A 57,671-nucleotide genomic window follows, 5' to 3' on the forward strand; every position below is an offset into this window, starting at 1 on the left:
GAAGTGGGCGGCTGGACGTGGGACGACTGGCTCGAAGCGGCGAAGAAGCTGACGAAGGACGAGAACGGCGACGGCAAGATCGACGTCTACGGCGGTGCGAACTTATCGGTGGAAGGCGCGGTATGGGCCGCGGGAGGCGACTTCATCGACTACAAGACGGGCACGATTACGATCGATACGCCGGAGTTCGCGAGCGCGATGCAGTGGGTGGCGGATTTGCGGCTGAAGCATAACGTGGCGCCGTCGCCGGAGGACGAGAAGGCGATGAACGCGTACTCGCGGTTCGTGGCGGGCAAGGTAGGCATGTTCCCGATGGGTCCGTGGGATCAGCCGGCGTTCTGGGATTTGCCGTTCGAGTGGGACGTGGCGGCGTGGCCGGTCCATCCGGAGACGGGCAAGGCGGGCACATGGCTCGGGTCGATGGGCTACGCGGTGTCGAGCAAGACGAAGCATGCGCAGGAGGCGTTCAATCTGGCGGCGTACTTGGCGCTGGACAAGGAAGGGCAGAAGCAGAACTACGAGCTCGGGCAGGCGGTGCCGAACCTGATCGACATGGCGAAGGGCGAGTTCGCGTCGTACGACAAGGCGCCGGCGAACCGCAAGGTGTTCCTGGACATCATCGAGGATTATGGGCATCCGACGATCGAGTTCGGCTCGAAGGATACGAAGTGGATCGACACGATGTGGCAGGAGGCCGGCAAAGTGTACGACGGCAAAATGACGGCCGCCGATTGGGCGAAGGAAATGCAGCCGAAGCTGCAGGAGCTGTACGACAAAGGCAACAAGTAAGCCGTCCCGAATCTCTATTTTATCGAATCGTTAGCGCGAGGATGTGTACGCATGAAAAAACGTAAACCAAGTTATATCCGGAAGGAATACGCGTGGGCCTATCTGTTCGTGGCGGCTCCCGTGCTCGGATTCGTCATCTTTGGCGTCGCGCCGCTGCTCTATTCCGTCTGGCTGAGCTTCACGTCGTGGGACCTCGTGTCGCCGCCCGAATTCGTCGGGCTTGACAACTACGTCGAGGCGTTCAAGGACGAGAAGGTGTACAAGTCGCTGTACAATACGGTGTTTATGATGATCGGCATCCCGATCGGCATGATTATTGCGCTTCTGCTTGCGATCATGATGAACCGGCCGATCAAAGGCATCTCGTTCCTGAGAACGATCTACTATTTGCCGGTCATCTCGCCGATCATCGCCGTATCGCTGCTCTGGCAATGGATCCTGAACCAGGACTTCGGCCTGCTTAACCAGACGCTGTGGAACTGGTTCGGCATTCAAGGTCCGAACTGGCTCGGCAGCGCGGAATGGATTAAGCCGTCGATGATTCTGATGGGGGTATGGGGCGGCGTCGGCGGCACGATGGTGCTGTATTTGGCCGGCCTGCAGTCGATCTCGTCGACTTATTACGAGGCGGCCGAGGTCGACGGGGCGAACGCGTTCCAGAAGCTGTGGCTGATCACGATTCCGCTCCTCACGAACATTCATTTTTTCGTCATCGTCATGGGCGTCATCGGCGCGTTCCAATCGTTCAGCCAAATTTACGTGCTGGCAGGGGACGGCGGACCGGAGTACAGTGCGGCGACGGTCGTGTTCTATATTTTCGAAAATGCGTTCAAATACTTCAACATGGGCTACGCCAGCGCCATCGCGTGGGTGCTCGGGCTGATCATCTTCATCGTGACGCTGATTCAGTTCCGCTTGTCGAAGCGCTGGGTGTACAACGATTAAGGCTTTGCCGTTACCGTTAGCGAGGGGAGTTTGATTCTAACATGCAACAGAAACGATTGGCTAACCTGTGGGTGACGATTATTTTGGGCATCGGCTCGATCGTCATGCTGGCGCCGTTCGCGTGGACGATTTCCACGTCGCTCAAAAATCAGCGGACCGTGTTCGAAATCCCGCCGAAATGGATTCCGGATCCGGCGACGTTCAATAACTACGTGACGGCCTGGAACGATTCGCCGCTGCTCAGCGGATTCATGAACAGTACGATCATCGTTATTTTCGTGCTGGCGATCGGCTTGCTCACATCGACGATGGCGGCCTACGCGTTCGCCAAAATCGATTTTCCATTCAAGGAAACGATCTTCCTCTGCCTGCTCGGCACGATGATGATTCCGTATTCGGTCGTCATGATCCCGCAGTTCATCGGGTTCTCGGCCATCGATTGGGTCGATTCCTTGCTGCCGCTCATCGTGCCGGGGCTGTTCGGCAATATCGTCGTCGTCTTCTTCCTGCGCCAGTACTTGGCCGGCGGTCTGCCGACGGAGCTGGTCGAGGCGGCCAAGCTCGACGGCAGCGGCTTCTTCCGCACCTTCTGGACGATCGCTCTTCCGGTCGCGAAGCCGGCGATCGCCGCGCAGGCGGCGCTCAGCTTCATGGGCATCTGGAATGATTTTATGGGGCCGCTGATCTACCTGCATTCGCCGGAGAAGCAGACGATTCAAGTGCTGATCGCGTCCATGCAGGCGCAATATATGGGCTCCTCCAACTATCCGGTTATTATGGCGGCGTCGATCATTTCGATGATTCCGGTCATTCTCGTCTTTTTCTTCTGTCAGCGCTACTTCATCGAATCGCTTGCGATCAGCGGATTGAAGGGATAGGCGATGAAGAAAGCGGCGAGAGGCAATTTCGGATTAAAAAAGGCGGCGGTCGCCTTGGCGGCGGCATCGGTCATGCTGACGGCCGGCGCCTGCCGGCCGGAGCCGGACGAAATCGAAGTCATCTTATTGGAGGAGGATGCGAAGGTGTACACGAACTCGTTCAAGCTGGAGCAGGAATGGGAGGATTACGGCATCGGCGATCCGTTCATCATGCGGCATAACGGAAGATATTATCTGTATTGCAGCACGAAGGATTGGCGGCCCGGCATTAAAGCCTGGAGCTCGGACAATCTGGTCGATTGGCAATACGAAGGGCTGGTGACGGAGGATCCCATTTCGACGGGGGCTTACGCGCCGGAAGTGTTCTACTGGAACGGAAGCTTCTATCTGTATACGTCGCCGGCGGGCCAAGGCCATTATGTTCTGCAGAGCGACAGCCCGACCGGGCCGTTCGAGGTGAAGACCGGCAATCTCGGCAACTCGATCGACGGTTCGGTCTTCATCGACGATGACGGCAAATGGTATTTCACGAACGCGGGCACGCAAGGCATCGTCGCCCACGAAATGCCGGATCCGCTCACGATCGACATCGGCGTCACGACGAATGCGTTCCTAAGCCATTGGACGGAAGGCTCGATGATCTGGAAGCGGAACGGCCTCTATTACATGACCTATACGGGGAACCATGTGTTCAGCAACGGCTACCGCGTCAATTACGCGGTATCGAAGGACGGACCGTTCGGCGATTACGCCATCCCCGCCAACAACCCGGTCATCCTTAACGTCGACGAGGAATTCAAGGGGCTGGGTCACAGCTCGACCGTGCTTGGCCCGGACATGGATTCCTACTATATGACGTATCACAATCTGGTCGGACGCTCCGTGGAAGGGCCGCCCGTGCGCGAGCTCAATATCGACCGGCTGGCGTATAACGGGGATAAGCTCGTCGTGCTCGGCCCGACCCATGATCATAACCAGCCGGCGCCCGCAATGCCGGCATTATACGGGCGGCTCTCCGATGGTGTCGATCCGAAGGAGTGGGAGCAGTCGGACCATGCGCTTCTGAGCATCGCGCCGACGGCGGCCGCATTCATCGCGGAGTATAACCTTCGCTATCCGGAAGGAGAGAAGCCGGATGCGGCAACTGCGGTCAGCGCGGTGTTCGGCTACCGGGACGACGGCAATTATTCGGCGGTGCGGCTGCGCCCGGCTTCGCACAAGCTCGAGCTGATCGAGAGGAAGGACGGGGCGGAGACTGCGATTGCCGATGCGACGCTGCCGGAGCAATTCGATTATGCCAAGCTGCATGCGATCCGGGTGGAGCGCCGCGACTCGTCCGTACTCGTCTTCTTCGACGGCATGAAGAAGCTCGAGGCGGAGACGAGCGGCGCGGCGGGCGGCCGGATCGGATACATCGCGGGTGGGGCGAGCCCGGTATACGAATATACGGCGTTCGCGAACGACGCGGACGGCAGCAGCGATTTCGAAGCTTACAAGCCGCTGCCCGGCACGATTGAAGCCGTTCATTATTTGAAGGAGGCGGAGCGGGGCTTCCATATGGAGCAGCCGTCCGCGGACGGAGCCGCTTACCGGGTGAATGACGGCGTGCCGATCGCCCGGACGGTGGCCGGAAGCTACTCCGTCTCGCTTCAGAATGAAGGGGATTGGCTGAAGTATAAAGTGAACGCGAAGACGGAAGGCGATTACGGCATCGGAGTCGCGCTGCGGAAGCCGGACGACGACGTCGTGCTGGAATGGTCGGTCGACGGAGGCAAGGCGGAGAAGACGACGATTCGCGCGGACGATCCGGCCTTCGCGGAAGCCGGCTGGGCGAAGGTTCGGGCAGGAACGCTCAAGATGCCGGCGGGCTTCCATGAGCTGAAGGTGAAGCTAGCGAAGGGCGCCTCCGAGCTGGAATCGTTCGAGCTGTTCGAGCTGGCGGAGAAGAGCGCGAAGGCGATATCGCTAGACGAAGCATCGATCCGGAACAAATTCGGCTTGTTCAGCGAATCCGACGAAGGCGGAGGTTATTCCGGCAGCGGCATCGACGACGATAGGCTCTTCCTTGGCGACGATCGCTGGGACGACTACGAGTTCGCCGTGCAGGTGAAGCTTGAATCGGACACCGACGCCGGCGGCTTGTTCGTTCGGGAAACGAACGAATCGTATCACCCCGACCAGGTGATGGACGCGGCGATGGGCTATTATATCGGCGTTACTTCCTCGCAGGTGACGCTGAGCCGGTTGAATTACGATTCGATCCTGCTGGCGAGCGAGACGGCTCAGTTCGAGCCGGGCGAGGAGCACCCGATCAAGGTCGTCGCGCAAGGCGGCCGCATACGCGTATACGTGAACGGAGAGAAGGACGCTTTAATCGATTATACGGATCCGAATCCGTTCCTGTACGGCAAGGTCGGCATTCGCTCCGAGCGATCGTCCGTCAGCTTCCATCAAATGACGGTCAAGCCGTTACCGGGAGACCGATAGAAGAAAGTAACAGGACTGGAGTGGGAACATGACTTATCCATTACGAAACGAGTATCCTAGACCGCAATTCGAACGCCAGGCATGGCTAAGTCTAAACGGTGAATGGCAGTTTGCTTACGATGACGACGATGAAGGCGAGGACGGCAGGTGGTACGAAGGCAGAGCGTTAGAACGCTCTATCCAAGTGCCGTTCTGCTACCAAAGCGAGCTGAGCGGCATTGGCGAGACGGCGTTTCACGATATCGTCTGGTACCGCAAGGATGTCGCGATCCCGCATGGGTTTGCGGGCAAACGAATCATTCTGCACTTCGGCGCCGTCGATTACGAGGCGAAGGTATGGGTGAACGGACGGCTGGTCGCCAGCCATGAGGGCGGCCATACCCCGTTCCATGCGGACGTTACGTCGGTCTTGAACGGGGCGGGCGAATCGAACAGCATCGTCGTAAGGGCCAAGGATTACAGCAAGGACGTTACGCTGCCAAGGGGCAAGCAGTACTGGAAAGAGCAATCCGAGCAGGTGTTCTATACGAGGACGACGGGCATTTGGCAGCCGGTATGGCTCGAACCGGTTAGTCCGGCACACCTTGACCGCGTCCGCATGACGCCGGATATCGATGCGAACAAAATCCATATCCGGGGCTTTTTCAACGGAATCGAAGGCCTGGCGAATTTGCGGTTCGGTATCCGGATTACGTTCGGCGGCGAGCTGATCGCCGAGGACGTGATCCGCGTGACGGCGGCCGAGGAGGAAGTGTCGATCAAGCTGCACGACTTCAACGACCACGGCCTCGGCCGCTGGTGGTCGCCCGAGAAGCCGAACCTGTACGATGCGGAATTCACGCTGCTGGGCGGCGGGGAGGAGCTGGACCGGGTCGTCAGCTACTTCGGCATGCGGAAAATATCGATCGAAGACGGCGTCGTCTGCTTGAATAACCGGCCTTATTATATGAAGCTCGTGCTCGATCAAGGCTATTTTCCCGGCGGCGTCCTGACCGCGCCAAGCGACGAGATGCTAAGGCGGGATGTCGAGCTGACGAAGCAGATGGGCTTCAACGGCGCGAGAAAGCATCAGAAAATCGAGGATCCCCGCTATTTGTACTGGTGCGATAAGCTGGGACTGCTCGTATGGGGCGAAATGGCCAACGCCTACCAGTTTTCCGAGCGATACGTAGGCCGCGTGACGAAGGAATGGCAGGAGGCGATTCACCGCGATTACAACCACCCGAGCATCGTCGTATGGGTTCCGCTCAACGAAAGCTGGGGCGCGCCGAACATTTTGATCGACAAAAGGCAGCAGCATCATGCCTCCACGCTCTATTATTTGACGAAGTCGCTGGACGATACGAGGATCGTCATCTCCAACGACGGCTGGGAGCATGTCAAATCCGATATGTACACGGTGCATGATTACGAGTATCGCGAGAACGTCTTGGCCGGTCGCTATACGTCGCCCGAGCTCGCGGTCAAGAGCGATCCGCAGGGCCGGAAAATTATTTTGCCGGGCTATAAGTACGAGGGCGAGCCGGTGCAGATGTCGGAGTTCGGGGGCATCTCCTACCTTCGGAACAGCGGAGACGGCTGGGGCTATTCGGCGGCCAAGGACGACCGGGATTTCCTTGACCGGCTGCTTGCCGTCATGCGTCCGATCCGATCGGCCGGCGGCCTGCAGGGCTATTGCTACACCCAGCTTACCGACGTCGAACAGGAGAAGAACGGACTGCTCGACTTCGACCGCAATCCGAAGCTTCCGCTCGAGATCTACCGGCAGCTGAATGCCGGCGAGACGCCGGAGCTCTCCTGAAAAATTGGACAGGGCTGTCCGCGAGGCGCGCGAATGCGCCGAGCGAACAGCCCTTAATTGCGTATATTTAACCGAGCCGTACCTGCATTTGCCTGCAGACGGGCTGAACGGAATCCCCTCGTTAACATCGTCTAACATGCGTACAAAGTTGCCTGAAAACTTGCATCCTAAAACAACGAAAGCCCTGCCTCTCTTCCGTCCTTGCGGCTCCGATGACCGCGCCAGTGTGAATCAGAAATACAGATCGAAACATGATTGGGAATTAACAACTAAGAAATCATAATCCGAGGAAATCATTGAATCTAGCTGGGGATTGATAGAGGTTAAATATATCAAATTCATTCCATTATACCGGATAATCGGCAGTAATGCAAGTGCAAATCGGCGAGCGCATGACTTTAATCATTATGGACATTCTAGGAAAGGAAAGGGGGAAGCCGCAATGCCGGATTGGATTGAAATCGTTATTCGCACCGTAACGTCGGTACTCATTTTATTCGCGATGACCAAAATATTGGGGAAACGGCAAATATCGCAGCTGTCGCTATTCGAATACATCACAGGCATTTCGATCGGGAATATTGCCGCTTATGTGTCGCTCGATCTCGACAATTTGTGGTACTTGGGCATCGTTTCGCTCATTGTGTGGGTCAGCATGTCGATCGGCATGGAGTACGTTACATTAAAAAGCAGAAAGATTCGCGATTTCGTGGACGGAAAGGCGACGGTTCTCATCAAGGACGGTCGGCTGTTCAAGAATCAGCTTCACAAGGAGAGGCTCACGCTCGACGAACTGCTCGAGCAGCTCCGCAAAAAAGACGTGTACCGCGTCGCGGACGTGGAATTCGCCGTCATGGAGCCGAGCGGGGAAATTAACGTGATGCTGAAGAAGCAGCATCAGCCGATTACGCCGGACATGCTCGGCTGGCGAGTCGCCGAAGAGCGCGAAGCGATGACCGTCATCATGGACGGCGAGATCAGGGATGAAGCCTTGTTCGAGGCGGGCTTGGACCATAAACGGCTCGAGCGCGAGCTTAAGCGAAGAAAGCTGGACAAAAAGGACGTGCTGCTCGCCCAGGTGGACGGCAACGGCAAGCTGTTCGCGCAGACGACCGACGAGCAGGGCCGGTCGGATCGCGTCGAGATCAAGCCGCGCGAACGCGTCGCCATTCTTGCGGAGCATTTCGAGGCGGAGCTGAACCGTTTGGAGCGATTGGCGAGCAACGAGAGCGACCGCCACGTCTACCGGTCGGCGCTGGACCGCTTCCATAACGGGATCAAGCCGCTGAACGACAAATCGTCCAAGTAACGGTTACGTCCATTTGGCGGACCAAAGCTTCATTTCCTTTAAAATATGATGCAAATCCTCGCCTTTGGGCGTGAGCGAATACTCGACGGTGACGGGAACCGTCGGGTATACCGTTCTCTCGAGCACGCCTTTCTCTTCCAGATGGCGGAGCGTGCTCGTGAGCGCCCGCGGGCTGACCGCGGGAATAAGCCGCTGCAGCTCGCCGAACCTTTTGGTGCCGCAGAACAGCTCCCGCAGCACGAGAAAGGCCCATTTGCCGCCGATGACGTCTAGCGTTTTTTCGATATTGCATTCGATATGGACGGGCTTCCTCGGGATATAATTGCGCGCGTTCATGAAGGGCCTCCTCTATTTAAGTACTTACCGCTAGTATAGTATATATAGGAAGGATAATAAAATGAAATAATATACACTGTTCTTTATTGCAGGCGGATAGCGCAAAAAAATGGCGAGGCAGTCTGGCGGCTGCTTCACCATTTTCGTTGAGGGATATGCCGATTTCGCTATATATAATAGGAAGCGATTTTTTTATTGATCCATTTGCTCCTCGGACGGGCTGTATACGCCCGGCTGGGTAATCGGCTTCGGCATGACTTTGCCGCCGGCGAAATGGTATTTCACGACGGTATTGAACGTATCGAGCCATGGCATCAAGGAACGCCCGCCCCACGCTTCCTTCGCGAATTCGTTAAAGTAATTCATAAGCTCCATATTGGCGGAAACATGCACCTCCTGCACGCTCGGCGCCATCTCCCTTACTTTGAGGGCGACGGTCTGCTTCAGCTCGCCGGACAGATTGTTGATATCGTTGACGGAAAAGTACGAATTGTAAGGCGAGACGAGCGAGCGGCTGTTGCTCATATACGGGTTGCCGGTGTCGTGGTTGTAGACGCCTTCGTTCGTGCCCGTATTGTCCTGCTCGGTTCTGCCGCCCGCGCCGCGGGTGCCGACGGCCGACCAGTCGAGCATAAGTCCGACGTAGGCGTTCTTGTCAGTCAGCATGACGATCGCGGCGGAAACGCCGCTAAGGTCGGACACTTTGCGTGAAATGGCGGAGCTGTATTCAAAGAAGGCATTATCATGCTGGTTCGGATTGTTCGACATCGGCCCGTACGATCTGCCGCCAAGCATCTTCGGATCGTTCGCCTGACGGCTGCCGTAATCGGTGTCGCTCTTCTGCGCGAGTTCCTCGTAGTTGCAGCCGGCTGCGGCCGTAATCATCAAAGCTGACAGCAGCAGCGCGGCCCCTCGTTTCATCATGATGCGCGGACCCCCATTCTTACGATGATGACGTTAGTTTTTGCCGAGCGGATTGAAATATACGTTTGACCGGGGATACATAATTGACCATGGTTTTGGTGCACAATGTAAGGGAGAGAGAAGCATGTCCGAGGGCCTTGTCCCAGCGTCGCCGACAAGCGGAGAAACGTTGTAACGGTGCGATTTTGACAGCTTTGAGAACAATTTGTGAACTCTCTGTGGAACATTGACAAATAGGGGCTCCAACTTTATATTTAATAAAGTGATTTAAGTTACAGGAGTTGTAATAACATCTGTGAAACACGCAGCACGCCGCTTGCCACGTGAAATCAGGCAGCTGCGAAAACGTCAAAAGTGGGGTTGATTAATCAATGAAACGGTGGCAATTTGTAAAACGGCTTGCACCGCTAATGGCCTTCATGGTATTAGTGCTAGCGGCATGCGGACGGGAAGACTTGTCGACGCTGAATCCCCAGGGACCTGTAGCGGAAGAGCAATTCGGACTGATGAAGCTGGCGATTTCAATTATGCTGATCGTAATTGTGGTCGTGTTTGCAATTTCTATTTATGTAATCATTCGTTTCCGCAGACGGCCGGGAGACAAGACGATTCCGAAGCAAGTGGAAGGAAGCCACAAGCTGGAGATCATTTGGACGGTTATTCCGATCATCCTGCTCATTATCCTCGGCGTTCCTACCGTGCAATCCGTCTTCAACCTGTCGAAAGATTACACGAAAGATCCGGAAGCGGTTCAGGTTATCGTTACTTCGCATCAGTACTGGTGGGAGTTTGAATATCCGGATTACGGCATCAAGACCGCGCAGGAGCTTATTATTCCGACGGGCAAGACCATTTCCATTCAAGCCAAATCGGCGGACGTGCTGCACTCGTTCTGGATCCCGTCGCTTGCGGGCAAGATTGACACGAACCCCGGCGCGAACGTGAACACGATGTATTTCTCGGCTCCGAAAGAAGGCGTTTACCTCGGCAAGTGCGCCGAGCTTTGCGGACCTTCGCACGGATTGATGGATTTCAAAGTAAAATCAGTGGACGAGTCGTCATTCGACCGTTGGGTAGCCGCGATTCAAGAACCGGTCGCTCTTCCTAGCGATCCTGCGGTTGCGGCCGCATTCGAAAGCAAATGCCTTTCCTGCCACGCCGTGGGCGACAAAGGCGGACCGGCCTATCCGAACCTGACGGGTATCGGCAGCCGCGAGTCCGTCGGAGGTATTCTTGTCAACACCGATGATCCGAAATACGACAACGAGGGTTCGGTTTACGATAACTTGTATCGTTGGATCGAGAATCCGGACGAAGTGAAGCCGGGTAACCAAATGGGTAAAATCGATCTGACCGAGCAAGAGCTCGAAGGCATCGCGAAATATTTATCTGAACTGAAACTCAACTACGAACAATAATTTATCGGTGATTGAAGGAGGTACCTACTTTGGCTCATGCGCATACGCATCAGGTCAAACGATACAGCGGCATCATGGACTGGCTGACGACGGTTGACCATAAAAAAATCGGGATATTGTATTTGATCGCGGGCGGGTTTTTCTTCCTCGTCGGCGGTTTGGAAGCACTTTTGATTCGGATTCAGCTGTGGAAGCCGATGAACGACTTCGTCAGCGCCGACACATTCAACGAATTGCTGACGATGCACGGCACGACGATGATCTTCCTTGCGGCGATGCCGATGCTGTTCGCGCTTATGAACGCGGTCGTACCGCTTCAGATCGGCGCGCGCGACGTCGCATTCCCTTTCGTTAACTCGCTTGGCTTCTGGACGTTCCTGTTCGGGGGCGTGCTGCTTAACGTCAGCTGGTTCACGGGCGGAGCGCCGGACGCAGGCTGGACGGCATACGCACCGCTCGCAGGTACTACATACAGCGGCGACCATGGCGTGGACTATTACGTGCTCGGCTTGCAGATTGCCGGTATCGGTACGCTGATCGGGGGCATCAACTTCCTCGTTACGATTATCAACATGCGCGCTCCGGGCATGACGTTCATGCGCATGCCGCTGTTTACTTGGACGGCTTTCATTACTTCAGCGCTTATCCTGTTCGCGTTCCCGGCTCTGACGGTCGGCCTCGCGGCGCTGATGTTCGACCGGTTGTTCGACGCGAACTTCTTCGACCCGTCGGGCGGCGGCAACGCGGTTCTATGGGAGCATATTTTCTGGATATTCGGGCATCCTGAGGTTTATATCCTCATCCTGCCGGCTTTCGGCGTCATTTCCGAAGTTATCAGTACGTTCTCGCGGAAGCGCCTGTTCGGATACAGCTCGATGGTATTCGCTACGATCCTGATCGGCTTCCTGGGCTTCATGGTCTGGGCGCATCACATGTTCACGACGGGTCTTGGACCGGTTGCGAACGCGTTGTTCTCGATCGCAACGATGCTGATCGCAGTACCGACGGGTATTAAAATTTTTAACTGGCTGTTCACGATGTGGGGCGGCTCGATCAAGTTCACTACGGCGAACCTGTTCGCGGTCGGCTTCGTTCCGACGTTCGTCATGGGCGGCGTAACGGGCGTCATGCTGGCGGCGGCACCCGCCGACTTCCAGTATCACGATTCCTACTTCGTCGTTGCCCATTTCCACTACGTTATCGTCGGCGGTTTGATCTTGGGTATATTCGCCGGTCTGCATTACTGGTGGCCGAAGATGTTCGGCCGCATGCTCAACGAAGGGCTCGGCAAGCTGACGTTCTGGACATTTTTTACCGGTTTCCATTTGACGTTCTTTATTCAGCATTTCCTCGGCTTGCTCGGTATGCCGCGCCGAATTTGGACGTACCTTGACGGTCTTGGCTTTAACGAAATGAATATGATCAGTACGGTCGGCGCCGTTCTAATGGGCCTCGGCACGATCTTCTTCCTGCTGAACGTCGTCGTGTCGTCGTTCAAGCCAAAGAACGCGCCGGCGGATCCATGGGAAGACGGCCGCACGCTGGAGTGGACGATTCCGTCGCCTCCTCCGGAGTACAACTTCGCCCAAACGCCGCTCGTTCGCGGTTACGACGCTTACTGGAAAGAGAAGATGGACGGCCACAGCGGCATGACGCCGGCCGAGCCGATCGGTCCGATCCATATGCCTTCGCCATCGATCCTGCCGTTCTTCATGGGTCTCGGCTTGTTCATCGCCGGCTTCGGCTTCATGTACGCGCCGGATTGGGGCGACCTGTTCGCCGGATTCAAATCGGGTTACGCCGTAGGCATCGTAGGCTTGCTGATCGTGTTCCTGTGCATGTTCCTGCGGTCTGTGTATGATGATCACGGGTTCCATATTGAAGAAGAGGAAATCCTCAGAGATAAGGGGGGGAAAGCATGAGTGCGCATTCGCATGCAGAAGGGCATCTGCCTCATGAGCCCGAAAAGGCGACCCTCGAGGGACGCAATAAAGTATTAGGCTTCTGGTTATTCCTTGGCGGCGAGACCGTATTGTTCGGAACGTTGTTCTCCGCGTTCCTGGCGCTCCGCCACCAAGTACTTGACGGGCCGCCGGCGCACGAGCTGTTCTCGCTTCCGCTCGTTGCCATCGCAACGGCGCTGCTTCTGACTTCCAGCTTGACGAGCGTATTCGCCGTACACGCGATGCATACGCACCGAGTGAAGGCATTGATCAATTGGCTCATCATTACCGTCGTGCTCGGCCTTGGCTTCCTTGGCCTTGAGATTTACGAGTTCTATCACTATGTGCATGAAGGCCACGGCTTCACGACGAGCGCATTCAGCTCCTCGTTCTACACGCTCGTCGGCTTCCACGGCGCGCACGTTGCCTTCGGTATTTTGTGGATCTCACTGCTCATCGTACAATTGATGAAAAAAGGGTTGACCGTCGTAACGGCGCCGAAAGCTTATGTAGCAAGCATGTATTGGCACTTTATCGACGTCGTATGGGTATTCATCTTCACCGTTGTGTACTTGATGGGAAAGGTGGTTTAATCGATGGCAAGCAATCATTCGGCCACAGAGCAAAACACCAAGCGTCATAAGGTCGAAGGACCGAAGAAGCATATCATCGCGTTTCTGTTTTCCGTTCTGCTGACGTTCATCGCATTCGCGACCGTCATCAGCGGCGAAATCAACAAAGACTTTATTTACATTATCTTGATCGGCCTTGCGATATTGCAGGTTTTCGTGCAGATGGCTTTCTGGATGCATATGAAGGATCGCGGCCATACTTTCGCGATTATCGGCATTCTAAGCGGCGTGTTCGTCGTATTCACCTGCGTGATCATGGCCGAATATTGGGCTTGGTGGTAATACCGTTGTCGTACTGGAGGAGGGTCCCGAAAGGCTTGGGTCCCTCCTCTTTTGCAAAATAAAGGGTAGCGTTATCGAAAGGAGCTTCCACATGCTTGGCTTGCAATATTTTACGTTCGAAGAATTGTGGACCCCGTGGTTCTTGTTCGGAATGGCCGCGATCGTCATTCTCTATTTTTACTTGATCGGTCCGTGGCGGGAGAAGCATAACCCGCAGGCGCCGGCCGCGACGGGGATGCAGAAGGCGTTGTTCGTGTCGGCGATCGTTCTTTTATATTTGGCGCACGGGGGGCCATTGAACCTGCTAGGCCATCTCATGTTCACGTTCCATATGGTGAATATGTCGATCTCCTACTTGATCGTTCCGCCGATGGTGCTGCTAGGGGTTCCAAGCTTTGTTTGGCGTAAAATGTTTTCCGCCGGCTTCTGGAAGAAGTTCAGCTTGCTGATGCATCCTATTATTACGATCGTGCTGTTCAATATGCTGTTCTCCATCTATCACGTGCCGGTCGTGCATGATTATGTCATGACGCATTTCACGGTGCACCGACTCTATTATTTGGTATTGCTTGTCACCTCCTTCATGATGTGGTGGCAAATCGCTTCGCCGGTGCCGGAATGGAGCAAGCTGACGGATTTGAAGAAGATGGCCTACGTCTTCGCGAACGGCGTACTTCTGACGCCGGCTTGCGCGCTGATCATCTTCGCGAACGAATCCATGTATGCGATCTACAGCGACCCGAACGTCTGGGTGACCGCAATGGGCTACTGCGTCTCCGGCGATCCGAGCCGGCTGCTCGAAAGCTTCAGCGGTCCTCAGTTTTTCAATCTGATGGACGTGAAGGAGGATCAGCAGACTGGCGGTATTATAATGAAGCTGGTCCAGGAGCTGATGTACGGCATCATCCTGGCGTATATTTTCAAGCAGTGGTTCAAGAAGGAGCACACGGAGGACGAATTGCCGAATTCGAACCCGAATACGGGGACGGCTTAACGGGCCGGCTTGGCATTCATCATTTTTTGATTAGGTGGGGTAGGATTGGATATTTATACGGTTATGCCGACGATTAGTACGGCTTTGATCGTCATCAGCGCGGTGCTGGTGGCCATTGGCTGGAGGCTGGCGGTAAAACGGAGGCTCGAAGCGCATCAGCGGACGATGTTCTGGGCGGCGGTTACCGCGATCCTGTTCTTTATCATTTATTCCTCGAGGACGTTAATTTCCGGCAATACGGAATGGGGCGGTCCGGACAGCCTGAAGCCGTTCTATATTACGTTTCTGTTGTTTCACATTACGCTGGCGACCGTCGGCGCCGTATTCGGCATTACGACGCTGACCCTCGGCTACCGCAAAAAATTCGCCAAGCACCGCAAATGGGGAAGAGTGACGTCCGTCGTATGGTTCATTACCGCCGTTACGGGCGTGACGGTGTACGTATTGCTTTATTGGATGTATCCGGGCGGCCATACGAAGCCGATGCTGGATGCGATATTCGGTTGATTCGAGTTGGATGTGCGCGCCAAGCCGCGCTTTCGAGAGAGCGATCTTTCGGGAGCGCGGTTTTTGCTTTTTGTAAAAGGATTGACAAAGCTGTGCACAGTGAATATACTGTGTATAAAGATATATACAGTAATCACAATCATGAAGGAAGGTGCATCCGCTGTGGACTTATGGAAAGGCGCATGGTACTTGGCGAAGCATGAGCTGGCGAAGGATCGCTGGAGGAGCCTGTTCACGTTCGCGTTCGTCCTCTACATGTTATTGTTCTCCGTGCCATTGTTCATCGATAACTGGGAAGGGGAAGCGTCGAGACGCTTCGCGTGGGCAACGGATTTTATTTATTTATCGCTTCTGCCGTGCCTCGGCTTTATTTTCAATAAAACGATGGCGAGCTATTGGAAGAACGACGCTTATACGAAGAAGATGGCGCAGTGGCGAACGATGCCGATCTCGTCCAGGCAGATCGCGCTCGGCCGGCTGATCCAGATGGCAGCCGTCTTGCTGGCCTCCCAGCTGTTGTTCTTCCTGCTTCAATACGTGATCCTGCGTCTCAGCGGGGTCGAGTTGTCGCCCGTAAGCTTCATCTTGTACGCCCTGTTCTGGTTCTTCTACTCCATTACGATGGCTACGGCGTACGTCTATTGGGAGATCGGCCATACCGGCAAAATTTATCTAATCGTCAATTTTATTTACATCTTCTTGTTTCTGCTTGTTACGACGGCTTTAACGATGTTTAAATCCGGAAATATTATCGTAAACTCGCTTCTCGCGATCGAAGACGGCAATTGGTGGATCGTGCTTGCGGCGCTTGCGGCAGCCGTCGCGGCCGTATTCATCGGCGTGAACCGGATGGAGAATCGGCTTGAGAAGCGCAGCTACAGGGGCTAATCATATGCGCAGGAAAGTAGGTGATCGCGATGCGGCTGCCGATTCAGCTTAATGAACAAAGCGCGGAACCGCTCTACCATCAAATCGAAGTGCAGCTGCGGGCCTTGATCGTAAGCGGTCAGCTCACCGAAGGGACGCTGCTGCCGTCGATCCGGGAGCTGGCCCAGCAGGTGAAATGCAGCGTCATAACGGTCAAGCGAGTTTATAGCGATCTGGAAACGGAAGGGCTGCTGCGGACACGGCAGGGCACGGGCACGTATGTCGCCCAGGTCGGCGAGAAGGAGAGGGACCGGCATCGGCTGGCCGCCGTGATCGAGGCGATGGAGCAGGCGGTTATCGCGGGCAAGCGGGTACAGTGCACGGAGGAAGAGATGGAGTCGATGTTCAAGGAAGCGTTAAGCAAACATTACGAATAAAGGCGGTGCAAGGATGGAGGAATACGCGATAGAGCTAAGCGGCGTCATGCAGAACCGGCCGAATTTCAAGCTTGGACCGCTCGATTTGCAAATCCCGAAGGGGTTCATTACGGCGATCGTCGGACCGAACGGCTGCGGCAAGAGCTCGACGTTCGGTCTTATGCTGGACCTGGACAAACCGGACGCAGGCAGCATCGAGGTGCTCGGCGAACCGCTTGCGCAAGGCATCCCGACGGAGCTGAAGAAACGAATCGGCTATTTGCCGGAGCAGCCCTCCTCGCACGAGGACGGCATGAAAGGGACGGAGAAGGCGGCGTTCCACCGGTTCTGGTATGACGGCTGGGACGTGAACCGGTACCGCGAGCTGCTTCGTATTTTGGAGGTCGACGATAACCAGGCGCTTGGCAAAATGTCGAAGGGGATGCGCCGCAAATTCGAATTCGCGGTGTCGCTTGCCCACGCTCCCGAGCTGCTCTTGCTCGACGAGCCGTCTTCGGGGCTTGATCCGCTCGCCTGGAAGACGATGATCGAAATTCTTCACCGGTATATGGACCGCGGCGACCGTACCATTCTGATGACGTCCCATATTATCGAAGAAGTGAAACGGCTTGCCGATTATATCGTATTTATGGCGCAGGGCCGCGTGCTCGGCGTGTACGAGAAGGATGAGCTGTTCGGCAGCTGGTTCACGCTGTTCGTCAGCGGAGAAGAGCTGAACGCGAAGAAGGCGGCGGGCATGCCGGGGCAATGCGGGGTGGAGCATGCGGGGGGAACGACGTACCGCATTACGACGAGCCGGGCCGCGGAAGCCGAGGAATGGGTCGCCGAAGAAGGATTGACGCTGGTCAGCCGGCAGGCGCTCGAGCTCGACGAAATCATGAGCGCGCTGCTGCTGCAGGACCGCTTAAGCAACCGATTAATTTAATGAAGGGAGCAGACAGATGAATCCGTTAAAGGTAGAGAACGTAGTCAAGCAGTACGCGGACAAAACGGCGGTAAACGGTATTAGCTTGGAGGTAAGCGAAGGAGAGATCTACGGCCTGCTCGGCGCGAACGGAGCGGGCAAGACGACGACGATGCGAATGGTGCTCGGCCTCATCTATCCGGACGAAGGGCGGATTCTGTATAACGGGAAGCCCTACAGCAACGAGCAGCTCAGCCTGCTCGGGTATTTGCCGGAGGAGAGAGGGCTCTATCCGAAGGTGAAGGTAAGCGACCAGATCATTTACTTGTCGCAGCTTAGGGGGATGTCGAGGGCGGATGCCGACCGCAACCTGAAGCATTGGCTCGAGAGGTTCGAGGTGCCGGAATATTACAACAAGAAGGTCGAAGAGCTGTCGAAGGGCAATCAGCAGAAGATCCAGTTCATCGCCGCGGTCAACCATAAGCCGCGCATCGTCGTCATGGACGAAGCGTTCAGCGGGCTTGACCCCGTCAACGTTGAGCTGCTCAAATCGACGGTGAAGGAGCTGCGCGACGCCGGATCGAGCATTCTGTTCTCGACGCACCGGATGGAGCATGTCGAGGAGCTGTGCCGGAACATTACGATTTTGCATCGGTCGAACACGGTGCTGAAGGGCAGCCTGAAGGAGATCAAGAAGCAATTCCCAAGGGAGCGCGTCATCCTCGGCACGGACAATGAGGTGAGCGGCCTTGAGAGGGTGGCCGGCGTAACCGGCGTTACGCGCACGGAGCACGGCTACGAGATTGCCGTCTCGTTCGAAGCGGCCGGCGCGGACATCCTGCGGCTGGCGATGGAGCAGGCGACCGTGAATCGTTTTGAAATCAAGGAACCGACGCTTAACGAAATCTTTATCCGAACGGTAGGTGATCGTCATGAATAATTTCTGGACGGTAGTAGGGTTTACGATCCGGAACAAGGTTAAGGGCAAAGCATTCACCATTACGACGTTGATTATCGCGCTCGTCATCAGCATCGGCATTAATCTTCCATATATCATCGAGCAATTCGACAAGGGCGACAAGGTCACGAACGTCGGCTACATCCAGTCGCAGAGCGAGGAAGCGGCCGGCGGCACGGCAACGGGCGACAGCTTGAAGGCTTATTATGAGCAGCAGGAGAACCCGAGCATCGTGATGGTGCCATTCGAGGACGAGGGCGATGCCGCGGCGAACGAGGCGCAGCTGAAGCAAGCGATCGACGAAGGCAGGATCAAAGGCTACCTGGAATTCGGAGAGATGTCGGACAGCGGCTTCCCGCAGATGACGTACAAATCCGAGAAGCTGATGGAATTCGGCATGACCGAATCGATGCAGGGGGCGCTCGTGCAGATTCGTCAAGCGAACGTGCTGCAGGATGCGGGCCTGACGGCCGAGCAAATGGCGCAGCTGAACGCGCCGATCGAGATCGGCACCGTCCAGATTTATACCGGCGATGGCTCGGGCAGCGGCAACGCGGGCAGGACGCCGGAGGAGCAAGGAGTCAACATGGGCGTCATCTACGTCATGATCATCTTCCTGTTCATGGCCATCATGACCTCCGGCAACATGATTGCCTCGGAAATAACGGCGGAGAAAAGCTCGCGCGTCATGGAAATTCTCATTACGAGCGTATCGCCGCTGAAGCAAATGTTCGGCAAAATATTCGGCATGTTCGTCGTCGTCATCGTGCAGGTCGCGTTCTACGTCGCCGTCATTCTGCTCAACGTGTCCATGCCGCATAACAAAGGCGCGCTCGGCAATCTCGACATCGACCTGTCGCTGATCGATCCGCTGCTGCTCGTCTACGCGCTGCTGTTCTTCCTGACGGGCTTCTTCCTGTTCGCGACGCTGTACGCGGCGATCGGTTCGATCGTCAGCCGGACGGAAGACCTGGGCCAGGCGGTCATGCCGCTGACGTTCGTCTCCCTGGCCGGCTTCTACATCGCGATCTTCAGCATCAGCGCGCCGGACAGCATGCTCGTGAAGGTAACGTCGTACATTCCCGTCTTCTCGCCGTTCGTCATGCTGCTTCGCCTCGGGCTGACGGACGTGCCGATGTGGCAGACGCTGCTCTCCTTCGGCATCCTGCTCGTCTCGATCTACGGGGCCGTGTACGTCTCGGCCAAGATCTACCGCACGGGCGTGCTCATGTACGGCAAGCGTCCGAGCTGGAAGGAGATTCGGAAGGCGATGAAGGCTTACAAGATTTAAGCCTAAAAAAGATTGTGGGTAATACGTACTGTTATCACACAATGGTACTAATCGTTACAACTTAGAAAAGGATGATGAAAAGTTGGAACAATTTTTGCAACAGTTGCAAGATTCAAATCCGATATTACAATTCATTGGGGTTATGATTGTAGGAATGATCCCATTTTTGGAAGGATACTTTGCAGTACCTGTAGGGATTGCGCTCGGGTTCCCTGCAGTGATGACGATCGTAGCAGCAATCGTCGGAAACTGGATTTCGGTTATGGTTGTTATCCTAGCTAGTGATCGCGTCAAGCAGTGGCTGCAAAGAAGAAAACCGTCTGAACGTAAACAAGAAAAGCACAATAAACGTCTAGAACGTGGGCAGAAGCTATTCCATAAGTACGGTGTTCCCGGAGTATCGCTTCTAGGTCCTTTGTTGATCGGAGACCATATCGCGGCTTTAGTATGTATCGCATCGGGCGCATCGAAACGATATGTGATGATTTGGCAAACGATTGCCATAGTCGTATGGGCTGTCGGAATGGGAATACTGGTGTTGTTAGGAATTAATGTTGTAAAGTAATGGCAAGGAACAGAAGAGAACCCTTGATTCATTGCTAGCATGAATGTATCGAGGGTTCTCTTCTTTAATACAACTTCACGATCATACTGGAGATCGAGTGCGATGAGCGAAGATAACCCGTCCGGCAACAAGCACAATCGGAACAAAAAGTTTGCTTCAGGTATGGCAATGGGCATAGCCATCGGCGTCGCTCTAGGAGTGGCACTAGATAATATCGCGATCGGCATAGCCATTGGAGCCGGATTGGGAGCGGCCTTCAGCGCAACCGCTTCGAAGCCGCCGAAAAGCAAATAGTTGGAAGAGGAAGAAAGGATAGTTTGCCGATGCAGAGAATCAAGATGATGGATAAGCTATTTTTGAGCGAGCTTTTTATTAAGGATAAAATTGACGATTACAAGTAAGCTATCTGGGAACATTAGTAATTAAATGGACTAAGATGAAGCTGCCGATGCTGATCGGCAGCTTCATTACGTTATGGACAGGAGTGCTCAATACAAGGGATTTGAATTCTCTTCATCCTGATCTTACACAGTAGGGTAGAACAGCGCAGCTACGGAGTGAAATGAAAACGGATCCTGATCGCGAAGGGCTTTCGCCTGAGGTTTACAGCGACGCGAGCTTTTGCAGCCAGTGTGAGACGGTATAGCGGCAGCATGGCGCAATGGGATCCAAGCACGGCTTAATCCGCTTTCTCTTCATGATTCACCGTATAAATGGGCGCTAAGTGTAATGACGGACATTAGGGATTTTGATGCTTTAGATAAATATGCTGACTAAGGAACCTTGTGCCCAACAAGGTTCTTTTCAATTGCAAAAAGGGATCGCAACATTGATCAATAGCCCGTCTGAGCGTTTTGACGGACAGCCATAGGACAGGTATTCCATTTATCGATACAAATGATTCATATAGGACGAAGGCGGCTCACCCAATATTTTTTTAAATACTCTTGTAAAATAAAAGGGGTTCTGAAACCCAAGTTGATCGCTAATCTCAGACACATTTAACGAAGTGGTACGCATAAGGTGCAAGGCTTTATTGATTCTTAGCCGCGTGTGAGCTTCGATAACGGTTTGTCCGGTTTGTTTCGCGAAGGTAGCAGAAATATAGCTGTAATTTAAGCTCATGTGTTCGCTTAACTGCTTGGAATTGAAGTCCTCCTCTGCATGTGAGTTCAAATACTCCAAGATTCGACTGACATGAGCATCCGCTTTATTGTTTGCATGTTCCCGGCTTTCGGCTTTCTGATGCAGGTTCAAGAACAGCTGGTAGGCTTGCACGGAGATTTCCGTCATCCGGTGCGTTCTTTTCTTGCGGTAGCTCTCAATCATGGATTTGAGTGCGTCTTCGGTAGAATGGTTAAGCGCTGCCGCACCGAATTTAGGCAATTGAAGCACATATTGATAATGGCTGGAGAAATAGTTTTCCAGCTCCGGTACAACGGACAAGTGTTTATACTCGATTCGCTCGTCGATGGGCGAGGTAAAGTGAATCCAATACCAAGCCGTTCCGAGAAGCGTCTCGGGTTTTCCCCAATGATGTAAGCCTTTCTTCAAAAAAAGGTGTTCATTCTCCCCTACAACATATTCGATCCCCTCCTCTATGACCTGCATGCTCCCTTCGACGACGAATAAAAAGACATCGTATTCAAGCAGCCGGTCAGGGTGAGTATACAAGCCTTCGGTTCGGTTTCTGCCAATATCGCGGACTAGCGGAAATCTGTCAGCAGTAAGGAAAATATTTCTGTCCACCATTCGATTCGCACCATCCTGAAGATATCTAAAAAAAGTATAGGTATTTAAAATAATATGCATTCAATCGTACGATATAAGTAAATACAATGATCAGTATACACCACAAAAAAGGAGAGGTATACGGGCATGATTTACAGACTTCAAGAATATGTGAACGGTCGGACTCAACTGGCTGAGGGGCCATTAAAGGCACGTTTCAAACTCAACATACAATATGTTATGAGCTTAACCAATCAGAATCTGCTTCGAAACTTCTATTTGGAAGCAGGACTGTGGAGCTACAGCGGAAATGGAGGGACGACAAGCGCGTCGACAACGAACAAAGACGGTCCGGAGCATTGGCATTGGGGTTGGGAATCCCCGACATGCGAACTGCGGGGCCACATCATGGGACATTGGTTGTCTGCGGCAGCACGCATCTATGCCCAGACCAAGGATCCTATGGTCAAAGCCAAGGCGGACACGATCGTTCAAGAGCTGGCCCGCTGCCAGGAAGCGAACGGGGGGGAGTGGCTGGCGGCGTTCCCCGCTTCCTATATGCATCGGATTGTGGAAGGCAAATGGGTGTGGGCGCCGCATTATACAGTCCACAAGATATTGATGGGCCTCTACGAAATGTATAAGGTCGCCGGAAATGAGCAGGCTTTGGAAATAATGATCAAGATGGCGTCCTGGTTTTACCGTTGGATGGGGCAGCTAACCCGCGATCAATTGGATGAGCTGCTCGATATGGAAACCGGCGGGATGCTGGAAGTATGGGCTGACCTTTACGGATTGACAAAGGCAGAGGAGCATCGGGAGCTGATTTACCGGTATGACCGGCGGCGCTTCTTCGATGCGCTTCTTGATGGGAAAGACGTGCTTACGAACAAGCATGCCAACACGCAAATTCCGGAAATCTTAGGTGCCGCGCGGGCTTGGGAAGTAACCGGAGACGAGAGGTTTCGCCGGATTGTGCTGGCGTTCTGGCAATGCGCGGTTACGGATCGCGGTTACGTATCCACTGGGGCGGGGGACGACGCTGAGCTTTGGATGCCTCCCGGTCATATGGCAGAGCGGATGGGTGTCGGCCAAGAGCATTGCTGCAACTATAACATGATGCGGCTCGCCCAAGTGCTGCTTCGCTGGACAGGCAATCCTGTTTATGCGGACTATTGGGAGCGCAGATTTATAAACGGTGTACTTGCACATCAGCATGGCGAAACCGGCATGATTTCTTATTTCTTGGGAGTTGGGGCAGGAAGCAAGAAAAATTGGGGGTCTCCCACGCAGCACTTCTGGTGCTGCCACGGCACTTTGATCCAAGCTAATGCTGCTTACGAAACCGAGATCTTTATGAGGGACGAGGAGGGGTTCGTTGTCAATCAATGGATCCCTTCCAAGCTGGAAACCGAATGGAACGGTACCCGAATCGGTTTCAGCCTGACGCAAAACGGGCAAAGCGGGCTTTATCCGCTGAACGGCTGGTCGGTCAAGGGGATGACAGCGATCACCCGAGTAGACATTCCTTCCATTCCGGTACATCGTCCTGACCGTTTCGTGTATGACTTAACCGTTACCTGCGAGCAGCCATCGGACTTCACAATCAGTATCAGGCTGCCGTGGTGGCTGGCCGGAGAGCCTGTCATTCAAGTAAACGGCATCCCGTATGCAGGAAGCTTCAAGCCGTCATCATACTGTAAAATCAGCGGCAGGTGGAACAGCGGAGATACAATTCAAGTGGCATTTCCTAAACGGCTTATTGCTGAACCGCTGCCTGGACAGGCCGGTACCATCGCTTTTCTGGACGGTCCCATTGTATTGGCAGGACTTACATCCGAAGAAAGACGGCTGTCCGGCAATCCCGAAGCTCCGGAATCCATGCTGATCCCGGACAGGGAGCGCAATCACAGCTGGTGGAACCCGGGATATTACCGTACGAAGGACCAGGAGCGGGGAATCCGGTTCATTCCTTTGTATGAAGTGAAAGACGAGGCTTATTCCGTTTATTTCCCGATAGAAAAGAGGTTATAAGAATGGACCGCGTGAGAATGGCGTACTGATCGACACGAACGCGCTGAGCGAAGTAACGAGGTTGATTCCTCGATCGTACATCTAAACCATCAAAATTAAATTAAAACTTCTCGGTTGTTGCCCAGACAATAGTCTTAGATGAGAATAATCCTGTAAAATCCCTCTTGCGCCGTTAAACGTAGTAACATTTTTCAATCGCGCAAGGGGGATTTTTCTGTTACAAAGAAGATTCACTCGCTCTCAGAGGAGAATGGCAAGAAATATCAAGCATTCTTAGCTGAGAATGCGGAGTGGACGGAAGCGGCAGGTTTTCCTTATGCGGGTACCTGCTTGTTTACTCCTACACGCCAAGGTTCGGGATCGTAATGGCTTTCAAAGATTACACGGCAATGTCTCCTGTCCCAGGATGACATTATCTCAGAACGTTTGTGGTATGACAATATCACGGAACAACAACAGCAGTAAATCTAATTGTTGACAAGTTAAACAGTAGGTATTACGATTATTAATCGTAATGATTACAAAGAAATCCGAATACGTTGAAATGAGTCATAAGTCTGCTGCAGCTTCTGCCGTATGTCGCCGTCTATTACATGGTGTAGGAATTTCTGACACACATAGACAAAGATTGTCCAGTATGGACAACGGCAAAATTCTTTACTGGGGTATTGCCGCGTTTGTTGCGCTGTTAGCGGCGCTTATCGCGATGTACATAGGAGTAAATTGGAACAAAATTTATAAGAGAGGGAGATTGTTAATGATGCTGAGAAGAAAATCGATTTGGTTGGTTATGTTGATTGCGGCTTTGCTGCTGCTTGCCGCTTGCGGCAGCAGTGGCGGCACAGGGGATGATTTGACAGGAGCCGCTTCGTCTGCACCCGAGGAGAGTGCGGCGCCGGAGACCGGGACGGAGCAGACGTTCCAGCCGACAACGGTCACGGATGACACAGGCGCAACGATCGCGATCGACAAGCCGGTGGAGAAGGTTGCCTGCATCGTGTCGCTGTGCGTGGACGTACTGGCGGAGCTCGGGATGGAGCCGTCGGCGTTAGCGGAGAGCGGCGTTCGCGTCATCGCAAGCTCGCCGGAGTTCTATGGGAGCAAGGGCGAGACGTTCCCTTCCATCGGAGGGAGCTTCTTCGAGCCGAGCCTGGAAGATCTGGTGACCTCCGCTCCTGATCTCGTCATTGGTCTGAAAGGCGCGCACGATACGTTGCGCGAGGGGCTTGGCGGAGTCGCTCCGCTGTTCCTTGCCAGTCCGAGCCATTATAACGATTCTCTCCGGTTTTTGGAGACGATCGGCCAGCTCACCGGGAAGACAGAGGAAGCGGCCGCAGCGAAGGCGCGTTTCCTGGACAAGCTGAAGGCGGCAGGCGAGAAGGCGCCAAAAGACAAAAAGGCGCTCATCATCTTCGGGTCGGATGTCAATTTCTCCGTTGTGACGGCAACTGGGCTTGGCGGCACGATTATGAAAGAAATTTCCGATTATCCTTGGAAGGTGGAGAAGCCGGAGGACGATCCGTACGGGGAAGGCAGCGTTCCATATTCGCTTGAGAAGCTGCTTGTGGAAGATCCAGACGTTATTTTTGTAGAAAGCTACTCGTATGCCCCGGATACTAAGCCAGTGTCGGAACAGCTTGCGGAATCGCCGCTCTGGAGCAAGCTGAAGGCGGTTCAGAACGGCCAAGTTCACGAAGTGCGCTCTCCGATCTGGGGGGACGGAAGAGGAACGCGTTCGCTCGGCGTTATGCTGGATGAATCGTTGGCGATCCTGTATCCGGATCTGTTCCCGAGGTCCTAATGGGACATGCCTAACCGACTTTGGTCCAATAAGACCGGAAGAAAAGCTACTCTTCCGGTCTTCCTATTGTTGTGCGTGCTTGTGAGTGTGTTCGCTGTCAGCTTGAAGCATGGTACACCTGCACTAGAATGGAAGACGCTTCTGAGCATACTGTTCACGGATGGCGGGGAGGAGCTGGAGCGAACCATTGTACGTGAAATACGGCTGCCGCGTGTTCTGCTCGGTCTTCTAGTCGGGGCTCTGCTTGGAGCGTCCGGCACACTGATGCAAGGTGCATTAAACAATCGTCTGGCGGGACCGGAGCTGCTCGGCATATCGGCGGGCGCATCGTTTGCCGTCGCCGCCATTACCGTGTTGCATCTGTCGGTTCCGTTCCAACTGCAGCCCTTGCTCGCGCTTGCCGGCGGTCTTGCGGGAGGGGCTGCCGTTGTATTGGCGGCCAAGGGGAGTAAAGGGACGACCGGCATGCTGCTGATCGGAATGTCCGTGTCCGCCATGCTGAACGGCCTGCTTATTGTGCTTATTGCGATGGGAACCAGCAACGACGTCAATCTGCTCTATACCTACCTGCTAGGCTCGCTGGCGAACCGCAGCTGGGAGCATGTGGGGCGGATATTGCCCTGGTTTGTTGTCATGCTGCCGGTCTCGCTGCTGCTTGCACGCTCGGTCAACTTGCTGCAGCTCGGCGACGAAACGGCATCCGGGTTAGGTCTCAAGGTGGACCGCTCCCGGATTATTCTGCTTGTCGCAAGCGCGCTATTGGTCGCGATTACGGTAGCGCAGTGCGGACCGATCGGCTATATCTCACTGCTTGCTCCCCATCTGACGCGCGCTGCGCTGCGCTCTCAGGACGCTCGGCTTGTGGTGCCCGTCTCCGCTCTCTGCGGCGCGGCGCTGCTCACTGCCGCCGACGGAATCGCGCGGCTGCTTCTGGCGCCGATGGAAATTCCGGTAGGCGTATGGACAACGCTGATCGGCGGTTCCATATTCCTGCTGTATTTGCTAGGGAGGAAAGGAGGCCGTGTTCGTGGCTGACCGTTCGAATGGAGTCGAAGGGATTGAGCGGTTTGCGGCTCGAAGAAGATTCGCAGGGATCATTGCGCTCCTGCTGGCCGCCCTTGCCGTAATTGTTGTCCTGCATATCGCGTTCGGCCGTACGATGCTGTCGATGGAAGAGGTGGTGAAATCACTCTTCAATGTGACGGATAACAAGGGACATCGCCACATCGTCTGGAACTTACGGCTGCCGAGAGTTCTGGTTGCCATCGCCGCAGGAGCAATGCTTGGTCTGGCGGGCGCCATTCTGCAGACGGTTATGCGCAATCCGTTGATCGAGCCCGGCCTGGTCGGCGTCTCCGCAGGCGCTGTGCTGTCGGTTGTGCTGGCGATGCATTATTGGCCGCAAGCCTTGCTTGCAAATGGAGGGATATCCTGGATCGCCTTGCTAGGGGGCATCGTTGCGGTTGTGATGATTTATTGGCTTAACGGACAACGGGGGAACAGCGCATCCAGACTTGCGCTGACTGGTGTTGTGGCGACATCGATTCTGCAGTCAGCCACCTCGTTGCTGCTGCTTCGCAAGCAGGAGGGACTCTCTTCTATTCTGCTGTGGAATTTCGGGTCATTAAATGGAAGAGTGTGGGATCACTGGAACCATTTATGGCCATGGGGGTTGTCGCTGCTTCTTCTGTCGATGCTGCTTGCGCGCCGGGCGTCTCTGCTTCGCCTTGGAGAAGAGACGGCCGCCGGACTCGGTTTGTCAGTGAACCGCACGAAGCTGCTGCTTCTGCTTGTGGCAGCGGCGCTTACGGCGGCGTCGGTCTCGGTTGTCGGAGCGATCGGCTTTGTCGGTCTGATCGGACCGCATATTGCGAGTCAGCTTGTCGGGAAAAATCCGCTGCTCATGTTTCCTGCAAGCGCGTTGCTGTCGGCCGTGCTCCTGACGGCGGCCGACTGGGCAGGACAAAGCGTTACGCTTACGCTAACTTTGCCTGGTATGCAGCATCATATGTCCAACTTGCCGGTAGGTGCGGTAACGACGCTGCTCGGCGCGCCGTTTTTCCTTTATTTGCTGCGCAAATCATTGGTGAGGAAAGGAGGCGGCTCCATATGAAAAGGGTAGTGGACATGTCGTTGTGGAGCCTTCAAGGCTTCGGGAAGTATTACCTTTTTAACTTGCTGAGCTACTTTGGCTCGGGCATCTCGATTGTGGCGCTGCCTCTCTACATTTACGAGCAGACCGAGTCGCCTTTGATTACATCGCTCGTGTCCGCAAGTGCCAGCTTGCCGTATTTGTTATTCGGATTGTTCGCCGGAGCATTCGCGGACAGAGGCAATCGGAAGCGGATTATGATCGGATGCGATATGTGCTGCGCCATTCTGCTTGCTACTGTACCTGCTGCCGCCATGCTGAATGGCCATGCATCGCCCTGGCATCTTCTTGCGGTATCGTTCCTTACGGCAGTTGCTTTCGTCGGATTTGACTCCTCCAGTCATGGCGCGCTGCTGCAATTGGTCGGGAGAGAGAAGCTCGTTGCGGCTAACAGTCTGCTTATCTCCTCGGATACGGTTATAAGGATTGCCGGCCCCGTCATTGCAGGGTTCATCATTGCGGCCTGGGGGGCGGAATGGGCGATTGCCGTAACCGCTGTTTGCTATTTGTTGTCCGGCTTGCTGATCGGGTCGATCAGGCAGTCGTTTCAGACGGAGCGAACACAAAACGATGGCGAAGCCGGTTCAAGTCTGTTTCGCAGGCTGCGCGCCGATATCGGCGAAGGCTTGAGCTACATCTGGTCGGAGCCGCTTATTCGCAGCCTGACGCTGCTGGGCTTCGGCAACGGTTTTGTCGGAGGCGCGGTCGGCGGACTAATTGTGGTGTTCGGCGCGCAAGCGCTTGGTTTTGCCGACGATGCGCCGCAGCTTGGCATACTGTATACGTTCGGCTCCATCGGGGCGTTGCTGGCCAGCTTGGTCTTGCCGCCGCTCCGCGCCATATTTCTGCCGGGCCGCATTACGATTGCGGGGTTGGCGGCAGGAGGCATGTCGCTGCTAGGCTTTGCCATGAGCGGAGGAGTTGCAACAGCCTCGCTGTTTTACTTGCTGTGGAGCGCGGCCAGTACATTGATTATTATTAACGGAATTACTTTGCGCCAGCAGCTGACGCCCGATCATCTTCAAGGGCGTGTGCATGCCAGCGGCCGCATGATTGCATACGGCGGTTCGCCGTTCGGCTCTCTGCTAGGCGGAGTGGCCGCGTCGGGAATAGGCGTGCAGCCGACGTATGCGGTTACGGCGTTTGTTCTCATCGTGTTATTTGCCGTCTCGCTTCGCACTCCGTTGCGAGGCTACATGATGAAAGCCGAATAGCTGTCGCAGCCGCTATAGTGCGTCTTCAATAGGGGAATAGTGAGGAGCTTATGACGGAAAAGAAGCGGAAGAAAGGAATAGTCCGGTTGCTAGGCTTCTTCAATCGTAATGCAAACGGCAAAATAAAAAAGATGTTAGAGCATGAACGTCGAACAAATCGAAAAGTTTATCGCGCATAACTGCCGGACTTCATCAATACGGTCGTCATGGTGCTCGTGATGACGTTTGTCATCACCTCTTACCGGAGATGATTATTGTGCGCATAATCGATGTGAGAACCGTGCTTGATTTTCGCGTGCCCGTGAGTTGCAGGATTATTACCGTATCGGACACTCGGACTTCGGAGTCGGACAAGAGCGGCGGGCTGCTGCGCGAACTGCTTGAAGCGTCGGGGTATGCGATAGGCGCATACCAAATCGTTCGGGATGGGTATTCGGATATTCAGTCGGCTATCCGGAGCGGGGTTGCGAACCAGGCCGTGGAAGCCATTCTGCTTAATGGAGGCACGGGCATCGCTTCCCGGGATACGACCTACGAAGCGGTAAGGGATTTGCTCGATAAGGAAATGCAGGGGTTCGGAGAGCTGTTCCGTTATTTGAGTTATGCGGAGGATATCGGAACGGCGGCGATATTGAGCAGAGCCATCGCAGGCGTGTGCGGGGGAAAGGCCGTTTTCTCCATGCCCGGCTCCACGGGTGCCGTTCGGCTCGCGACGAGCCGGATTATCGTGCCGGAACTGCGCCATGTGATGAGAGAAATTTATAAAGACCGCCAGTGCTAATTTGAGATTTGGATGCAATCAACGGTCAGGGGTTGCATTCTCTGTGAATTTCATTATAATTATTCGTAATCATTACTATTAACAAGGAGATGAAGATCGTGGCCAAAAAATCGAAAGTCGTAAAAGAGCAAAAAAGAAGGGAGAAAGTAGCCCGCTACGCAGAAATTCGAAAACAATTGAAGGAGAACAAGGATTATGAAGGTCTTAGCAAGCTGCCTAGAGATGCATCGCCGACGCGGCTCCACAATCGCTGCCAGGTGACAGGAAGACCGCATGGCTATTTGAGCAAATTCAAAGTATCGCGCATCGTGTTCCGGGAGCTCGCTTACAAAGGCCAAATCCCGGGGATTAAGAAATCCAGCTGGTAAGACGTCGGGGGAGAAATGATGGATTCGTTCACGATCAAGCGTCTTGAGAAAATATTGGACGGCTACATTGATTTGAAGGTACCGGGAAATGTACGTTCTTCCGTCCGGTTAGCTTACGAATGGAACGACGACACCTTGACCTTGTGCGAAAGAAGACCTGACCTGCCGAAGCGAGATTGGATTCGGGCGGACATCGCGCAATTTCGCAGGGAAGCCGGCGACTGGCGCGTGTATGCCGGCAAGAAGGACGGGAGCTTTGTTCCCGTTCCCTCCATACCGCCCCATCCCGATTTCGAGAAGCAGCTCGAGCAGGTGGAGCAGGACAGCGAAGGACTGTTCTGGATATCGTGACAACAAGGGAGTTTGGCAAGATGAGCAAAAACGGTTCGAATACTCGCCTTCCGCGGGCTAAAGGAATCGATATGGCCGCCTATTACGCGGCAAAAGAATGTACTAGAAAAGTAAAACGAATGGTATTGCCTCCTAGGAATCGACAAATTGTCGAGGAGTTTATTGCTATTCTTGGCATGAAGGAGAAGTTCGAGCGGCATGACGTACCTATTCCGAATAAAGTGGTCATGTTCGGACCGCCGGGTACAGGCAAGACGCTGACCGCCTTTTATATGGCTTCCAGGCTGGAGCTTCCGCTTATTCTGGTCCGGCTCGACGCCATTATTCACAGTCATCTCGGCGAAACGGCCAGCAACGTCCGCAAAATATTCGAATACGCTAAGGCTTCGCCATGCGTTCTGTTTCTGGATGAATTCGACGCCATTGCCCGGACAAGAGAGAATAACGACGAAGTGAAGGAAATGGCGAGAGTAGTCAATACCTTGCTGCAGTGCTTGGATGAATTCGAAGGCGACAGCATCTTTATGGCCGCGACCAATCTTGAAGCGGAACTGGACAATGCCATTTGGCGCCGCTTCGATACGAAGATGACGTACAGCCTGCCGGACCAAGCGAGGAGAGAACAATATATTTCCTTAATGCTGGGCGATTTCGAACATGAGGACGGCGTGCGAGAGCAAGCCTCGGCGCGGCTGACCGGCTGCAGCTACGCGGACATGGAGCAAATCATTCTCAAAGCCAAGAGGAAAGCCATTATCGAGGATAGCCTGCTTCGAGAACAGCATATCGACGAAGCGATGGCCGAATATCAGCCCAAGATCGGATAAGTCTTGGTTTGTTATTGCTGTTGCTTTTGGATGATAACCGACCAATAATCGTAATAATTACGTATAAACGTTCTTGTAATTGGCGATTCCTGCATAAGGGTGACAAGGAGGCAACAGAATATGGATAACAAGAAGGTTGACGACATAATCCCGGTGACGGTGTTAAGCGGCTATCTCGGCGCGGGCAAAACAACGATATTGAATCACGTGCTGAACAATCGCGACGGGCTGAGAGTGGCGGTCATCGTCTACGATCTTAGCGAAGTCAATATCGATGCTGAACTGGTGCGCGAGGGAGGAGGACTCAGCCGAACGGAAGAGAAGCTGGTCGAAATGTCGAACGGCTGCATCTGCTGCACGCTTCGCGACGATTTGCTGCAAGAGGTAGAAAAGCTGGCGAAGGAAGGCCGTTTCGATTACATATTAATCGAATCAACGGGAATTGGCGAACCGCTGCCCGTGGCTCAAACCTTCACCTATGTGGACGAGGATCAGAATATCGACCTATCCAAGCTGACCCGTCTTGACTGCATGGTCACGGTCGTGGATGCCTATCATTTCTGGCAGGATTTCAATTCTCCGGAATCGCTGCAGCAACGCAATCAGGAAGCGGGAGAAGGCGATACGAGGCATGTCGTGCATCTGCTAACCGATCAAGTGGAGTTCTGCGACGTGCTGATTATAAACAAATGCGACATGGTAAGAGAAGAAGAGCTGGAGAAGCTGGAGACCGCCTTGAGAGGACTTCAGCCAAGGGCGCGGATCATTAGGGCCAGCCATGGCAACGTCGATCCGAAGCGGATATTGAATACGGGGCTCTTCGACTTCGATGCGGCCAGCCAGTCCGCAGGCTGGATCCGGGAGCTTCAGAAGGAGCATCATACACCCGAGACAGAGGAATATGGAATATCTTCCTTCGTCTACACGCGCAAGGTCCCATTCCATCCGGAACGTCTGCTCAAGTGGATGGCGAAATGGCCGAAGGCGGTTGTCCGCTCCAAAGGGATATTGTGGCTTGCAACGCGCAACAACACGGCGATCTCGTTCAGTCAGGCAGGCGTATCTCGTCAGCTTGCGCCGGCGGGTCTGTGGGTGGCGTCTCTGTCGGAGGAAGAGAGACGTGCTTATTTCGGGACTGATTATCCGAAGTCGCCCGATTGGGACGATAAGTGGGGCGATCGGGTCACCAAGCTGGTTTTTATCGGCATGGATCTGAATAAGGAGGCCATCATCGGTTCGCTGGACGGAGCCTTGCTGACCGACGAAGAAATGCTGGGAAGTTGGCGCGAGCTTGCGGATCCGCTGCCAGCGTTCTACTAATATAAGAAAGTATAAGTTTTGACTATGCGGAGCTTATATTTCTCGGAATGAAACGCGCCCCGCCTCCAAAGGACGGCGTAGCCGTTTCACCTTGGCCAGAAGGAGAGTGGCGTCATGGCCTATATCTGTCAGAGCTCGGGCGAGGCGGAGACGGAGGTTGTCATCAGCGAGCATAACGAACGGCGCTGGCGGCGCAGAGAAGAGGAGCTCATTCGTTGGTCCGCTGCCGCCAAACCGAGGAGAAGACCCAAGCAGACGGCCTATTTCGGCGGAGCCGAAATCGATGCGGAGCTGCTAGCCGCGCTTTCGTTGTTCAAGCGCATGGGAATCGACACGGAATTCTCTTGCGCAGGCGTCAGCCTGCTCGACGAGCCGGAGGATCATTCGTTGTATGCCTATATCACTTTTCCCGCGACGGATAAGACGGAAGCTTTTGTTCGCCTGGCCCAGAATCGAATGAAGCACCGGCTGCTGGTCACGTTCGAGCCCGGCCGCAACCGTTTCGATCTCTCTTCCTTCTATATCGGGCATAACCGATCTTATTGCTTGTTGATCGAGCGTTGTGCTAAGCAAATGATGGAGCAGCTTGAAAGGAATGCTGCCCGGATATTGGAATAAAGGCGAAACGGTTGTATGATTGACATACTTAATCGTAATTGTTACAATCAAAAGAGGATAATCGTAATAATTACTATTATGGGGGCGGCGAATCATGACTCGCTCGGCCATTACTACAACTATTAGAGGTGTCAAGAATGAACGAACGCAAGAAGCTGCCGGTAACCGTTCTTAGCGGATATTTGGGAGCGGGCAAGACGACCATTATGAATCATGTGCTGAACAACCGCGACGGTATGAAGGTGGCGGTCATCGTTAACGATCTCAGCGAGGTGAATATCGACGCCGATCTGATCCAGAACGGAGGAGGATTGTCGCGTACGGAAGAGAAGCTGGTCGAAATGTCGAACGGCTGCATCTGCTGCACGCTTCGAGAGGATCTGCTTCGTGAAGTGGAGAGATTGGCGAAGGAGCAGCGATTCGATTACATTCTCATTGAATCGACCGGCGTAGGTGAGCCGGTTCCCGTTGCCCAGACGTTCTCCTACATCGACGAGCAGCAGGGCATCGATCTGACGGAGTTCTGCAGACTGGACACCATGGTGACCGTCGTGGACGCCTATCGGTTCTGGAGCGACTTTGCCTCCGGCGAGACGCTGATGGACCGCAAGCAAGCCGTGGGTGAAGACGACAGCCGGGAAGTGGTCGATCTGCTGATCGATCAGATCGAGTTCTGCGACGTGCTCATCCTGAACAAATGCGATCTGGTCGGCGAGAAGGAGCTCGAGGAGTTGGAAAAGGTGCTTCGCACGCTTCAGCCGCGAGCGCGGCTCATCCGCGCATCGCGCGGCGAAGTGAAGCCTTCCGACATTCTGAATACGGGCTTGTTCGACTTTGACGAAGCCAGCCGCTCGGCGGGCTGGATTCAGGAGATGGAGAAGGCGCATCATGTGCCGGAGACGGACGAATACGGCATCGCTTCCTTCGTCTACGAGCGCGCAAAGCCGTTTCACCCGGAACGCTTGATGGGTTGGATGAGCGAGTGGCCGGAGGAGATCGTTCGAGCGAAGGGAATGGTGTGGCTCGCTACCCGCAGCGAGATGGCCCAGAGCTTCAGCCAGGCGGGGCCTTCCATTCAGTTCGGTCCCGTCGGCAAGTGGGTTGCGGCGCTTCCAGAGGAGGAGAGACGGCAATTGCTGCAGGACGATCCGGAGCTCGCGAACAATTGGAATGACAAGTACGGAGACCGCATTAACAAAATCGTGTTCATCGGGTTGGACATGGACCGGCCGTCCCTTACGGGCGAATTGGATCGCTGCTTGCTGACGGACGAGGAGATGGATATGAATTGGGACGACTTTGTCGACGAATTTCCGAGCCAGCACGACGTTCAACTGGAAGAACAATTGGGCTAGCCATATAGTAGAAAGGAGGGAGCTTTCATGCGAGTGACGATTACATTGGCATGTACGGAATGCGGCGATCGAAACTACACATCGACGAAGAACAAGCGGACAAATCCGGAACGCCTGGAATTCAAAAAATATTCGCCGCGCCTGAAGAAGGTGACGGTTCACCGGGAAACCCGCTAAGGGCTCATCATGAATGCGAACACGGCCGCTCCAGTGGAGCGGCCGTGTTTCACGTTGATGGCATAGCTTACGGGTTGCTTGGGTCTGACAGCGTCGTGCGAGCGGCGGCCCCAAGCTGCAGCTCTTCGCCAATTCGCTCGATGTCCTTATCGAAGCTTTGGGGCACGAAGGACTCCGAGAAATGCGCGCCGGACAGCGAGCTTGCCGCACTCAGCAATCGATGCTCGTACCGGGAGACGAAACGATCGATTGTCGGGCACGGCACGCCGCCCAGGCGCGCGATGCCTTGGATGATTTTGAGGCGATAATCGTCTTCCTTGGGCATTCTCGGAATCTCCCAGGCACCCTCGTGATTGAGGAACACGGGCCGAAGCGGAACGGCGGAGAAATCGAAATACCGACCGCCTGGATCCGGCTCGGAATACGGATCGATCAGCAGGGACGCATAACGAACGTACAGCGCATACTGCTGATGGATCGGCTCGAGCTCCGGAAAGCCGTCAATAACCTGCCGAGGAAGGCTTTCCGGCCTGACCGGATAATTGTCGTCGACCATGAATTGCAGCAGGTTGAGCGGCTTCGCCCCGAGAACGCGGGCAATGGCCGAAATTTCCTTCCACTGCTCCAGCATCTCGCGGATGAGGACCGGCGTAATGGGACCTTCCGGGAATAGCTTATAGACGTATTTCGGGACATCGGGCCGATCGAAGATGGCGCCGAGCGAGAAGTCGTTCATGAACAAAGGCGGGTGCACATACAAGGAAATGTTTCGCGTCTCTGCTTCGAGCGCAGATTCCAACGCGGCGAGCTCGATACCCGCATTCGCGTACAGCCGTCGGAACGCTTCCACAGCCTCCGAATGCTTCTCCGACGAACCCGCGTATACCCGTCGTTTCGCGGCGGCCGTATGAACCCGGTTCGGAGGGGATTCGGAAATTCGTCGCGTGTCGCCAAGGTAAGTGGAGAAGCTGATGACCTCCGCATCGCAGCCTCGCTCCTTCAGGTAATGGCGGACAAGCGCGCTCGAGCCGAACGTAGGAGAGAGCAGCGCCACGCATCGGAAGCCACGCAGCACAGGGGACTGTATCTGTTCAAGCACCGGCAAGAACGCGTCTGCCGTTACCGCAAGAATGAAGGTGTCCCACTCTTCTTCTACCCTGCCGTATTCAGGATAGACTGCATCGAGCCGGCATTCGCCTTGAAGAGAGCTTAGCTTTACGTTGCTTGTATCGACATAGACCGTTCTCCCGCTTTGATGAAGCGCTTCAAAGAAAGGCGCGGAGCGAACGGAGCGGCGTCCCGCGATGCCGACGCGGCTGCGCTGCCAGCGCTTCAGCAGCACGGCGAGCTGGATGGCGGCCGGGCCGGTTCCCGCGACTAGAACGTCTTGAAGCAGAGCCATCGTCATTCCCTCCCCGCGCTTACTTGGGCAAGCGCTTTACGATATAGGGCGACGTCGAAGACATGTCCCGGTCTGACGGTCGTCTCGGCGAGCTGCCACTTGCGATCGTCCACCGGCTCCATGGGATAGTTGAAGAGGGCCTTCAGGCCGTTGCCGTACCGCATGGCTACGATGACATCGGGACGGGCGGCATCGGCCAGCCAATCGAGAAGCTCGTATTTGACCGATACCGTGGAGCTGATAATGATGTGGGTTATCGAATCGATTTCCTGCAGCTGCCCCAGAGGAAGATGCTCCAGCCGGATCGGCAGATCCGGGCCTAACCGATCGACGACCCGCTTCCCTAGCTCCACCGCTTCGCGGTCGATGTCGATGCCGATCGCCTCCGCGCCTGTTCGCTTCGCAATCAGGAGCGGCGTCATCGGGAAGGCGCCGGAGCCGATCAGCAGCACCTTGTCGTCCCGCTCCACCGCAAAGCTGCCGAATTCCCTTTCGATGGAAGCCTCGATATTTTGAAAATATTCGTTCCTATCCGCTCCGCCATTCAGAAGTCTTAGCGCGCGAATCTTCTCCATAATCGCAACGCAGCGGGCGGACGTGTCCCTAAGCAGAGGCGAAAGCGAATGAAGCTGCCGCGCATCCTCGGGCTTCAGCTCTGACCATAGGCGCTGATTGTCCTCGTTCGTGATGAATGCAGAATAGTCGTCGATCGTCTCCTGCAGCTTGATAGAATCATGCCAAGCTTGATTGTCGTATTGCTCGGCGGCTTGCGTGAATCGGTCGAGAAACCCGGCGAGCGAACGGTACAGCCGTTCCATGGCTATCATAATCCCCCTTGCATTGAATAATGGACAGTTCCTTCTACGTATGCTTTGCCGCGCGCAACGATCCCGACGGCGGTTCCGATGGTTACGCCTCCGATCGACTCCGAGTCCCAGCTTACGGAGACCTGTATAATACCTCCCGGTTGGCGGACGGGAGTATCGATCGCAGCGCGGGCGATCCAGGCGAGATAGCATCCCAAGGATGCCGTGCCGGAGCCGCAGCCCTGCTCCCAGACCAGGCTGTCGAGCGAAGGGATGAAGATGAGCGGGGCCATCTCGCCGGCGGAGGGGCGGTACAGCATGACGCCGACCAGGTTCGCTCCGGAAGCAATGCCGAGCAGCTTGGCGAGACGCTCAGCGGCCGCCCGTTCGATGCCGAAGCGCTCGATGTCGATGATGAGATGGAAAGAACCGCCATAGCGGACGATGCCGAGCTCAAGCAGAGCGCCTTCGAATGGAATTACGGCCGTTTCCGCCGATATCGGTACCGGCATGCCGGCTTCGCACCAATAATCTTTATCCAGCTTCTGGACTCGGCATGACACGGGATGCTCCGATCCCGAGACGATCAGCGTAAGTTGCATCGACTCGCCGGTAGACAATGAACGTTCCGATGCCAGAGATGCGGCCAGCGCAAGGCTTGCATTGCCGCAAAACTCTCCCCCGGCCATATGGAGCTTGGCGGCAAATCCGGGTCTGGCGGGCTTCTCCACAAAACCGACTTGCTCGGCGTAGAGATGTCCGTAATTCATCATCTGAGAGGCGATGCGGGAACGCTGCTCGGCGGGCAATTCGCTCATGACGAGAATCGTCATGTTGTTCGCGGGACAGCATTTGACGAAATCCACTTCTTGAATCATGGCAGCCCTCCAATACGTTGGTTAGAATGGCGAATCGAATCAAATGCAGGTTTATTAGTAATGATTACGAATAAGCTCGAATTTATCATAGTAAGATATTGGCAAGCCGTCAACTCCTTTTTTTGAAAGCAGAACGATCAGAAAAAAGAATTGACAATGATAATAGTTATTATTACAATCAAAAAGTGTTATTAGTAATCATTACTATTTATTGAAAGAGGAGAGTCACATCATGAAAAGAAATAAAACAGTCGCGCTGCTGGCTTCCCTGCTGGTCATCTTCCTGCTGGCCGGATGCAGCGGGTCTGACGGCAACGTCAAGCAAGAGGGGGCGCAGGAGCAGACGAGGGAGCTTGTGTATGCCACGGCGAAAGATATTAACGACATGAACCCGCATCTGTATCCGGGGTCCATGTCGGCGCAAGGCATGATATATGAATCGCTGGTCGAGAACACGCCCGAAGGCATCAAGCCGCTGCTAGCGGAATCTTGGGATATCTCCGAGGATGGCAAGGTATATACGTTCCATCTGCGGAAAAACGTGACTTTTCATGACGGTGAGCCTTTTAATGCCGAAGCGGTTAAGCTGAACATCGAAACCGTGCAGCGCAATGCGGCGAAGCATTCTTGGATTAAGCTGTCCACCATGCTGGATAACGTCGCTGCGATCGATGAGCATACGGTTCAATTGACACTGAAGCAGACGTATTATCCGACGCTGCTTGAGCTGTCGATGACGCGTCCATACGTTTTCCTGTCTCCGAAGGACTTCCTGAACGGCGAGACGAAAGACGGCGTGCAAGGTTATCACGGAACGGGTCCTTACAAGCTTGAGGAGCATGTGACGGAGCAATTTGCGAAGTTTACCGCGAATGAACAATATTGGGGCGGCACTCCGGAAGTGAAGACGATTACGGCAAAGGTGCTTCCGGCGGGCGAGACGACGCTGCTTGCTCTGCAGAAGGGCGAGGTGAACTTCGTGTTTACGGACGATCGCGGCACCGACAGCCTCGACGTGGAAGCGATGCAGCAGCTTGTCGATTCGGGCGATTACCAGATCGTCCGTAGCGATCCGATGAATACGAAGATGATCGTGGCCAATAGCGGCAATACGGACAGTCCGGTCAGCGATCTGGCCGTTCGCGAGGCGATCTGGCATGCCATTGACAGAAAGACGATCAGCCAGACGATTTTTAACGGCACCGAGGCTCCGGCCGAGACGCTGTTCGCTTCCAATGTGAACTATGCCGATGTCGGTCTGGAGAAGCGGGAGTTCAACCCCGAAACGGCTGCCAAGCTGCTGGAGGAAGCGGGCTGGACGCTATCCGGAGGTTCGGAGATTCGAACGAAGGACGGACGTCAGCTGACCATGAAGCTGTATTATGATGTCAATTCTAACTCGCAGAAGACGCAGGCGGAGCTGCTGCAAAGCGAAGCGCAGAAGCTCGGCATGAAGCTGGAGCTCGTCGGGGAAGAGTCTTCGTCGATCGCTAACCGTCGTTCGACCGGCGACTACGAGTTATTGTTTAACCAGACCTGGGGTCTTGCCTATGATCCGCAAAGCACAATCGCGGCGTTTGCTTCGGAAGCCTCTTATCTGCACACGACAAAAGGAATGGCTCAGGCGGATGAGCTGTACCGCAAGATCGATGAAGTGATGGTGTCCACGGACGAGGAGACGAGAAAGGCGCTGTACAAGGATATTCTTACGATCGTGCACGAAGAAGCCGTGTTTATTCCGCTGACGAACGGAAGCGTAACCGTTATCGCTCCGGCGGATCTGGAGGGTATTTCGTTCAAGCAAACGCAATTCGAGCTGCCGTTCGAGCGGATGAGCTTCAAGTAGTACGAAATAAAGGCGTGATTCGGAAGAAGAAAGGAGGAACCGTTTATGCTGGGATATGCATTTCGAAGAATTGTCCTCGTTGTGCCGCTGCTTTTCGTGATCTCATTCCTGACATTTATCTTGAATGGACTGTCGCCGATGGATCCGGCCGAGGTCGTGCTGCATGCGCAGGGTGTGCCGGTCATCACGGATGAACTGATTGCGGAGACGAGAAGCGATCTCGGTATGGACCGTCCGCTGCTGGTACGATATGGGGATTGGCTGATCACTTGTCTGCAGCTGGATTTTGGCATCTCCTTCATTACGGGCGATCCGGTGTGGTCGCTGCTCGGCCCAGCCTTGCTGAACACGCTGAAGCTGACATTGGTCTCTTCGTTTTTCATTATCCTGCTGTCGATCGCGCTTGGCGTCGTCTGTGCGTTGAAGGAGGGAAAGTGGCCGGATTTATCGATCAGAAGCATCTCCTTCCTCCTTACGTCGATGCCGGTCTACTGGCTGGCGGCGCTTTTGATAGGGTACTTTTCTGTAAAGCTTGATCTGCTGCCAACCAGCGGCATGAATTCACTTGGCAGCTATGTGCTTCCTGTTGCGGTTATCGTGGTTGGTTACGTTGGAATTTACTTCCGTATCATACGCAGCTCCATGCTCAGCAATCTGAATGCGGATTACGTGCTGTACGGCAGAGCCTGCGGAATGACGGAGAGAAGTCTGATCTTGAAGGTGCTTCGCAATTCGCTGCAGGTTGCCGTATCCGTGTTCGGAATGGCTATCCCGATCGTTCTGGGAAGCACGGTCGTCGTGGAGAACATGTTCGCTTGGCCGGGACTCGGCACGCTGACCGTCAATTCGATACTGGGCCGAGACTTTCCCATTATTCAAGCCTATGTGCTGGTGCTGGCCGTCGCGTTCGTCCTGTTCAACACGGTATCGGACCTGCTGAATGCAGCGGTGAACCCAAGGCTGAGGAAGGAGTTCTAGATGATGCCGCTTAAACGATTGCTGAAGGATAAATGGGCTTCGGTCTCGCTCGCCGTCGTCGCGGCCACGCTGCTCATCGGGGTGTTCGCTCCGCTTTTGGCTCCGCATTCTCCTAATGAAGCCAATATGGCTCTTCGGTTCGCGGGGGCATCCTGGAGCTATCCCCTCGGCAACGATCATTTGGGCCGCTGCATCCTGTCTCGGCTGATCTACGGCATTCGGCCAAGCGTGCTCTGGGTGCTGGCCGCCCTTGGCGCGTCGGCCTCCGTCGGCGCGGCGCTCGGCTTCGCCGCGGGTTACTTCCGCGGCAAGATCGATGCTGTCATTATGCGGATTTGCGACATTATGCTCTCGTTCCCCGGCTATGTCATGACGCTGGCGATCGTCGGCATGCTGGGGGCCGGGCTTACGAACATTCTCGTCGCGTTCGTCATGATGAAGTGGGCTTGGTTCGCCCGCGTCATCCGTTCAGCGGTCATGCCGCTCGCGGATGCCGACTATGTTAAATTTTCCAAAGTACTGGGTATGGGCAGCTTCGCTATTATAAGGCGGCATGTCGTGCCAGTTGCACTCCCGGAGCTCGCGGTAATCGCAAGCGGGGCTTTCGGCTCGATGATTCTGCAAATATCCGGCTTGTCCTTTCTCGGTCTTGGCATTCAGGCTCCGCATGCCGAGTGGGGGATGATGATGAACGAAGCGAGAGCGGTCATGTTCACTAGGCCCGAGCTGATGCTGGCGCCGGGCCTCTCGATCATTACCGTGGTGTCGGCAGTGAACTTCCTGTCCGATGCCTTGCAGAAGGCGATCGATCCCAAGCTGATGCTGACAGGCAAGCGCGCGAAGGACGGCGGCGGCAAGTGGACGTCGGACCTCGGCAAAAAGGAGGTCGCTTAAGCGCCATGAATGTGCTCGAAGTCGAACATTTGAACGTATGGGAGGAGCGCTCCGGCCGCAATCTGGTTCGTGACAGCTCCTTCCGGCTTGCGCAGGGAGAATGCCTTGCCATTGTAGGCGAGAGCGGCAGCGGCAAGTCGCTGACGTGCAAGTCCATCATGAGGCTGAACCGGAACGGCATTCGGCATTCCGGTCGGATCGCGCTGAACGGGGAAGATTTGTCCATCTTATCGGATAAGGCTATGAGACGGTATAGAGGACGACGGCTATGCATGATTATGCAGAACGGCATGAGCGCCTTCGACCCATCGAGACCTATTGGAGCTCACCTGCAAGAGACGCTGGGTATCCATTACGACTGGAGCCGCGCGGAGAGAGAAGCGAAGCTGGCCGCGGCAATGATCGCCGTAGGACTCAGAGAGCCCGCGGCGGTGATGAGCCGGTATCCGTTCGAGCTCTCCGGGGGGATGCTCCAGCGCGTGATGATCGCGCTTGCACTTGTTCTGGAGCCCGATGTCATCATCGCCGACGAGCCGACGACGGCACTTGATGCCGTTACGGCTTATGAGGTCGTGGAGCAATTCGTGAGGCTTCGGGAACGGCTCAGAAGCGCCATGATTTTTGTGTCGCATGATCTGGGCGTCGTCAGAAGAATTGCAGACAACGTACTCGTCATGAAGGACGGGGAAATCGTGGAGCAAGGCGCTGCCCGAGAGATCTTCTCCGGCGCGCGCCATCCGTATACCCGTTATCTGGTGTCCTCCAAGGAGACGCTTAGCCGCCATTACAAGTGGCTGATGGGAGGCGTGGACGTTGCTCAAGGTTGAGGGGGTATACCAATCGTATCGGCGCAGCGGCTTGCTGCGGCGAACCAATCATGAAGTGCTGCGGAACATCGGGTTCGAATGGGAGAAGGGCGAATGCCTGGGCATCATTGGCGAAAGCGGCAGCGGCAAATCGACGCTCGGCCGCCTGCTGCTCGGCATCGACAAGCCGGTTCGCGGCTCCATCACGTTCGACGGGAAACCGATCGCGGACCGCAAGACGCGAAGGGGAGCCATCAGCGCCGTCTTTCAAGATTATACGTCGTCCATCAATCCGTTCTATACGGTACGACAAGCCATTCTCGAGCCGCTTCGGCTCCGGAAGAGCGAGAACGAATCGTTCGACTTCGGCTCGCTGCTACGGGAGGTCGGACTGGACGAATCTTATCTGGACCGGTACCCGCACGAGCTGTCCGGTGGAGAAGCGCAGCGGGTGTGCATCGCCCGGGCGGTAGCCTCGAAGCCGGCATGTATCTTGCTTGACGAAGCGATCAGCTCGCTGGACGGCTCGGTTCAAATGCAGGTGCTGGAATTGCTGAGGAATCTGAGGGAGACGTTCGGCATGGGGTATATCTTCATCACGCATGATATTCAGGCGGCTGCCTATCTGTGCGACCGGATGATGATCATTCGCGGCGGAGAAATCGAGGAGCTCGTTCGGACCGAGGAGCTTGCGAACGTTCAGTCTCCGTATGCCAAGGAACTGCTGCGGAAAGTAATTTCATAGCCGCGCATGGAATTCGAGCATGTCCGCAGGGTTAGAGGAAGGAGAACACACGGGTGAAAGGAGCTTTATCCTGGCCGTTTCTTCGGCTGTATTTGCTTACGCTTCTGTACTTTAGCGCCAATTCGATTCTGAATGTCATCATTCCGCTCAAAGGCGAGGAGCTGGGGGCGTCCAATACGACGATCGGCGTCATTATGGGCGCCTACTTGCTGACGACGATGGTGTTCCGGCCTTGGGCCGGCAGTCTGATTCAGCGATATGGTCCGATTACTGTGCTGCGCGTCCTCCTGACCGTCAACGCGCTCGCGCTGCTTCTCTATACGTTCACCGGGCTTGAAGGCTATTTCCTGGCCCGCGTGCTGCAAGGCGTATGCACCGCCTTCTTCTCCATGGCGCTGCAGCTTGGGATTATCGACGCGCTCCCGGACAAGGACCGGTCGCAAGGCATATCCATGTATTCGTTATGCTCGTACCTGCCGGGCATATTCGGGCCGTTGCTGGCGATCGGAATGTGGCAGACGGGAGACATGAGCGCGTTTGCCGTATCCATGATCGCGATTGCGGTGTTGACCGGCGCCGTGGGATTTACCGCCCGAATCGGGGAGCAGCCGGCGGAAGCGGAGAAGGGCAGTTCTCGGAGCGATGCGGCGGCGGAACCGCCAAACGGAACCGGCGCGCGAAGCCAGGCGGCGTCGATGTTCAGATCCATGGGGCAGCTTGCGAGCAACCCTCACTTATCGAGGTGCGGCTTGCTCATGCTGAGCACCTCCGTGATCTTCGGCTCGGTCACCGCCTTCGTCCCCCTGTACGCTCCCGAGATCGGGGAAGCCAGCGCGGCCGTCTATCTGATGATCCAGGCGGCGGTCGTCGTGTCGGCGAGACTTCTGCTCCGTTCCCGGATTCCGTCGGACGGCAAGTGGCGCGGCTCCTTCGTCGGCGGGACGATTCTGCTGGCCGTCTTCGCTTCGCTTGCCGTCGGATTGTCCGCGAACGCAGGCGCCCTCTTGTTCTACGCGGGAGCGGTCATGCTCGGCATCGCCCAGGCGCTGCTTTATCCGACGCTGACGACGTACTTGAGCTTCGTGCTGCCCAAGGCGGAACGCGGCGTGTTAATCGGCTTGTTCATCGCGATGGCCGATCTCGGCGTATCGCTTGGAGGCATCGTGATGGGGCCCGTCGCCGACCTGACTTCGTATTCCGCGATGTATTTCTTCTGCGCCTTGCTCGGCGCTGCCGCGGCCGTCATCGCTCTGCGGGGACATGGACGGCAAGCGGCGGCGGGTTCCGATAAGCAGGTCATGCGAGAGGATTCCGTCTAAATGGGCGCTTATATACGCAAGCAGAAGCAGCGCCATGCGAGAAGTCGGCTCGAAATCGCAAATTCATAGCTTTGCAACTTAGCAGCGGCAGTCATGGACTTGATAGCAAAGTCGATGGCTGCCGCTGTTATTCTTCGTGATCCGATTTGCTTGTCGAGGACAATAGATCAGTTTTTATCGATCATAGATCATTTATGAATGGCGGCCGATGATGAGAAAATGTACATTGTAGAACGGCCAGAGCTTTGTATGATTATTCAGTAGACAGACAGGATTCCGCGCCAAATAAGGAGGACAACAGGATGACCGTATCTGACGGCAACTATTCAGGCTATCTTTTTGCGCATTTCATCGGCGAAGAGCCGGACGGCGAACAGGTCTATTTCTCGTACAGCGAGGACGGCCTGCATTGGAAGGATTTGAACGCGGGCTTGCCGGTGCTGCGATCCGGGCTGGGGGAGAATGGCGTAAGAGATCCGTTTATCGTACGTTCGCCCAAGGAGAACAAATTTTATCTGATCGCTACCGATCTTCGCATCGCGAGCGGCAAGGGCTGGTCTGCCGCGGTAGCTGCCGGAAGCCGCGACATTGCTGTATGGGAATCCGACGATCTGGTGCGTTGGTCCGAACCATGGGCGGTCGCGGTCGGCGTTCCGGGAGCGGGCTGCGTCTGGGCGCCGGAAGCCGTTTACGACGAAGCCGCGGATCAGTTCTTGGTGTTCTGGGCTTCCGCGACGCAGGAGCCGCAAGAGAAGGAGCGCAAGCATAAAATCTACTGCGCCCGTACCAACGACTTTCGAACCTTTACGGCAGCCGAGAAGTATATCGAACGGGAAAATCATATCATCGATACGACCATCATTGCGCACAACGGCAGCTACTACCGTTTCTCCAAGGATGAAACAACGAAAAATATCCGGGCGGAAAGAAGCGCGTCGTTGGACAGTGACTCTTTTGCCCTTCTGGGCGCGCCGGCTTTGGAGGCATTGGCGGGCGTGGAAGGTCCGCAAATATTCAAGTTCAACGACCGCGAGGAATGGTGCCTTATCGTGGATCGTTATGCGGAAGGGAAGGGATACCTTCCTCTCGTAACCTCCGACCTTGCCGGCGCCGAATTCCGCGTGCTGCCGGAAGGGGCTTACGATATGGGGAAAACCAGAAAACGCCACGGCGGAGTGCTGCCCATTACCGCAGCGGAATGCAGCCGCTTGCTGGCAGCGTTCGGCGACGGCCATCAGGTGCTGCCCGGGCAATTCGCCGATCCGGATCTTGCGAAGTTTGGAGACCGCTATTACCTGTATCCCACAACCGATGGCTTCACAAGCTGGTCGGGCACGCGGTTCCATGTATTCTCTTCGGAGGACATGCGAATTTGGCAAGACGAAGGCGTCATTCTGGATCTTGCGACGGAAGACGTTCCATGGGCGGTCGGCAGCGCATGGGCTCCCGCCATCGCCTATCGAAATGAACGATATTACTATTATTTCTGCGGCAAAACGAATAACGGAAGAAGCGCCATCGGCGTTGCGGTTGCCGAGACCCCGACAGGTCCGTTCCGCGCCGAGCCTCAACCGCTTCTTACGATGGAATTGACGGAGCGCCTTGGCGTCGACATGGGCCAGACCATCGATCCATCGGTCTTCCTGGAGGATGACGGTACGCCCTATTTGCTGTTCGGCAACGGACATGCCGCCATCGTCCAGCTGGGAGAGGATATGGTGAGCATCGTTGAAGATACGATGAAGAACATGGTCGGACTGCCCGACTTTCGGGAGGCGATCGCCGTTCTCAAGCGCGGCGGACTGTATCACTTTACCTGGTCCTGCGACGACACGGGCAGCGAGGATTATCACGTGAAATACGGAACGGCGGAACGGCTTTACGGCCCGGTAACCTATCGGCATATCGTTCTTGCCAAAAATAAAGAAAAGGACATGCTGGGGACCGCCCATCATTCGATATTCCGGGAGCCGGGCACGGATAAGTATGTTATGGCTTATCACCGCTTCGTCACGCCTTTAACCCGTTTCACGGAAGGAAAAGGCTATCATCGCGAGGTGTGCATCACTCCGCTCGCCTTCGGCGAAGACGGATTGATGAAGCGGGTGCGGTTATAGATGAATTCGTTTTTCGGATATTAGAATGAAGCTATAAGGAGGCTAACCTGAATGGAAGCCTATTTATTTGTCCATTTTAAAGAAAAAAAGACGCCGGACGGCGAGCAGGTATACTTCGCGCTTAGCCTCGACGGGTTTCATTGGGAACGGGCGAACGGCGGCAATCCCGTTCTGGAAAGCCGCCTCGGGGAGCAAGGCGTACGAGATCATACGATCGTAAGGGCGAAAAACGGCAAGTTCTACATTATCGCGACCGATCTCAGCCTGGCGAACAGCTTCCGCGCCAAATACAAGGGCAATTGGGGCAATGTCTCAACCGGCGGCAGCAAAAGCCTGTCGCTCTGGGAGTCGGACGATCTGGTGAATTGGTTGGAGCAGCGATTGATCCGGCTTGGGGACGAGCAATTCGGCTGCTTGTGGGCGCCGGATGTTATCTACGATCCCGAGCGGGATGACTATGTGCTTCATTGGTCCTCCTCCCACGTCTCGAACGGCCACGGTCCCAAGGCGATTTATTATTCGCGTACCCGGGATTTCGAGAGTTTCTCGCCGCCGCGGCTGCTGTGCCGGAAAGCGGACAGCGGCATTATCGACTCCGCCATTTATGAAGAGAACGGGTACTTCTACCGCTTCCTCAAGAGCGAGGCCAATCCCGCCGCCATTATTTTGGAGAAAGGGAGCTCGCTTACAGGAGACGATTACGTCCGGATCGAAGCCTTCGACAAGGAAATGGCCAAGCTGCAGCAGGGTGTCTACGAGGCACCGACCGCTTTCAAGCTGAGCAACGGCAAATGGTGTCTGATGCTCGATTTCTACGGCGTCGAAGGCGAGGGGCAGGGGTACGTGCCATTCGTCGCGGAAACGCTCGATAGCGGACAATTTATTCGAAGCGACGAAAGCTTCAGCTTCCCTTACGGATTCAAGCATGGGACCGTACTCTCGATTACGAAGGACGAATACGAAAGAATCAAAACTTACTTTTAGACCAGAGGTATAGATCCTTGCGGAAACGGAGGAGGCTATACCTTTTTTTTGGGGTGATCAGCCCTCTTTTCTAAACTCTCATTTCCTGGGCGATACGCCCGCGCTCGTCCAGTTCGCAGATGTATACAGAATTAAATGTGATAATGTAAATATTAAAATTACAAATGCACAAATTAATTCGAGAGAGAAGTTCGGATTTTTTTGATGAATGTTCAGTTTATAAAAGTACTCGATGTTTCCAAATCACCTAAAAATAGCTGCTAGGGGCATGTTTTACACGTTCAATATTGGAGATTATCGCTTATCGGGCGATAAAATGGTGAATAACTTTTCGTTTTAGCGCGTTTGAGGTTTACAAATGACAACAATAAATTTACAAAATGTATTGACTGATTGTTACGTATTTGGTAAATTGTAAAGGCAACGAATTTATGAAAGCCTTTTCTTTTGCGCGAATGAAACATGATTATCTTCAAACCGGCGAGAGAGCGTAAGGAGGTGAAACGAAGCAGGCTTTGTCGTGCCGGTATTCAGACGATTCCTTGTCCTACTCCGATAATCCGGCCAAAAGACAGCAGCCGCATATGGCTGGGCTGGATGTCCGGTTACTTTCGCTGTTTGACGATCATTCATTTCGTAGAAAAGAGGGACGCCAAATGAAATCAGGAACGAAAACCGTCAAGGGTTTGCTATTGTCAGCCGCAATCTTTACCGCTTCGATTGGAATTTCCGTTGCCGCTCCGAATACAGGTTTCGCAGCGGATCATGTACAGATGAAAGCAAACACCAACCTGTCCGGTTGGCAGATCACCCGAACGGGAACGCTGGAGGATACCGAGCAGGGCATGCTGATCACCTCCGAGCCGAGGGAAAACGCGATCGTGATGTCCGACACCAGATCGGACGATTTCATTTACGAAGCGGATGTCCAAATCAAGGAAATGAAGGCCGACGCGACGCTGGTATTCCGTTCGAATGAAGACGGCTGGTCTTCTTATATGCTGCAAATCGTGCCGAATGCCGGTCTCCTCCGGCTGAAGGATGCCCGCGGGGGTGAAGGCAGACTGCAGGAGGAGCGGCAGGTCACCTTAAAGGAGGGAGAAATCTATCGTCTCAAGGTGAAGGCCGTCGGCGACAATCTGAAAGTGTACTGGGGCAGCCGGTATGAACCGATTATCGACGTCAATGACAGCGCGTACCTTACAGGCTATCTCGGTCTTCATGTTTGGGACGGATCGGCTTTGTTCCAAAACATTCAGGTCAGCGCGCTAAACGGCAATTTGGGGCAAACGATTGTCCGTCAAGGCATATGGCAGCCCGATCTGAAAGGCGATAAAGGCTTTGAGAGCGGTCAGAGCAAAGCGGTGACAATCTATGAAAAGCAGGCATCGGACTTTGTTTATGAAGGAAATATCGCTCTTGGCGAAGACGGCGCAGAGGCTGCCCTCGCATTCCGGACAAACGTTAACGGGACGACGGGCTATGAGGCGCTGCTGAAGAAAGAAGGGGGTCAAGTCCGCTTACGGTTGCAAAAGTCGGACGGCACGGTTATTCGGGATGCGGTTCAAGCCTATCCGAGCCAGCCGGCGGCCGTTCACCATCTGGAAGTGAATGCGGAAGGCAGCCGGATTCGGATTTTCATCGATGGCTATACGCCTGCGGCGATCGACGTCTTGGACGGAAGCTTTGAAAGCGGTTACGTGGGGTATGCGGTGGGGCGGGGCGCTGCAAGCTTCCAGGATGCTTACATAACGGATGCATCGGACTATTACGCGGAAAAATATCGTCCGCAATATCATTATTCGCCGATCCGGGGATCGGCAAGCGATCCGAACGGACTTGTTTATTATGAGGGCGAATACCATTTGTTCCATCAGGATGGCGGAACGTGGGCGCATGCGGTCAGCACGGATCTGGTTCATTGGAAGCGGCTGCCGATAGCACTGCCATGGAACGATCTTGGCCATGTATGGTCCGGCTCGGCAGTTGCGGATTTGAACAATGCTTCCGGCTTGTTCGGCGAATCCGGGGGAAAAGGCTTGATCGCCTATTACACGTCCTACAATCCGGACGGTCCGAACGGCAACCAGCGGATCGGCCTTGCCTACAGCACCGATAACGGCCGTACGTGGGAATATGCGAAGGATCGGCCGATCGTCATCGAAAATCCGGGCAAAAATGGCGATGATCCGGGAGGCTGGGATTTCCGCGACCCGAAGGTGGTCCGGGATGAAGAGCACGATCGCTGGGTCATGGTCGTATCCGGCGGCGATCACGTCCGGATCTTTACATCGACGAATTTGATCGATTGGACGTTAACGGATAATTTTGGCTATGGCGATTACGTTCGCGCAGGGGTATGGGAATGTCCGGATCTGTTCCGGCTGCCCGTAGACGGCACCGGACACCGGAAATGGGTGCTCATGATCAGCACCGGGGCAAATACGAAGACGGCCGGATCCGATGCCGAATACTTCGTCGGCGAGCTGACCGCTGAAGGAAAGTTCGTGAACGATAATCCGGCCGGCCAAGTGCTTAAGACGGATTTCGGCAAAGAATTTTATGCCTCCATGTCGTTCTCGGACATGCCCGATGGCCGCAGAGTGGCGCTGGCTTGGATGACGAATTGGGATTATCCGTTCGCGTTTCCGACTTCGGGCTGGAAAGGCGAGCTGACCATTCCGAGAGAGCTATCGCTCCGATCGACCGATGAAGGGCTGCGCTTATTTCAAGCTCCCATTGAAGAGCTGGCGGCGCTGCGAAACAACCTTTATTCGGTTTCGAATAAAACGATCGGCCCGAATTCGCCAAACTTGCTGAAAGGTCTGGTTTCCGGGGCCTATGAAATCGAAGCCGAATTGGAAATTCCGGCAGGCAGCGCCGTAACGGATTTCGGCTTCAACCTTAGAGAAGGCGGAGGCGGCAAAACGGTTGTCGGCTACAAACCCGGCGACAGCCGCATGTTCGTCGACCGGGCCGCTTCCGGCGAGACGGATTTCTCTCCTTTATTTTCAACCTACCATGAGGCGCCGTTGACGCCGGAGCGTTCCCGGGTGAAAATGCATATTTTCGTGGATGAATCATCGGTTGAGGTATTTGGGAACGACGGCCGAGTCGTCTTCTCGGATGTCGTGCTGCCGGATCCCGCAAGCAGAGCGATGAGCTTCTATGCCGAAGGCGGGAAAGTCAAAGTCGTCTCGATGAACGTCTTCGCATTGGACAATACTTGGAGGGATAATGCCGGTGCGTCCGCAAAAGTCGTGATGGATACAAGCTTGAGGGAGCTTAGCGCCGGACAAACGGAAACGCTGAACGCTGCCGTCGAGAACGGTCCCGGCAAAGGCGCGCAGCCGATCGTTTGGAAAAGCAGCGATTCCAGTATCGTTAAGCTTGAATCAACGAACAAGGCGAGTGCTGCCATTAGAGGGGTAGGAACCGGAGAAGCCGTAATCACAGCCTCCGCACCGAACGGCAAAGCATCCGCAAGCGTAAAGATCAGCGTGACCGGCGGCGAGTTTAAGACGAACTTATCCGGTTGGAATGCGAATCCGTCGGGGTCCGGCTGGGTATTGACCGATGACGGCATTCGCGGCAGCTATTTCACCGACGCCAATTATATGGCCCAAGAGACTGCCGGCAACTTTACCTACGAAGCCGACATGATGCTCGCCGAGACGGGCGGGGCCGGCTCGATCCTGTTCCGGGCGAGCGAAGACGGGCAGAGCGGTTATTATTTTAACCTGGATACGGGCATGAAAGCATTCCGTTTATTTTATAAAGTGGACGGACGCTTTGCGGAACGCCAGGTATTGGCGAGAATACCTCATTTCGTGCAGGCGGGCCTCGCTTACAAGGTAAAGATTATTGCGAGCGGACCGCATATCGAAATCTACGTAGACGGGGAGAAAATCATCGACTTGAACGACGGCACATTTGCGGAAGGACATTTCGGGATTAACGTATTCGGAGGGCGCGCGTCCTATCGGAATGTCTATGTAAAAGGGGCAAGCGAGGCACAGCTGGATACGGCGGCCATTATAAATGCCGGATCCGATAAACGGCTATCGGCCGCGCTGTCGCAAAACGGCGAGGCCGTAACCGTTGGCGATGAGGATGAAGCTGCATTTCAAAGCTGGGTACTCGTTCCGACCGGCGACGAGCAAGGCTCCTATTCGATCCGGACAACCGAAGACGAAGCGCTTGATCTTGACACCGGCCGGAATAAGCTCCAGCTCTATACGTATCTTGGCTACGAGAATCAACGATGGAGCATTGCGGAAAATGAAGACGGAACCGTAACCATCGCAAATCTCAACAACGGCAAAGTACTGGAAGTATCCGAGGACGGAACGCAGCTGCTGCTGAATGAGCATCAACCTGATTCGGACAGGCAAAAGTGGAGGCTGCAAGAAGCGACGACCTTGAATCAATAAGTTCCATCGACGATTATAAATTTTTTTTGGTATAGATCCTTGCGGAAACGGAGGATTCTATACCTTTTTTATTCAATCGCCATCCCTCCGAAAAAGCAATATCCCTTAACTTTACAGCAAGATCGAATAGAGAACTCTCTATTTGATGCCACTATAATAATAGACAATCGGCTGCTTGGGATGTGCAGGAACGGAGGGAATGAAATGGTTAAGCGTCAAATACCGGATACGTTGATGCTGGAGGAACGGGCTGCCCACGCGCTGAATGCGATGGCGGGCGTTGCGGACAGGGACTACGGTTATGTGCCGTTCTTTGCGGCCAATCTAATGGCCAAGCCCGCTTACATGACGCATGGCGATTGGGATTACGGTTCCTCCCACGGGCGGATGATCGACGGGATGATTCTGGCCCGGCATATGTCCGGCGAGACGTTCGGACAAGAGGTCGAGGAGCGGTATCGCTCCAATCTGCTCTCCTTCTTCAAGGAAGACGGGATGAGCTACCGCCAGTGGAACGAGTACCACAAGTGGGAGACGAACGCCAATCTGATCGATCAGCGCGCGGTGATCCTGTCGCTGACGACCTGGTACATGGAATCGGGAGACCCGAAGGTGAAGGAAGCCGCGGATCGCCATGTTGCGGCGCTCAAGCGGATCGCGATCAAGGAGCGCGACATCTGGTATTACCCGGCTTCCGAATATAAGGAGACGGGATGGCCGTCCGCGAACGCCGTTCAGCTCCGGCTCGCTCCGGACCCCGCTTCGTTCTGCGGGCGACTCGTCATGCCTCTGCTGAAGTACCACGAATTGACGGGGAATCCGGATGCGTTCGAGCTGTGCCAATTTTTCACGGCGCTCATTATGGAGAGAAGCCGCGTATTTCTGGAGGACGGGAGCTTTAACGATGCTCCGGCCTATCGCAGCGGACACTTCCATACCCGGCTCGGCACGCTCGACGCGATTGCCCGTTTCGGCGAGTTCACGCGCAACGCCGCGATGATCGGCTGGGTGAAGAAGAGCTACGATTGGGCGCTCACGAAGTGCACGGCATTCGGCTGGACGCCGGGCGACCTTCACGAGCAGGCTTACGAGCACGAAACCTGCTCGCTGGTGGATCTGATCGCAACCGGGATTACGCTCGCCAGGAACGGGTACGTGGAATATTGGGGAACCGTGGAACGGTTCATCCGGAACCACCTTGCGGAATCCCAATTGCTCGACTTGAACTGGGTGGAGCAATCAACCGACAAGTCGAACGACATTCGCGCGGACCGCTCCTATTTCAAGGTTGCGGATCGAACGCGGGGAGCGTTCGCCGGATACTCCGCTCCCAACGACTTCTGCTGCGACGTCATTGAAGGCCGCGGCCATACGAACGATTTGCAGCTATGCTGCCTGGGCTCGGGGACGCGCGGCTTGTATATGGGCTGGAGCAACGGCATTACGGAGCGGGAAGGCAACGTCAGCGTGAACTTCCTGCTGAACCGGGGCTCGAAGTGGCTCGACGTCGACAGCTATTTGCCGCATGAAGGCAAAGTCGTCCTTCATATCCGCCGGGATTTGCCGCGGCTTGCCGTCCGAATACCCGAATGGGCGGGTTTTACGAAAATAAATGTGGTCCGCAAACGGGGCGACGCGGTGACGGAGGGCAGCGGCAAAGATCCGAGCAGCTGGATCAACAAGTGCTTCCTGCTGCTCGGCGCCGCATCGGAAGGAGAAACGATCACGATCACGTTTCCGCTCAGCTTGCGAACGACGCAGGAGAATGCGGTCGGTCAAGCGTTCACGGCCTATTGGCGCGGCGATGACGTGGTGGACATCAGCCCGAAGGGACGGCAAAAGCCGCTGTACAGCGGACGCGCGGTCTATGATCGCGCACCGATGCGGGAGGGCGACTACCTGCGGCCGGATCGCGAGCTTGTATGGTAGAGCGGGAATCCGCAGAACGGCATCCGTTCCGCGGATTCCTTTTTTATTGAAAGTGACTAGGGGAGGAGAGGTTGCAATGAAAAGGACGGTTGTAGCGGTCTATACGGGCCAAGGACTGGCGGATCCGTTGAAAAAGGTGTTCAACGAGCTGCTGCCGGATTGCCGGCTCGTCAATATCATCGATGACGGCTTGATTCACGACGTCGTGCAGGCCGGAGAGGTGACTTCGCAGGTGTCCAGGCGGCTGCTGAACTATTATCAGAACGCGGCGGAGCTCGGGGCCGACGTTATTTTGAATACGTGCTCGTCGGTAGGCGAGGCGGTCGATCGGGCAAGACCTTTCGTATCGGTGCCGATCGTGAAGATCGACGAGCAGATGGCCCGGGAAGCGGTAAGCCGCCATTTCCGTATCGGCGTCGTCGCGACCTTGCCGACGACGCTGGATCCGACCATGGCCTTGCTTCGCCGTCAAGCCGAAGCAATTGGCAAATCGATCGAACTCGCAGATGGCTTGGCGAAGGGAGCGTATGAAGCGCTGGTCGGCGGCAAGCCGGAGGAACACGACCGCTTGATCTCGGAAACGGCGGCGGGCATCGCCTCCTCGGTGGACGCGATCGTGCTCGCGCAGGGCTCGATGGCAAGGATGGAAGCGGCGCTTAAGGAGAAAACCGGCAAGCCGGTATACGCCAGTCCGTATTCGGGCGTCTTGGAAGTGAAACGGTTATTGGAGTCGCTTTCCGTAAGTCGATGACAAAGGACGAGGTGTTGCAATTGGAGGCAAAACGAGTCATAGCCACTTATTCGGTCGAAACCCCGTTCACGCTCGAGCGGGCGGCCGCGTCCATCGCGGGGGAGCAATCGACCGGAACGTTCACGGCAGTGCCCGGCGAAACGGCGTCGCTGAAGGATCGTCATGGCGCCCGAATCGAGCGGATCACGCCCTTGGAGCAGGTCGGGCAGCCTTCGCTGCCCGGGGCGGCCGTGCCGAGGGGTCATAACGGCATCTATTCGCGCGGCGAAGTCGCCGTTTCGTTCCCTCTTCATAATTTCGGCCCGTCGATTCCGAACCTGATGGCTTGCGTGGCCGGCAATTTGTACGAGCTGCGCGAGCTGTCGGGACTGCGGCTTCTCGAATTGGAACTGCCGGACGACTTCAAGGCCCGCTATCCGGGGCCGCGCCACGGCATCGAAGGGACGCGGCGGTTAACCGGCGTTTACGACCGGCCGATTATCGGCACGATCATCAAGCCGAGCGTCGGTCTCGGTCCAGCCGAATTGGAATCGCTTGTGTACGAGCTGGCGGTATCGGGACTTGATTTTATAAAGGACGACGAATTGAACGCGGACCCGCCGTATTTTCCGCTTAAGGACAAAGTGGCGACGGTCGCGCGGGCGATTGAGCGGGCGGCGGATGCTACGGGCCGCAAGGTGATGTACGCCTACAATATAACGGGGGACATCGATGCGCTTGAACGGAACCACGAGCTCGTGGTCGGGGCGGGCGGCAATTGCGTCATGGTCAGCGTGAACAGCGTCGGGCTGGCGGGTCTCGCTTATTTGAATACGTTCAGCGAGGTTCCGATTCACGGTCATCGGAATCAGTGGGGCATGCTGACGCGGCATGGGCAGCTCGGCATGGATTTCCGGGCTTATCAGAAGCTGTGCAGACTCGCGGGCGCCGACCATCTGCATGTCAACGGATTGGGCGGCAAGTTTTATGAATCCGACGATTCCGTCGTGAAGTCGGTGCAAGCTTGCATGCAGCCGTTATTCGGCGGTTATAAGGCGATGCCGGTGCTGTCTTCGGGACAATGGGCGGGAACGGCGGCCGTCACGTACGAACGGACGCGCACGGCGGACGTCATGCATCTCGCCGGGGGCGGCATTCTCGCTCACCCGGACGGCCCCGCCGCCGGCGTCGAGAGCTTGAAGCAAGGCTGGGAGGCCGCGATGCGCGGCATTCCCGCCGAAGAGTACGCGAAGGAACGGGTCGAGCTGCGCCGCGCCTTCGACAAGTTTCTCCGCGAGGATCGGGCCCAATGAACGGCTCAGGTGCAAGGATGCCCATGAAGGAACGGCTGATTTGCTACTATGGCGACGATTTTACCGGATCTACGGATGCGATGGAGGCTCTGGCCATGAATGGCGTTGCGACCGTGCTGTTTCTTGAGCCGCCGTCGGCGGAGCTGCTGGCCGAACGGTTCCCGAACGTGCAAGGCTTCGGCGTTGCGGGCGTAAGCCGGTCGATGACGCCGGAGACGATGGAGCGCGAGCTGCGGCCGGCGCTTGAGCTGCTGAAATCGTACGGAACCGCCGTCGTACATTATAAAATCTGCTCGACCTTCGATTCTTCGCCACGCGCGGGCAGCATCGGCAAGGTGCTGGAGCTGGCCCGGGAAATCTATTCGGAGAGCAGATATGTGCCGATCGTGGCCGGCGTGCCGATCCTTAAGCGATATACCGTGTTCGGCCATCATTTCGCCGCTGCCGGAGCGGACGGCGAGACGTACCGGCTCGACCGTCATCCTACGATGTCCCGTCATCCCGTTACGCCGATGCCTGAATCGGATCTTAGGCTTCATCTCCGGCGGCAAACCGATTTGCCCGTTGCGTTAATGGAGCTGCCGGCATTGGAGGGCGAGGCCGGGGAGGTAGCGGCGAGGCTCGAGCGCCGGCTTTCGGATAAGGAGACGGCTGCCGTCCTGTTCGACGTGCTCGACGAATCGCGCCTCGAGGCGGCGGGCAGGCTGATTTGGCGGGAAGCGTCAGACCGGCGGACGGGCTTGTTCGTCATCGGCTCCTCCGGCGTGGAGTATGCGCTGACCTCGCATTGGGCGAGCGAGGGGCTTATCGACCGGGACGCCGTGCATTGGCAAGCGGCAGGCGAAGCGGATCAACTGCTGGTCGTATCGGGAAGCTGCTCGCCCGTTACGCAAGCGCAAATCGAGCGGGCCTTGGCGCAAGGCTATGCCGGCATTCAGATGCCGGTGCAGGATTGGCTAGTTCCGGAGCGGGCGGAAGCGTCGAGACGGTCGCTTCTGAAGCGGGTGCTGCCGCTCGTCGAAGAAGGCAGGAACGTGATTCTCTATTCCGCGATCGGTCCGGAAGATCCGGCCATCGAAGCGCTTCGCACGGATATGCGCGCCCGCGGCCTGGAACCTGCGGATTCCGGCCGTTTGATCGGCATGCAGCTTGGCAGGCTGACGCGGGAAATCCTGCAGGCGACCGGCCTGCGCCGAATATTGATTGCGGGCGGCGACACTTCCGGCTATGTGACGCGCGAGCTCGGCATCTACGCCATGTCGTGCATGAGCGCGATCGTCCCGGGAGGCCCGTTATGCCGATGTTACGCGGAAGACCCCCGGATGGACGGGCTGCAGCTGTCGCTCAAAGGCGGACAGGTCGGTGGAGCCGATTATTTTGAGCGCGTCAGACGGGGAGGGCCGTCCTAGGCCTGACCAATAAGCGAACGAAAAAGCAGTTCGTCCTCGACCGGGGGACGGGCTGCTTTTATTTTTCAGGCCGCGGCCATGACCAG

Annotated in this window: 51 protein-coding genes; 45 read left to right on the plus strand and 6 right to left on the minus strand. The window is 55.4% G+C overall.

The annotated features are described in order from the left end of the window. From IDH41_RS07660 to IDH41_RS07685, 6 genes are all read left to right on the plus strand, one after another. The coding region (locus IDH41_RS07660; protein ID WP_190859773.1) for an extracellular solute-binding protein at positions 1-789 on the plus strand (789 nt) is incomplete at its 5' end. 51 nt (positions 790-840) lie between these two features. After that, entirely contained in the window at positions 841-1,734 is an 894-nt protein-coding gene (locus tag IDH41_RS07665) for a carbohydrate ABC transporter permease (RefSeq protein WP_190859775.1), read from the plus strand. Positions 1,735-1,775: 41 nt separating this feature from the next. Then, positions 1,776-2,612 (plus strand): carbohydrate ABC transporter permease, encoded by an 837-nt coding sequence (locus IDH41_RS07670; protein ID WP_190859777.1) that lies wholly within the window; start codon positions 1,776-1,778, stop codon positions 2,610-2,612. A gap of 3 nt (positions 2,613-2,615) precedes the next feature. Further along, a complete protein-coding gene (locus tag IDH41_RS07675) occupies positions 2,616-5,099 on the plus strand; it encodes a family 43 glycosylhydrolase (protein WP_190859779.1) in 2,484 nt (827 codons plus the stop codon). Positions 5,100-5,127: 28 nt separating this feature from the next. Then, positions 5,128-6,900, plus strand: coding sequence for a glycoside hydrolase family 2 protein (locus tag IDH41_RS07680; RefSeq protein WP_190859780.1), 1,773 nt, complete (start codon positions 5,128-5,130; stop codon positions 6,898-6,900). Between the two features lie 442 nt (positions 6,901-7,342). Further along, positions 7,343-8,209 carry a DUF421 domain-containing protein gene (locus IDH41_RS07685; RefSeq protein ID WP_190859781.1) on the plus strand — a complete coding sequence of 289 codons (867 nt, stop codon included), beginning with the start codon at positions 7,343-7,345 and terminating at the stop codon, positions 8,207-8,209. Between the two features lie 3 nt (positions 8,210-8,212). On the opposite strand, the gene IDH41_RS07690 is transcribed toward IDH41_RS07685, so the two are convergent. Further along, positions 8,213-8,545, minus strand: coding sequence for a winged helix-turn-helix transcriptional regulator (locus IDH41_RS07690; RefSeq protein WP_190859782.1), 333 nt, complete (start codon positions 8,543-8,545; stop codon positions 8,213-8,215). 192 nt (positions 8,546-8,737) lie between these two features. After that, positions 8,738-9,469 (minus strand): hypothetical protein, encoded by a 732-nt coding sequence (locus IDH41_RS07695; protein WP_190859784.1) that lies wholly within the window; start codon positions 9,467-9,469, stop codon positions 8,738-8,740. A 371-nt stretch (positions 9,470-9,840) separates the two neighbouring features. On the opposite strand from IDH41_RS07695, the gene coxB reads away from it, so the two are divergent. The 13 genes from coxB (at position 9,841) to IDH41_RS07760 (ending at position 20,561) form a co-directional block, all read left to right on the plus strand. Continuing rightward, on the plus strand, positions 9,841-10,887 hold the full coding sequence (coxB, locus tag IDH41_RS07700) for a cytochrome c oxidase subunit II (RefSeq protein ID WP_190859785.1): 1,047 nt from the start codon (positions 9,841-9,843) through the stop codon (positions 10,885-10,887). 74 nt (positions 10,888-10,961) lie between these two features. Next, positions 10,962-12,809, plus strand: a complete 1,848-nt coding sequence (ctaD, locus tag IDH41_RS07705; RefSeq protein ID WP_190860133.1) for a cytochrome c oxidase subunit I — start codon at positions 10,962-10,964, stop codon at positions 12,807-12,809. After that, positions 12,806-13,423: a cytochrome (ubi)quinol oxidase subunit III gene (locus IDH41_RS07710; RefSeq protein WP_190859787.1), complete on the plus strand. Its 618-nt coding sequence runs from the start codon at positions 12,806-12,808 to the stop codon at positions 13,421-13,423. Before ctaD ends, IDH41_RS07710 begins: the two co-directional genes overlap by 4 nt. A gap of 3 nt (positions 13,424-13,426) precedes the next feature. After that, entirely contained in the window at positions 13,427-13,744 is a 318-nt protein-coding gene (locus IDH41_RS07715) for a cytochrome C oxidase subunit IV family protein (protein WP_190859788.1), read from the plus strand. Positions 13,745-13,835: 91 nt separating this feature from the next. Further along, positions 13,836-14,738 carry a cytochrome c oxidase assembly factor CtaG gene (gene ctaG, locus IDH41_RS07720; RefSeq protein ID WP_190859789.1) on the plus strand — a complete coding sequence of 301 codons (903 nt, stop codon included), beginning with the start codon at positions 13,836-13,838 and terminating at the stop codon, positions 14,736-14,738. Between the two features lie 45 nt (positions 14,739-14,783). Next, positions 14,784-15,245, plus strand: coding sequence for a DUF420 domain-containing protein (locus tag IDH41_RS07725; protein ID WP_190859791.1), 462 nt, complete (start codon positions 14,784-14,786; stop codon positions 15,243-15,245). Between the two features lie 162 nt (positions 15,246-15,407). After that, on the plus strand, positions 15,408-16,133 hold the full coding sequence (locus IDH41_RS07730; protein ID WP_190859792.1) for a hypothetical protein: 726 nt from the start codon (positions 15,408-15,410) through the stop codon (positions 16,131-16,133). A 29-nt stretch (positions 16,134-16,162) separates the two neighbouring features. Next, entirely contained in the window at positions 16,163-16,549 is a 387-nt protein-coding gene (locus IDH41_RS07735; RefSeq protein WP_190860134.1) for a GntR family transcriptional regulator, read from the plus strand. A gap of 13 nt (positions 16,550-16,562) precedes the next feature. After that, complete coding sequence (locus IDH41_RS07740) at positions 16,563-17,474, plus strand: ABC transporter ATP-binding protein (protein ID WP_190859794.1); 912 nt, start codon at positions 16,563-16,565, stop codon at positions 17,472-17,474. A 16-nt stretch (positions 17,475-17,490) separates the two neighbouring features. Then, on the plus strand, positions 17,491-18,393 hold the full coding sequence (locus tag IDH41_RS07745) for an ABC transporter ATP-binding protein (protein ID WP_190859795.1): 903 nt from the start codon (positions 17,491-17,493) through the stop codon (positions 18,391-18,393). Continuing rightward, positions 18,386-19,702, plus strand: coding sequence for an ABC transporter permease (locus IDH41_RS07750; RefSeq protein ID WP_190859797.1), 1,317 nt, complete (start codon positions 18,386-18,388; stop codon positions 19,700-19,702). Before IDH41_RS07745 ends, IDH41_RS07750 begins: the two co-directional genes overlap by 8 nt. An 82-nt stretch (positions 19,703-19,784) precedes the next feature. Further along, positions 19,785-20,267, plus strand: coding sequence for a small multi-drug export protein (locus tag IDH41_RS07755; RefSeq protein WP_190859799.1), 483 nt, complete (start codon positions 19,785-19,787; stop codon positions 20,265-20,267). A 102-nt stretch (positions 20,268-20,369) separates the two neighbouring features. Further along, positions 20,370-20,561, plus strand: coding sequence for a hypothetical protein (locus tag IDH41_RS07760; protein ID WP_190859800.1), 192 nt, complete (start codon positions 20,370-20,372; stop codon positions 20,559-20,561). 591 nt (positions 20,562-21,152) lie between these two features. On the opposite strand, the gene IDH41_RS07765 is transcribed toward IDH41_RS07760, so the two are convergent. Further along, positions 21,153-22,019, minus strand: coding sequence for a helix-turn-helix transcriptional regulator (locus IDH41_RS07765; RefSeq protein ID WP_223829536.1), 867 nt, complete (start codon positions 22,017-22,019; stop codon positions 21,153-21,155). A gap of 126 nt (positions 22,020-22,145) precedes the next feature. Here IDH41_RS07765 and IDH41_RS07770 point away from each other — a divergent pair, with 126 nt between their 5' ends. The 13 genes from IDH41_RS07770 (at position 22,146) to rpmG (ending at position 34,996) form a co-directional block, all read left to right on the plus strand. After that, positions 22,146-24,032, plus strand: coding sequence for a beta-L-arabinofuranosidase domain-containing protein (locus IDH41_RS07770; protein ID WP_190859802.1), 1,887 nt, complete (start codon positions 22,146-22,148; stop codon positions 24,030-24,032). Between the two features lie 760 nt (positions 24,033-24,792). Next, entirely contained in the window at positions 24,793-25,833 is a 1,041-nt protein-coding gene (locus IDH41_RS07775; RefSeq protein WP_223829537.1) for an ABC transporter substrate-binding protein, read from the plus strand. Between the two features lie 81 nt (positions 25,834-25,914). Next, a complete protein-coding gene (locus tag IDH41_RS07780; RefSeq protein ID WP_317890700.1) occupies positions 25,915-26,868 on the plus strand; it encodes a FecCD family ABC transporter permease in 954 nt (317 codons plus the stop codon). Then, complete coding sequence (locus tag IDH41_RS07785) at positions 26,861-27,946, plus strand: FecCD family ABC transporter permease (RefSeq protein ID WP_317890701.1); 1,086 nt, start codon at positions 26,861-26,863, stop codon at positions 27,944-27,946. The genes IDH41_RS07780 and IDH41_RS07785 overlap by 8 nt, the downstream gene beginning before the upstream one ends. Next, positions 27,943-29,199 (plus strand): MFS transporter, encoded by a 1,257-nt coding sequence (locus tag IDH41_RS07790; RefSeq protein ID WP_190859808.1) that lies wholly within the window; start codon positions 27,943-27,945, stop codon positions 29,197-29,199. The genes IDH41_RS07785 and IDH41_RS07790 overlap by 4 nt, the downstream gene beginning before the upstream one ends. 262 nt (positions 29,200-29,461) lie before the next feature. Continuing rightward, positions 29,462-29,980 (plus strand): MogA/MoaB family molybdenum cofactor biosynthesis protein, encoded by a 519-nt coding sequence (locus tag IDH41_RS07795; RefSeq protein ID WP_317890709.1) that lies wholly within the window; start codon positions 29,462-29,464, stop codon positions 29,978-29,980. Positions 29,981-30,078: 98 nt separating this feature from the next. Then, positions 30,079-30,348, plus strand: a complete 270-nt coding sequence (rpsN, locus tag IDH41_RS07800) for a 30S ribosomal protein S14 (protein WP_317890702.1) — start codon at positions 30,079-30,081, stop codon at positions 30,346-30,348. Between the two features lie 18 nt (positions 30,349-30,366). After that, positions 30,367-30,699, plus strand: a complete 333-nt coding sequence (locus IDH41_RS07805) for a DUF3024 domain-containing protein (RefSeq protein ID WP_190859814.1) — start codon at positions 30,367-30,369, stop codon at positions 30,697-30,699. 20 nt (positions 30,700-30,719) lie between these two features. Next, on the plus strand, positions 30,720-31,526 hold the full coding sequence (locus IDH41_RS07810) for an AAA family ATPase (RefSeq protein WP_190859816.1): 807 nt from the start codon (positions 30,720-30,722) through the stop codon (positions 31,524-31,526). A 120-nt stretch (positions 31,527-31,646) separates the two neighbouring features. Continuing rightward, positions 31,647-32,846: a GTP-binding protein gene (locus IDH41_RS07815; protein WP_190859818.1), complete on the plus strand. Its 1,200-nt coding sequence runs from the start codon at positions 31,647-31,649 to the stop codon at positions 32,844-32,846. Positions 32,847-32,960: 114 nt separating this feature from the next. After that, the gene (locus IDH41_RS07820; protein ID WP_190859820.1) at positions 32,961-33,464 is read left to right on the plus strand and encodes a hypothetical protein; all 504 of its coding nucleotides are present in this window, start codon (positions 32,961-32,963) and stop codon (positions 33,462-33,464) included. Positions 33,465-33,601: 137 nt separating this feature from the next. Next, positions 33,602-34,819 carry a GTP-binding protein gene (locus tag IDH41_RS07825; RefSeq protein ID WP_190859822.1) on the plus strand — a complete coding sequence of 406 codons (1,218 nt, stop codon included), beginning with the start codon at positions 33,602-33,604 and terminating at the stop codon, positions 34,817-34,819. A gap of 27 nt (positions 34,820-34,846) precedes the next feature. Then, complete coding sequence (gene rpmG / locus IDH41_RS07830) at positions 34,847-34,996, plus strand: 50S ribosomal protein L33 (RefSeq protein WP_190859824.1); 150 nt, start codon at positions 34,847-34,849, stop codon at positions 34,994-34,996. Between the two features lie 67 nt (positions 34,997-35,063). Here rpmG and IDH41_RS07835 read toward each other — a convergent pair whose 3' ends face one another. Genes IDH41_RS07835 through IDH41_RS07845 form a run of 3 tightly spaced genes read right to left on the minus strand, consistent with a single transcriptional unit; the run spans position 35,064 to position 38,082 of the window. Continuing rightward, the gene (locus tag IDH41_RS07835) at positions 35,064-36,398 is read right to left on the minus strand and encodes an opine metallophore biosynthesis dehydrogenase (protein WP_190859826.1); all 1,335 of its coding nucleotides are present in this window, start codon (positions 36,396-36,398) and stop codon (positions 35,064-35,066) included. 2 nt (positions 36,399-36,400) lie between these two features. Next, entirely contained in the window at positions 36,401-37,216 is an 816-nt protein-coding gene (locus IDH41_RS07840; protein WP_317890703.1) for an SAM-dependent methyltransferase, read from the minus strand. A gap of 5 nt (positions 37,217-37,221) precedes the next feature. Beyond that, positions 37,222-38,082: a diaminopimelate epimerase gene (locus IDH41_RS07845; RefSeq protein ID WP_190859830.1), complete on the minus strand. Its 861-nt coding sequence runs from the start codon at positions 38,080-38,082 to the stop codon at positions 37,222-37,224. Between the two features lie 232 nt (positions 38,083-38,314). On the opposite strand from IDH41_RS07845, the gene cntA reads away from it, so the two are divergent. From cntA to IDH41_RS07910, 13 genes are all read left to right on the plus strand, one after another. Next, a complete protein-coding gene (gene cntA, locus IDH41_RS07850) occupies positions 38,315-39,928 on the plus strand; it encodes a staphylopine-dependent metal ABC transporter substrate-binding lipoprotein (protein ID WP_190859832.1) in 1,614 nt (537 codons plus the stop codon). Positions 39,929-39,973: 45 nt separating this feature from the next. Further along, positions 39,974-40,906, plus strand: coding sequence for a nickel/cobalt ABC transporter permease (opp1B, locus tag IDH41_RS07855; RefSeq protein ID WP_190859834.1), 933 nt, complete (start codon positions 39,974-39,976; stop codon positions 40,904-40,906). Continuing rightward, positions 40,907-41,800 (plus strand): staphylopine uptake ABC transporter permease subunit CntC, encoded by an 894-nt coding sequence (gene cntC, locus IDH41_RS07860; protein WP_190859836.1) that lies wholly within the window; start codon positions 40,907-40,909, stop codon positions 41,798-41,800. Positions 41,801-41,805: 5 nt separating this feature from the next. After that, positions 41,806-42,627 carry a staphylopine uptake ABC transporter ATP-binding protein CntD gene (gene cntD / locus IDH41_RS07865; RefSeq protein ID WP_190859837.1) on the plus strand — a complete coding sequence of 274 codons (822 nt, stop codon included), beginning with the start codon at positions 41,806-41,808 and terminating at the stop codon, positions 42,625-42,627. After that, a complete protein-coding gene (locus IDH41_RS07870) occupies positions 42,614-43,351 on the plus strand; it encodes an ABC transporter ATP-binding protein (protein WP_190859838.1) in 738 nt (245 codons plus the stop codon). The genes cntD and IDH41_RS07870 overlap by 14 nt, the downstream gene beginning before the upstream one ends. Positions 43,352-43,404: 53 nt before the next feature. After that, a complete protein-coding gene (gene cntE, locus IDH41_RS07875; RefSeq protein WP_190859839.1) occupies positions 43,405-44,670 on the plus strand; it encodes a staphylopine family metallophore export MFS transporter CntE in 1,266 nt (421 codons plus the stop codon). Between the two features lie 302 nt (positions 44,671-44,972). Next, positions 44,973-46,787, plus strand: a complete 1,815-nt coding sequence (locus IDH41_RS07880) for a family 43 glycosylhydrolase (RefSeq protein ID WP_190859840.1) — start codon at positions 44,973-44,975, stop codon at positions 46,785-46,787. Positions 46,788-46,838: 51 nt separating this feature from the next. Then, complete coding sequence (locus tag IDH41_RS07885; protein ID WP_190859841.1) at positions 46,839-47,771, plus strand: glycoside hydrolase family 43 protein; 933 nt, start codon at positions 46,839-46,841, stop codon at positions 47,769-47,771. Positions 47,772-48,544: 773 nt separating this feature from the next. Beyond that, positions 48,545-52,204, plus strand: a complete 3,660-nt coding sequence (locus IDH41_RS07890) for a GH32 C-terminal domain-containing protein (protein ID WP_223829538.1) — start codon at positions 48,545-48,547, stop codon at positions 52,202-52,204. Between the two features lie 204 nt (positions 52,205-52,408). After that, on the plus strand, positions 52,409-54,133 hold the full coding sequence (locus tag IDH41_RS07895) for a glycoside hydrolase family 88 protein (protein WP_190859845.1): 1,725 nt from the start codon (positions 52,409-52,411) through the stop codon (positions 54,131-54,133). Between the two features lie 76 nt (positions 54,134-54,209). Further along, positions 54,210-54,884: an aspartate/glutamate racemase family protein gene (locus tag IDH41_RS07900; RefSeq protein WP_190859847.1), complete on the plus strand. Its 675-nt coding sequence runs from the start codon at positions 54,210-54,212 to the stop codon at positions 54,882-54,884. Positions 54,885-54,904: 20 nt separating this feature from the next. Beyond that, positions 54,905-56,176: a ribulose-bisphosphate carboxylase large subunit family protein gene (locus tag IDH41_RS07905; RefSeq protein ID WP_190859849.1), complete on the plus strand. Its 1,272-nt coding sequence runs from the start codon at positions 54,905-54,907 to the stop codon at positions 56,174-56,176. A 23-nt stretch (positions 56,177-56,199) separates the two neighbouring features. Further along, positions 56,200-57,585 (plus strand): four-carbon acid sugar kinase family protein, encoded by a 1,386-nt coding sequence (locus tag IDH41_RS07910; RefSeq protein WP_223829540.1) that lies wholly within the window; start codon positions 56,200-56,202, stop codon positions 57,583-57,585. Positions 57,586-57,671: the final 86 nt, after the last annotated feature.

The sequence above is a fragment of the Paenibacillus arenilitoris genome, assembly GCF_014705655.1.
GTDB classification, from domain to species: Bacteria; Bacillota; Bacilli; order Paenibacillales; family Paenibacillaceae; genus Pristimantibacillus; species Pristimantibacillus arenilitoris.

Bases quoted from the DNA above. Each gene is read 5' to 3' on its own strand.
- IDH41_RS07665 (WP_190859775.1), top strand. From the start codon at position 841: ATGAAAAAACGTAAACCAAGTTATATCCGGAAGGAATACGCGTGGGCC.
- IDH41_RS07670 (WP_190859777.1), top strand. From the start codon at position 1,776: ATGCAACAGAAACGATTGGCTAACCTGTGGGTGACGATTATTTTGGGC.
- IDH41_RS07675 (WP_190859779.1), top strand. From the start codon at position 2,616: ATGAAGAAAGCGGCGAGAGGCAATTTCGGATTAAAAAAGGCGGCGGTC.
- IDH41_RS07680 (WP_190859780.1), top strand. From the start codon at position 5,128: ATGACTTATCCATTACGAAACGAGTATCCTAGACCGCAATTCGAACGC.
- IDH41_RS07685 (WP_190859781.1), top strand. From the start codon at position 7,343: ATGCCGGATTGGATTGAAATCGTTATTCGCACCGTAACGTCGGTACTC.
- IDH41_RS07690 (WP_190859782.1), bottom strand. From the start codon at position 8,545: ATGAACGCGCGCAATTATATCCCGAGGAAGCCCGTCCATATCGAATGC.
- IDH41_RS07695 (WP_190859784.1), bottom strand. From the start codon at position 9,469: ATGATGAAACGAGGGGCCGCGCTGCTGCTGTCAGCTTTGATGATTACG.
- coxB (WP_190859785.1), top strand. From the start codon at position 9,841: ATGAAACGGTGGCAATTTGTAAAACGGCTTGCACCGCTAATGGCCTTC.
- ctaD (WP_190860133.1), top strand. From the start codon at position 10,962: ATGGACTGGCTGACGACGGTTGACCATAAAAAAATCGGGATATTGTAT.
- IDH41_RS07710 (WP_190859787.1), top strand. From the start codon at position 12,806: ATGAGTGCGCATTCGCATGCAGAAGGGCATCTGCCTCATGAGCCCGAA.
- IDH41_RS07715 (WP_190859788.1), top strand. From the start codon at position 13,427: ATGGCAAGCAATCATTCGGCCACAGAGCAAAACACCAAGCGTCATAAG.
- ctaG (WP_190859789.1), top strand. From the start codon at position 13,836: ATGCTTGGCTTGCAATATTTTACGTTCGAAGAATTGTGGACCCCGTGG.
- IDH41_RS07735 (WP_190860134.1), top strand. From the start codon at position 16,163: ATGCGGCTGCCGATTCAGCTTAATGAACAAAGCGCGGAACCGCTCTAC.
- IDH41_RS07740 (WP_190859794.1), top strand. From the start codon at position 16,563: ATGGAGGAATACGCGATAGAGCTAAGCGGCGTCATGCAGAACCGGCCG.
- IDH41_RS07745 (WP_190859795.1), top strand. From the start codon at position 17,491: ATGAATCCGTTAAAGGTAGAGAACGTAGTCAAGCAGTACGCGGACAAA.
- IDH41_RS07750 (WP_190859797.1), top strand. From the start codon at position 18,386: ATGAATAATTTCTGGACGGTAGTAGGGTTTACGATCCGGAACAAGGTT.
- IDH41_RS07760 (WP_190859800.1), top strand. From the start codon at position 20,370: ATGAGCGAAGATAACCCGTCCGGCAACAAGCACAATCGGAACAAAAAG.
- IDH41_RS07765 (WP_223829536.1), bottom strand. From the start codon at position 22,019: ATGGTGGACAGAAATATTTTCCTTACTGCTGACAGATTTCCGCTAGTC.
- IDH41_RS07770 (WP_190859802.1), top strand. From the start codon at position 22,146: ATGATTTACAGACTTCAAGAATATGTGAACGGTCGGACTCAACTGGCT.
- IDH41_RS07775 (WP_223829537.1), top strand. From the start codon at position 24,793: ATGCTGAGAAGAAAATCGATTTGGTTGGTTATGTTGATTGCGGCTTTG.
- IDH41_RS07790 (WP_190859808.1), top strand. From the start codon at position 27,943: ATGAAAAGGGTAGTGGACATGTCGTTGTGGAGCCTTCAAGGCTTCGGG.
- IDH41_RS07805 (WP_190859814.1), top strand. From the start codon at position 30,367: ATGGATTCGTTCACGATCAAGCGTCTTGAGAAAATATTGGACGGCTAC.
- IDH41_RS07810 (WP_190859816.1), top strand. From the start codon at position 30,720: ATGAGCAAAAACGGTTCGAATACTCGCCTTCCGCGGGCTAAAGGAATC.
- IDH41_RS07815 (WP_190859818.1), top strand. From the start codon at position 31,647: ATGGATAACAAGAAGGTTGACGACATAATCCCGGTGACGGTGTTAAGC.
- IDH41_RS07820 (WP_190859820.1), top strand. From the start codon at position 32,961: ATGGCCTATATCTGTCAGAGCTCGGGCGAGGCGGAGACGGAGGTTGTC.
- IDH41_RS07825 (WP_190859822.1), top strand. From the start codon at position 33,602: ATGAACGAACGCAAGAAGCTGCCGGTAACCGTTCTTAGCGGATATTTG.
- rpmG (WP_190859824.1), top strand. From the start codon at position 34,847: ATGCGAGTGACGATTACATTGGCATGTACGGAATGCGGCGATCGAAAC.
- IDH41_RS07835 (WP_190859826.1), bottom strand. From the start codon at position 36,398: ATGGCTCTGCTTCAAGACGTTCTAGTCGCGGGAACCGGCCCGGCCGCC.
- IDH41_RS07840 (WP_317890703.1), bottom strand. From the start codon at position 37,216: ATGGAACGGCTGTACCGTTCGCTCGCCGGGTTTCTCGACCGATTCACG.
- IDH41_RS07845 (WP_190859830.1), bottom strand. From the start codon at position 38,082: ATGATTCAAGAAGTGGATTTCGTCAAATGCTGTCCCGCGAACAACATG.
- cntA (WP_190859832.1), top strand. From the start codon at position 38,315: ATGAAAAGAAATAAAACAGTCGCGCTGCTGGCTTCCCTGCTGGTCATC.
- opp1B (WP_190859834.1), top strand. From the start codon at position 39,974: ATGCTGGGATATGCATTTCGAAGAATTGTCCTCGTTGTGCCGCTGCTT.
- cntC (WP_190859836.1), top strand. From the start codon at position 40,907: ATGATGCCGCTTAAACGATTGCTGAAGGATAAATGGGCTTCGGTCTCG.
- cntD (WP_190859837.1), top strand. From the start codon at position 41,806: ATGAATGTGCTCGAAGTCGAACATTTGAACGTATGGGAGGAGCGCTCC.
- IDH41_RS07880 (WP_190859840.1), top strand. From the start codon at position 44,973: ATGACCGTATCTGACGGCAACTATTCAGGCTATCTTTTTGCGCATTTC.
- IDH41_RS07885 (WP_190859841.1), top strand. From the start codon at position 46,839: ATGGAAGCCTATTTATTTGTCCATTTTAAAGAAAAAAAGACGCCGGAC.
- IDH41_RS07890 (WP_223829538.1), top strand. From the start codon at position 48,545: ATGAAAGCAAACACCAACCTGTCCGGTTGGCAGATCACCCGAACGGGA.
- IDH41_RS07895 (WP_190859845.1), top strand. From the start codon at position 52,409: ATGGTTAAGCGTCAAATACCGGATACGTTGATGCTGGAGGAACGGGCT.
- IDH41_RS07900 (WP_190859847.1), top strand. From the start codon at position 54,210: ATGAAAAGGACGGTTGTAGCGGTCTATACGGGCCAAGGACTGGCGGAT.
- IDH41_RS07910 (WP_223829540.1), top strand. From the start codon at position 56,200: ATGAAGGAACGGCTGATTTGCTACTATGGCGACGATTTTACCGGATCT.